We start from the raw sequence: 55,140 nt of genomic DNA, 5'->3' as shown, positions 1-55,140 counted from the left end.
GGCTGGCGATCCAACTCGCCGACGCCCGCGAGACCGCCCGGATCCAGCAGGAACTCTATGACATGGCGGCCAAGCGCGCCGCCATCGGCCTGGCCGCCGGCTCTGAGCCTGACCGCATCGCCGGCGAACTCGCCCAGGCCCGCGCTCAGGCCGAAGCGCTGGAAGCCGAACTCCAGATCCAGAAGCGCGCCCTCCTGATCCTGGCGGGCCGCATCGTGGAGCCCACCGCCAACCTCGCCGCGCCGCCCCAGGTGGGCGAGGCGCCGGCCGTGCCCCAGGCCCTGCCGAGCGACCTGCTCCAGCGCCGCCCCGACGTGCGGCAGGCCCAGGCGGCCGTGCGCTCGGCCGCCGACCAGAAGAAGCTGGCCGTGCTCGATTTCTTCCCCACCTTCGTGCTCTCGCCGGGCATCGGCTGGACCCGGGTGGAGCAGCCCGGCTTCACGTCCGAGACGCGCAACTGGTCCATCGGCGGCTCGATCACCCAGCCAATCCTGTCGATCCCGAGCCGGATGGCCGACCTGAAGGCGCAGAACGCCCGCACCGAGCAGGCGGTGATCGCCTACGAGAAGACCGTCCAGACCGCGTTCCAGGAGGCGGAGGCGGCGCTGGTCGGTCTCGACGCCGATCGCCGGCGCGTGGCGCTGCTGATCGAAGGCGAGGCGCGCGCCCGCCGCGCCTACGAGGCGTCCCGCACCGGCTATACGCGGGGCCTTACCGACCTTTCCACCACCCTCTCGGCCGAGCAGGCCTGGCGCGCCGTGCGCACCCAGCTTGCCGCGGCCCAGGTCCAGGCGCTCCGCCGCTCGGTCCAGGCCTACAAGGCCCTGGGCGGCGGCTGGTCGGCCCAGGCCTACGCCGCAAGATGAGACGACGCATGAAGCTCGCCAAAGCCCTTGTTCCCGTGGCCGTCATGCTCGCCCTCGCGGCCTGCCGGAAGCCGCCCGAGGTCCAGACCGAGGCTCAGCGCGCCCGGGCCGTCACCGTGGTCAAGGTCGAGCCGCGCGCCATCACCGGCTCCCTGGCCGCCTCGGGCGACCTGGTTCCGCGCGAGGAGGCCGCCGTCGCGCCCGAGGTCAGCGGCTATCGGGTCACCCGCGTGCTCGCCGAGGTCGGCGACTATGTGCGCGCCGGCCAGACGCTGGCCATCATCGATCCGGCCCTGCTTGACGCCCAGGTCGCCCAGGCCAGGGCCCAGGCGGCCCAGGCCGAGGATCAGGCCAGCCGGGTCAAGGATCTCGACGATCAGGGCGTGCTCAGCCAGGAACAGATCGTCCAGCGCCGGCTTCAGGCCGAGGTGGCGCGCGCCAGCCTGCGTGCGCTGACCACCCAGCGCCAGAAGCTCTCGGTCTCGGCGCCCGTCTCCGGGGTGATCCTCGAGAAGAACGTGCGCCCCGGCGACATGTCGGCCGTGGGCGCCACGCCCTGGTTCCGCATGGCCCGCGACGGCCAGGTGGAGCTGTCGGCGGACGTCGCCGAGGACGCGCTGCCCCGCATCCGGGTCGGCCAGTCCGCCACGGTGACGTTGCCCAATGGGGTCACGGCGGTTGGCCGGGTGCGACTGGTGAGCCCCCAGATCAATCCTCAGACCAAGCTGGGCGAGGTGCGCATCACCCTGCCGGTACGGGCCGACATCCGGTCGGGCGGCTTCGGCCGCGCCGTGTTCGAGGACGCCCAGGCCACCGTGCTTGCCGTTCCCGAGACGGCCATCCGCTACGACGCCGACGGGGCAAAGGTCGTGGTCGTGGGCGCAGACAACCGCGTGAAGCGCGTCCCGGTCCAGGCCGGCGCCCGCGGCGGCGGCTATGTGGAGATCGTGAAGGGACCGCCGGCCGGCTCGCGCATCGTGGCCAACGCCGGCGCTCTGTTCCTGGACGGCGACCTGGTTCGCCCCTCTGACGCGCCGGCCCAAACCGCAAAGCCCGCCGCCCAGCCCGCCGCGGCGGCGCCGGCGGCCAGCGCCCCGGTCGCCAAATGAGCGACCAGCGCAGCTTCGCGTTTTCCGCCTGGGCGATCCGCAATCCGATTCCGGTCGCGGTGCTGTTCATCGGCCTGCTGCTGGGAGGCCTGATCGCCTACCAGTCGCTGGCGGTCAAAATGTACCCCAATATCCAGTTCCCGATCATCGCGGTGACGGTCACCCAGGCCGGCGCCGCGCCGGGCGAGATGGAGACGCAGATCACCCGGCCGGTCGAGGACGCGGTGGCCAGCGTCACCGGGGTGCGCAACATCCAGTCGGTCGTGACCCAGGGCGTTTCGACCACCACGATCGAATTCGAGATCGGCGAGAACCTTCAGAAGAAGACCGACGAGATGCGGTCGAAGGTGGCGCAGATCCGCGCCCAGCTCCCACGCGACATCGACGAGCCCCAGGTCAACCAGATCGAGGTGGACGACGCGGCGCCGATCATGACGATCGCCGTCGAGGCGCCGGCCATGAGCGACGACGGCCTCTCCTGGTTCGTGGACGACACCGTCGCCCGCACCCTGCAGTCGGCCGAGGGTGTGGCGCAGGTCTCGCGCGTGGGCGGCGTGGCCCGCGAGATCAACGTGGTCATCGACCCCGACCGCATGGCCGCACGGGGCCTGACGGCCAGCCAGGTCAACACTGCGCTTCGCGCGTTCCAGTTCGACGCGCCCGGCGGGCGTTTCGCGGTCGGCGGGCGGGAGCAGACGATCCGGATCCTCGGCTCCGTGGAGACGGTCGCCCAGCTTCGCGACATGACCATTCCCACCGGCGGGGGACAGTTCGTCCGCCTGTCGGACGTGGCCGACGTGGGCGACGGCGCCTCGGACGTGCGCGGCTTCGCGCGCCTGAACGGGCGACCCGTGGTGGGCTTCCAGGTCTCGAAGACCAAGGAGGCCAGCGACGTCGACGCCGAGGATGCGGTGCATGCGAAGCTGGCGGAACTGGAGAAGGCCAACCCGGGGGTCAAGTTCTCGACCATCTTCTCGTCGGTCACCGAGACGAGGGCCAGTTTCCGGGCGACCCAGAACGTGCTGGCCGAAGGCATGTTCCTGGCCGCGCTGGTGGTGTTCTTCTTCCTGCGCGACTGGCGGGCCACCGCGATCACCGCGCTGGCCATGCCCATCTCGCTGATCCCGACCTTCCTGGTCATGGGGCTTGCGAACTTCTCGCTCAACATCGTGACGCTGCTGGCGCTGACGCTCGTCATCGGCATCCTGGTCGACGACGCCATCGTCGAGATCGAAAACATCGAGAAGCGGGTGGCGCGGGGCCAGCGGCCCTTCCAGGCCGCCCTGGAGGGGGCCGACGCCATCGGGCTGGCGGTGGTGGCGACCACCTTCTCGATCGTCGTGGTGTTCACGCCGGTCTCGTTCATGCCGGGCATCTCGGGTCAGTTCTTCAAGGAGTTCGGCATGACCGTTTCGGTCGCCGTGCTCTTCTCGCTGGTGGTGGCGCGCCTGGTGACCCCGCTGATGGCGGCCTATTTCCTGAAGGCCAACCCGACCCCTCACGAGCGCAAGCCGTTCAAGGGCTTCTATCGCAACGTCCTGGAGTGGGCGCTGGCGCACCGGATCGTGGCGGCGCTGATCGGCGGGATCCTGTTCATCGGTTCGCTGGCGCTCGTGCCGCTGCTGCCGGCGGGTTTCCAGCCCGCGGGCGATCCCGACTACCTCTATGTCGACATCCAGGGGCCGCCGGGCGCCACGGCTCCGGACATGGAGGCGACGGCCCAGCAGATCACCGAACTGTTCCGCAAACAGCCCGAGGTGACCAACGTCTTCGTGCAGATCGGGTCCACCGTCTCCAGCTTCGGCCCCGGCTCCGGCGGGGGCGGCGGCGGCGACCTGCGGCGCGGCACGGCCACCATCCTGCTGCGGGAAAACCGGCCCACGACCGGAAACGACATCAAGAACCGCCTGCGCGAGGAGCTGCGCAAGATCCCCGACGTGCGGCTGGGATTCCTCGACTTCGAAGGCGGCGCCGGCTTCCAGCAGATCCTGACCGGCACCAATCCCGACAACCTCGAGGCCGCGGCCCTGGAGCTGGAGCGCCAGATGCGCACCCTGCCCCAGGTGGCCGATCCCAAGCAGGCGACGCCGCCCGTGGGTCCCGAGATCGTCATCCGGCCGCGACCGGACGAAGCCGCGCGGCTGGGCGTCTCGTCGGACGCCATGGCCAACATCGTCCGCATCGCGACGGTGGGCGACATCGACGCCAATGTGGCCAAGTTCAACGAGGGTGAACGCCGGATCCCGATCCGTGTCCGCCTGCCCGAGGACGCCCGCACCGATCTGGAGCGGCTGAAGTCGCTGCGCGTGCCCACCGCCTCGGGCGGAAGCACCACCCTGGACAGTGTGGCCGATATCGAGTTCCAGGCCGGCCCGGCGCGGATCGACCGCCTGAACCGCGAGCGCCGGATCACCGTCCAGGCCGAACTGAACGGCGGCTATCAGCTCGGGCAGGCCCAGGCGGCGGTGGACCGCCTGCCGATCATGAAGAACCCGCCCGAGGGCGTGCGGCCGTCGGCCATCGGCACGGCCGAGGCCATGGCCGAACTGTTCGGCGGCTTCGGCGTCGCCATCTTCAGCGGCGTGGCGATGATCTACGGCGTGCTGGTCCTGCTGTTCCGCAGCTTCTTCAAGCCGATCGTCATCCTTTCGGCCCTGCCGACCGCCGTGGGCGGCGCCTTCCTCGGGCTGCTCATCTTCGACCTGTCGCTCTCGATCCCCTCGCTGATCGGCTTCCTCATGCTCCTCGGCCTGGCGGCGAAGAACTCGATCCTGCTGGTCGAGTACGCCATCGAGCGCGAACGCGAGGGGATGTCCCAGCACGACGCGCTGATCGACGCCTGTCGCGAGCGGGCGCGGCCGATCGTCATGACCACCTTCGCCATGGGCGCCGGAATGCTGCCGACGGCGCTGGCGCTGGAGAAGGGCGCCGAGTTCCGCCAGCCGATGGCCGTGGCGGTGATCGGAGGCCTGATCACCTCGACCATCCTGTCGCTCGTGCTCGTTCCGGTGGTCTATCGCTTCGTCGACGACTTCGAGAACTGGCTGAAGCCCAAGCTGGCCCGCATGGTCACGCCCCGTGAGGCGCCTCGCACACCGGTCCCCGAAGACCGGCTGTAGGGGCTCCAGGGTCGACGGAGCCCGCGGCGCGCCGTACCACATCGGCATGCCGCCGCCGTCCTCCGCCGCCGATGTCCGCCAACGCGCGGCGAAGCTGGAGCGGGCCGGCGACCTGGAAGGCGCGCTGGAGGCCTACCAGGCCGCCCTGGCGCTTGCGCCCGACGACGCCGGCCTGCTGGCGGCCGTCGCCGCCCTGGCCGGTCGACTCGGCATGCCTGAGATCGCGTCCAGGCTCTGGGGCCGCGTGGTCGTTCTCGATCCCTCGCGACTGGACGCCGCCGACGGCCAGGCCGTGGCCCTGCGCGAACTCGGCCGCTTCGACGAGGCGGTGGAGATCCTGCGCGGTGCGATCAACGCGCATCCGGCCGACGCCCGGCTCTGGAACACCCTGGGCGTAACCCTGGTCCAGCAGGCGCAGCCGGAGACCGCGCTCACCTTCTTCGACGAGGCCGTGCGCCTCGACCCCCGCTCGGCGACCGCCCTCTACAACCGCGGCGGGGCGAAGTTCGACCTGGGCGACCTGCCGGCCGCGGCCGCGGATTTCGCCCTGGCCCGCAAGGCCGCCCGCAAGCCGGCCGACGCGGCGATGATCGCCTTCGCCCAGGCCACCCTGCGGCTCGCCGCCGGCGAGCTGGGCGTGGGCTGGGACGACTACGAGGCCCGCTTCGCCCACGACCTTCCCGGCGCGCCGGTGTTCGAGGCGCCCGGCCGGCGCTGGCGTCCCGCCGACCGCCTGGACGGGCAGGCGTTCCTGGTCGTGGCCGAACAGGGCGTTGGCGACGAGGCGATGTTCGCGGGCGTGCTTCCCGACCTGGCCGCGGCGCTCGGACCCGACGGCGAACTGCACGTCGCGGTCGAGCCGCGGCTCGTTGCGCTGTTCGCCCGCAGCTTCCCGGCGGCGCACGTCACCGCCCACGCGACCCGCACCGTAGCGGGCCGTCGCCGGCGCTCGGCGCCCGAGGCGTCGCGCAGGGTTCAGCTCTGGGCGCCGATGGCGTCCCTGATGCGCGGCTTCCGCCGGAGTCTCGCCGACTTTCCCGCTTCGCCCGGCTACCTGAGGCCCGACCCGGCCCGGGTGGCCCACTGGCGCGGCTGGCTCGGTGCGGGGCCGCCGGCCGTCGGGATCACCTGGCGCAGCGGCAAGGTGCTGGGCGATCGCCGCCGCTACTACCCCCCGCCCGCCGACTGGACGCCGCTTCTGAAGACTCCCGGCGTGCGCTTCGTGAACCTGCAGTACGGCGACTGCGCCGAGGAGCTGGCCGCTTTCCGGGCGGCGTCGGGCGCGGCGATCCTGGAGCCGCCGGACCTGGACCTGCGCGACGACCTCGACGACCTCGCGGCGCTGACCGTGGCGCTGGACCAGGTGGTCGCCGTCGCCAACGCCACGGCGGCGCTCGCCGGCGCCTCGGGCGCGGCTCTGGCCCTGCTGGCGCCGGCGCATGTCTGGACCGATCTGGGCGCCGATGCGGCGAAGGGCGCCTGCCCTTGGTATCCGCAGGCCCGACGTCTCGCTCCGTCCGCGCCGGGCGACTGGTCCGACCCGATAGCCGAGGCGGCGGCCCTGGCGATGGCCCTCGCGGCGGGCCGTTAGATCTCGTCGCGGAGGATCCGGGCCAGCAGGTCCGGGTCTATGTTGCCGCCCGACAGCACCAGTCCCACGGTCCGGCCGCCGAACGTGTCGACCTTCCCGGCCAGAAGGGCGGCGAGGCCGGCCGCGCCGCCGGGCTCGGCGACCAGCTTCAGCGTCGTGGCGGCGAAGCGCACCGCTGCGGCGACCTCGGTGTCGGTCACGACCGCCATGCCGGCGACGTGCCGCAACAAGATGGGGAACGTGAGTTCGCCGGGGCAGGGGCTTTCCAGCGCGTCGCAAAGCGTCCGCGCCCTGGGCGTCAAGGGCTGCCGCTCGCCCGCCTGAAGCGATCGCAGCGTGTCGTCATAGCCCGCCGGCTCGGCGCCGATAAGGGCGGTCCGCGGCGACAGGGCCTTCACTGCCGTCGCGACCCCGGCCAGGAGGCCGCCGCCGCCGCACGGCGTGACGACGACATCCAGCGCGGCGCCCAGGGCCTCGGCCTGACGGACCATCTCCAGCCCCGCCGTGCCCTGGCCGGCGATGATGTGCGGGTCGTCGAAGGCCGGCACGATCACCGCCCCGCGTTCCTGTGCGATGGCCGCGGCGATCTGCTCGCGGCTTTCGGTCAGCCGGTCGTAGACGCGGACCTCGGCTCCGTAGCCCTTCGTGGCCTCGACCTTCACTCGCGGCGCGTCGGCCGGCATGACGATGAGGGCGGGCATCCCCAGCAGCCTGGCCGCCAGCGCCACGCCCTGGGCATGGTTGCCCGACGAGAACGCCACCACGCCCCGCGTCCGTTCCTCGGGGGTGAGCTGCGCCAGGCGATTGAACGCCCCGCGGAACTTGAACGCGCCCACCCGCTGGAGCGTCTCGGGCTTGATCAGCACGCGCAAGCCGAGGCGGTCGTTCAGCGCCGGGCTCTCGATCAGCGGCGTCTCCGCCGCCCACCCCTTCAGGCGGCCGGCCGCCGCCTCGATGTCGGCGAACGAGATCGCCAGGCCGCTCATGTCGCGAACACCATCGACTCGTCGGCGAACGCCTTGAACTCCAGGGCGTCGCCCGAGGGATCGAGCCCCCCGCTGAACGCGCGCGCCTCGGCCAGGCCGCGCACCGGAAACGCCAGATGGAAGCGGGGGATGCCCATGGTGGCTGGATACCGCGCCGCCGCGCCCTCCGGAACCGCCAGTTGGTGAGACGAAGACTTCTCCGACCCTTGCCCGCGCAGCCACCCTCCGCTAAACCCCCGCCCGCAATCGATCCCCGCGCCCCTGCCGAGCACCTGTCGAAGGGCTTGGGCGTGTTCTCCGGGCAGGTGGGGAGATCGTATCCGCAATGGCCAACGTCACCGTGATCGGCGCCCAGTGGGGCGACGAGGGCAAGGGCAAGCTCGTCGACTGGCTGTCGAACCGCGCCGATGTGGTGGTGCGTTTCCAGGGCGGCCACAACGCCGGCCACACGCTGGTGGTGGGCAATCAGACCTACAAGCTCAGCCTGCTGCCCTCGGGCGTGGTCCAGGGCAAGCTGTCGATCATCGGCAACGGCGTGGTGGTCGATCCGTGGCACCTGCTCAAGGAGATCGAAGGCATCCGGGCGCAGGGGATCGAGATCGGCCCCGACCTGCTGGTCCTGGCCGACAACGCCTGCCTGATCCTGCCGATCCACCGCGACCTGGACCAGGCGCGCGAGGCCGCGTCCACGAACAAGATCGGCACCACCGGCCGGGGCATCGGGCCGGCCTACGAGGACAAGGTGGGCCGCCGCGCCATCCGTGTCGCCGACCTGGCCGACCGCGCCGCGCTGGAGGCCAAGGTGGATCGCCTGCTGGCCCACCATGCGCCGCTGCGCGCGGGCCTGGGCCTGCCCGAGTTCGACGCCGCCGGTCTTCTGGCCGAGCTGGAGGCGATGGCGCCCCGGATCCTGGCCTACGCCCAGCCGGCGTGGCTGAAGCTCGACGGCATCGTGAAGTCGGGCAAGCGGGTGCTGTTCGAGGGCGCCCAGGGCGCCCTGCTGGACGTGGACCACGGCACCTATCCCTATGTGACCTCGTCCAACACCGTCGCGGGTCAGGCGGCGGCGGGTTCGGGTCTGGGGCCGAAGGGCGCGGGCTATGTCCTGGGCATCGTGAAGGCCTACACGACCCGCGTGGGCGAGGGGCCGTTCCCCACCGAACTGTTCGACGAGGTGGGTCAGCACCTGGGGACCGTGGGGCGCGAGTTCGGCACCGTAACCGGCCGCTCGCGCCGCTGCGGGTGGTTCGACGCCGCCCTGGTGCGCCAGTCGGTGGCGCTGAACGGCATCTCCGGCATCGCGCTCACCAAGCTCGACGTGCTGGACGGCCTGCCGACGTTGAAGATCTGCACCGGGTACCGGCTGGCGGGCGAGCCCATCGGCTACCTCCCGGCCGGCCTCAAGGCCCAGAGCCAGCTCGAACCCGTCTATGAGGAGATGGAGGGCTGGAGCGAGACCACCCAGGGCGCGCGCTCGTGGAAGGATCTGCCGGCCAACGCGGTGAAGTACGTCCGCCGGATCGAGGAGCTGATCGGCGCGCCCGTGGCGTTGCTCTCCACCAGTCCGCAGCGCGACGACACCATCCTGGTGCGCGACCCCTTCGTGGACTGAGCCGCCTCCGGACGCCTTCCAACCGCCCGCGTCGTCAAACGCTTCTTTACGGACGGCGGGATACACCGTTCGCCGAAGTGGGTGGAGCGACGCTGTGTTCGACGGCGACAGACGTACGATCGAGAAGATGGCCCCGAAGCTGAAGCGGGTGCTGGTGGCCGACCCCGAGGCGGGGGCCGCGCGCCTGTTCACCGAGCTGATGCGCGAGATCTGCCAGACACACGTCTGGTCGGCGGCCAACACCGAACGCGCCATGAAGGTGGCCGAGACCTGCGATCCGCAGCTCGTCATCGTCAGCCTGGGCGACGAGCGGCTGGACGGCCTGGGTTTCGTGCGCAAGCTGCGCCGCTCGACCTGGACCTGCCGCAAGGCGCCGGTGATCACCATCACGGGCGCGGCCACCGCGGGCATGATCCTGGCCGCCCGCGACGCCGGCGTGCACGAATTCCTGCGCAAGCCCTACAGCATGAAGGACCTGCTGCGCCGCCTGGAGGCTGTGACACTTCGGGAACGAGACTGGGTCGAGGGTGTGGCCTACATCGGCCCCGACCGGCGCCGGTTCAACTCGGGCGACTACGCCGGTCCTCTGAAGCGCAAGACGGACGGGTCCGAGACGCCGTACCAGCAGAAGATCAACCAGTGCCTGAAGATCATTCGCGCCGCGGTCGCCGCGGCCGAGACCGATCCCGATCAGGCCATGCGCGCCATGCTGGCCCAGGCCCAGCAGCTCCAGTCGATCGCCACCGACTTCCAGCTCACCCTGGCCGCTTCGGAATTCTACCGCCACCTCAGCCGGCACAAACAGAGCGGCCAGCCGCTCAGCCGTGCGGTCGCCGAAACCTGGGCGGCCCGAATCCTCACGTTCCTGCCCAAGGACGCCGACGCCAATCGCAAGGCGCCGGAAGCGGCCTGATATCCGCCCCCGGAGACCTGCGAACACGCCGGCTCTCAGGACGCCGGCGCGGTCTTGCGTTTCGGGATGAAATGCAGGACGGCCAGGATGATCGCGCCCACGACGAGGCCGACCAGGGCCGACCCCGTGGCGAAGGCCAGCCATCCCGTGACGGCGCCGACACCCGGCGCGGCGGCCGCCCAGTGCGAAGCGCCTTCCACCCAGCCCGGGATCGGGGTGAGGTGGTAGTGCTCCAGGCCGTGGACGACGATGCCGCCGCCCACCCACAGCATCGCCGCCGTGCCCACCTTGGTCAGGATGTTCAGGACCATGGGCATGGCGTTCACAAGCAGTCGCCCCACGCTGCGGGCCGCGGCGGTCGACCGCCGCGACAGGTTCAGCCCGATGTCGTCCATCTTCACGATCAGGGCGACCACGCCGTAGACCCCGATCGTGAGGGCCAGACCGACGACGGCCAGCACGGCGGCCTGCAATCCGATCGGTTGTGACGTCACGTCGTTGAGGGTGATGGCCATGATCTCGGCCGATAGGATCATGTCGGTGCGGATCGCGCCCTGGACCTTCTGGGTCTCAAGCTCTGCGGAGCTGAGCGCCAGCGCGGCGTCGTCGGGGCCGTGCGCTGTGTGGACGAGCGCCTCGTAGATCTTCTCCGCGGCTTCGAAGCAGAGGAACGTGGCGCCCAGCATCAGCAGCGGCGTGACCGCCCAGGGGGCGAACGCGCTCAATGCCAGCGCGCCGGGAAGCAGGAACAGGAACTTGTTGCGCAGAGAGCCGACGGCGATCTTCGCCACGATCGGCAGCTCGCGGTCGGGCGTGAAGCCCACGGCGTAGCCCGGGGTCACCGCGGCGTCGTCGATCACGACCCCCACGGCCTTCGAACCGGCGCGGCCGGCCGCCGCGGTCACATCGTCGAGGGAGGTCGCCGCGATCTTGGCGATCGCCGCCACGTCGTCCAGCAGCGCGAAGAGGCCGCTCGCCATCGGTGTCGGGTCCCCATGCCCGGAGCCGCCCCAACGGCCCGTCCGGCAAGCGGTACGGGCAACCGCGCCGGGCGTAAAGGGCGCGCGACCTCGCCCGTCAGGGCAGGACGGCTTCGGCCTCGATCTCGACCCGGGCGTGGGGGTCGACCAGCCCGGTCACGCCGACCAGGGTCATGGCCGGAAAATGCCGGCCCAGGGTGACGGCCCAGGCCTCGCCCACCTGGGCGCCGCCGGCGTTGAATTCGGCCATGTCGGTCACATAGGCGCGCAGCAGGACGATGTTTGGAATGTCGGCCCCGGCCGCGCGGACGACCGTCACGAGATTGGTCAGGGCGCGGCGCCATTGTTCGCCCAGGGACAGATCCGGCGGGATCGGCGCGTCGCCTTCGCGGGCGAGTTGGCCCGAGACGCGGATCGTCGTGGCCCCGGTCGCACTCACGGCGTGCGAGAACCCTCGCGGCCGCGTCCAGCCGTCCGGCAGGATCGCGCGGTATCCGATGTCTTCGGCCGCCATGTCAGACCTCCTTCAATGCGGAAACGCCGGCGCCTTCGGGCGCTGCGGCGTAGCTCTTCACCACGATCGTCTCGAAGGCTTTCGAGACGATCGTGGAGACGGCGACCATATCGGCTTTCGCGGCGTCGCGGGTCAGGGTGAGCAGGACGAAGCCTTTCGAGACCTGGTCGTTGAAGATCACCTCGGGGTTCGCCCGGACGATCAGGTCGCCGGCGTTGATCCCCGGTGCGATCTCGCCGGCGCCGGGGCTGGTGATCCCCGTGGTCCCGAATTCGCACGCCACCCGGCGGCCGGACGCGTCGCGCAGTTCGTTGGCCCAGAACGAGTGGCTGTCGCCGGCCAGCACGACCGGCCGGGCCTTCGCCGCCGAGAACAGGCCGTACAGCCGCTCGCGGTCGGCGGGATAGCCCTGCCACATGTCGAGCGCGGTCGGGACGCCCAGGGCCGCGCCCCGCTCGTACTGATCCAGGCGGCGGCGGTTCTCGTCGGGAATGGTCGCGTACTGCTCGGGCGTCAGCAGGGCTTTGGGGCTGGGGGCGATGACCTGGGCCATGACCACCTGATTGCCGATCACCTGCCAGGCGTGGCCCGCCTTCACCGACCGCGTCAGTTCGCCGGCGATCCAGGCTTCCTGCCGCGCGCCGAGCATCCGGCGCGAAGGGTCGGCCAGCTTGGCCCTGAACGCCTCGACGTCGGGCTTGCCGTCCACGATGGGAAGGTCGCGATCGAGGTTGAGTTGAAGGTCCCGCGCGCCCAGCCGGGTCTCGATCATGATCAGCGACGCCAGGTCGCCGAAGTGGAAGCTGCGCTCCGAGGCCTGGACGAGGCCGACACCGGGCGCCGGCTCGCGGATCGGCATCCATTCGTAGTAGGCCGTCAGGGCGCGGGCCTTGCGGGCGTTCCAGTCGCCCTCGGACTCGGGCTGGTGGTTCTGTGCGCCGGAGGCATAGCTGTCGTTGGCGGTCTCGTGATCGTCCCAGGCGACGATCCAGGGCGCGCGTGCGTGGGCGGCCTGCAGCGCCGGGTCCGACTTGTATTGCGCATGGCGGCGCCGGTAGTCGGCCAGGGTGACGATCTCGTGCGGCGGATCGTGCGGCCGCTCGCCCGCCACGGCCGAGTTCATCCCGTATGAGCCCGGCCCGCCATACTCGTAGATGTAGTCGCCCAGGTGCAGCACGGCGTCCACGCGGGGAAGGTCGGCGATGGCCTGGTAAGCGTTGAAGTATCCATTCGGGTACAGCGAGCATGAGGCGACCGCGAGCACCACGTCCTTCGTCGGTCCTGCCGGCAGGGTGCGGGTGCGGCCCAGGGGCGATCTCACGCCCCCAGCCTCGAATTCGAAGGTGTAGGCGCGACCGGGGTCCAGGCCCGCCACGTCGATCTTGGCCGTGTAGTCGCGCCCCGGCCCGGTGACGCCGCTCCCGCTCTTCGCCCCGCCGGCGCGACGGTCGATGGGATTGATCCGCCAGGTGAAGGCGACGTCGGCGCCGGGCGCCTCCGGCGTGATCCGGGTCCAGATCACCACCCGGTCCTGCAACGGGTCGCCCGAGGCGACGCCGTGGTTGAAGCTGACGGCGGAGCTTTGCGCCGCTGCCGGGGTCGCCGCCGGTGTCGCCGCTCCGAGGCCCAGCAGGGCCAACGCCCTGCGCCGATCGATCCGCATGTCCGCCGCCCCCCGTCCGGCCGGTTCAGGCCGAGCCCCTGTTTTGCCAGAACCATACCACAGGAGTACGACAGCTCGTGTCCAGCGGCGTGCTGCATGGAGTTCGCCGGGACCGGCGGCGGAGAGGGCGCGGAATCAAGACCGCCAAGAGGAAACATGGGCTCTGAGGGAGAGGTCGGCGCGCGTTCCACCACCCTGGTGGTGTCGCTGGCGGCGGGCGGCCGGATCGACAAGGCGCTCGCCGACGCCGTGCCCGACCTCAGCCGGGCGCGCATCCAGGCCCTGATCGCCGAGGGGCGCGTCAGCCTGGGCGGCCGGCCCGTGGGCGACGGCAAGTCGAAGGCCCAGGCCGGCGACTACCGACTCGACATCCCCCCGCCCGAACCGGCCGACCCGCAGGCCGAGGCCATCCCGCTGACGATCCTGTTCGAGGACGAGCACCTGATCGTCATCGACAAGCCGGCGGGCCTGGCCATGCATCCGGCGCCGGGCAGCGAGACTGGCACCGTGGTCAACGCCCTGCTGCATCATTGCGGCGACAGCCTGTCGGGCGTGGGCGGCGTGGCGCGCCCGGGCATCGTCCATCGACTAGACAAGGACACCTCGGGCGTGGTGGTCGCCGCGAAGTCCGACGCCGCCCACCAGGGGCTTTCGGCGCTCTTCGCCCGCCACGACATCGAGCGGGTCTACATGGCCTTCACCCGCGGCGCGCCGAGTCCGATCCGCGGGACCATCGAAGGCGCCATCGCGCGCTCGACCCACGACCGCAAGAAGATGGCGCTGGTGAAGTCCGGCGGCCGCCACGCCGTGACCCACTATACCGTCGCGCGGACGTTCGGGCCGGTGGAGAGGCCGCTGGCCGCGCGTGTCGCCTGCCGGCTGGAGACCGGCCGGACCCACCAGATACGCGTGCATCTGGCCAGTCGCGGAACGCCCTGCCTGGGGGATCCGGTCTACGGCTCGGGCGCGCCGGCGGGGCCGGTCCGCGCCGCGATCGCCGAGGCCGGCCTGACGCGACAGGCCCTCCACGCCGCGGTCCTGGGCTTCGTCCATCCCGTCACGGGCCAGGCGTTGCGCTTCGAGAGCGCGCTTCCGCCGGATCTCTCCCGGCTGGAAACCCTTCTGGAGGCGCTGTGAGGCTCGCCGCTGCCGCTGCCGCGGCCGGCCTGGTGGCGGCGTGCCAACCGGTGACCACAACCGAGCCGGTCGCGCGTCCGGCCCCAGGGCTCGTCGCGCTCCCCTGCGAGGCTCGCGGCGCGCTGCGCCCGGTGAGCACGAGCTATTGCGCCCGTCACCGGCACTATGTGACCGAACCGGCGCTTGCCGCGTTGTCGGACGCCGCCGCGGGCGTGGCCCGCCGCCACCCCGGCGCCGTGGTTCTCTTCATGGAGGCCTCCTGGCCTCGCGGCGAGAAGCCCATGCCGCCGCACGTCAGCCACGGAGACGGTCGGCAGATCGATCTCGCCCTGTTCTACGCGACGCGTGACGGGCGGCCTCTGGCCAGTCCGCCTACGGCCTCCGGCTATGGCGCCTTCGAACCGCCCAGCCGCGAGGCGGAGCGGGTCTGTGTTCCCGATTCCGGTCACCACGACCGACCAGACCCGCCAGCAGGCCGGGGCTGGCGGCTGGACGACGAACGCACCGCCGAACTCATCCGAATGCTGTCGGCCGACTCCCGCGTGCGGCGCATCTTCGTGGAGCCCCACCTGAAGCAGCGCCTGGGCTTCGGGGGCGACCCCAAGGTCCGCTTCGCGGGGTGCGCGGTCGCCCGACACGACGACCATATCCACATCGATTTCCACTGATGCCGCGCCGGCGGCGCCGTGCGCGCCTGTGGCCACCGTCCTGTCAGCATTGCAGCGCATCTATCGAACGCATGAGAAACGGCGCCTTGTTGTCGCCACGGGCGGGGCGTAGAAATCCTGACCGTAGAAGTCGGACTTTTCGGGCCGCCGTCCTCCCCGCGGCCTACCGCAACCGCAGCTGGATACCTATCTGAAGTCTGCGGGGGCTGGAGAGGCCGCTTGCACGCCATCCCCGAGGGGCTCTCCCAGGGGGCAGGGCGCGCCGGCGGGCCGAAACGTCCCGGAGAGTGCAACCAGGGTTTCGAGGGGATAGTCCATGGCCGCGAACGCGCTTGCCGTGATGTCGCCGGAAGGCGGACTGAGCCGGTATCTGTCTGAGATTCGTAAGTTTCCGATGCTGGCCAAGGACCAGGAGTTCATGCTGGCCAAGCGTTGGCAGGAGCATCAGGACCCCGAGGCCGCCCACCAGCTGGTCACCAGCCACCTGCGTCTCGTGGCGAAGATCGCCATGGGCTACCGCGGCTATGGCCTGCCGATCGGCGAAGTGATCTCCGAGGGCAACGTCGGCCTGATGCAGGCGGTGAAGAAGTTCGACCCGGACAAGGGCTTCCGGCTGGCCACCTACGCGATGTGGTGGATCCGGGCCTCGATCCAGGAATACATCCTGCGGTCCTGGTCGCTCGTGAAGATGGGCACCACGGCGGCGCAGAAGAAGCTGTTCTTCAACCTGCGCAAGGCCAAGAGCGAGATCGCCGCCCTCCAGGAAGGCGACCTGCGTCCCGACCAGGTGAGCCAGATCGCCACCAAGCTGGGCGTTCTGGACGAGGAGGTGGTCAGCATGAACCGCCGCCTCGCGGGTGGCGACGCCAGCCTGAATGCGCCTCTGCGCGTCGATGGCGAAGCCGAGTGGCAGGACTGGCTGGTGGACGACCAGACGCCCAGCCAGGAGAGCGTGGTCGCCGACAATCAGGAGATGAACCTGCGGATGAGCCTCCTGGAGGCGGCCATGACCGAACTCACCGACCGCGAGCGTCACATCCTGACCGAGCGGCGGTTGAAGGACGAGCCCACGACCCTCGAGGAACTGGCCGCGGAATACGGCGTCAGCCGCGAGCGCGTGCGTCAGATCGAGGTTCGGGCCTTCGAGAAGCTCCAGAAGTCCATGCGGGCCGCGGCCATGGAGCGGAACCTGGTCGAGGCGTAGCGTTCCTCTCCCGCGGAGCGGGAGAGGGGGACCGCCCGCCGAGGCCGGCGTGAGCCGGCTGAAGAGCGGGTGGTGGAGAGGGCAAGCCTCATCCACGACGTTGCGCCCTGAACTGCTGAGCCCTCGGGCGGATGATCTCTCCGCCCTGCCCGCGTCTTGCCCTTCCCACCCCTCGCTCTTCAGCCGACTGGCGCCGGCTTCGGCGAGCGGTTCCCCTTCCCACTGGCGCGGGAAGGGAAAGCCTATTCCGTCGCGAAACGTGCGATGTCGGCGGCGGTGTCGCGGCTGAGGTCGGGGCAGGCGATCGAGAAGATTTCCGTGCCGTGGATCGTGCCCATGGCCTGGCGGCAGCGGGCCGGGACGCCGGCGCGCAACAGAAGGCGGTAGAAGTTCACGCCTTCGTCGCGGAGTGGGTCGCACTCGTTCACGTGAATGACGGTGGGCGGGAAGCCCGCGACATCGGCCTCGACCGCGAAGGCCGGCCAGGCGAGCGGGTTCCTCGCCTCCAGTTCGCCGATCCCGTAGGCCATGGCGCCGCGGTTGTTGTGCAGATCGAGCAGGATGCCGTTGTTCTCGACCGACGAGGGACAGTCGGGCGCGGGCCAGCGGCCGGCGATGTAGGGGCACATGGCGTACAGGCCTTTCAGCAGGCCGGTGTCCCCGTCGCGCTTCAGTTTCAGGGTGGTCGCGATGGCGAGGTTGCCGCCGCCGCTCTCGCCGGTCACGACGATCCGCGCCGGATCGATGCGGAGGGCCTGGGCGTTCGCCGCCGTCCATTTCAGCCCCGAGACGCAGTCGTTCAGGCCGGCCGGGAAGGGGGCGATCTCGGGCGCCGACGATGGCCTCAGCGCATTGCGGAAATCCACCATCACCACGGCGACGCCCCGCGCCGCGATGATCCGGCCCCAGGACGTGTAGAGGCCGTTGAAGCACGACATGCTCTGCATGCCGCCGCCGTGGATGTAGTAGACGCACGGCAGCACGGCCTCGGTGTCCGGTCGGATAATCTGCAGCCGGATTGAATTGCCGTCGGGCTGAGACGTGATCGTTTCGGTCCAGGTTCTAAGCCCGGTCGACGGTGCGGTCTGCTCGTTGTCGCAGGCCGAGAACAGCGTCTCCAGCGCCTGCTCGGCCGCCAGCGCCTGGGGCGTGTTGACCGCGGCGACCAGGGCCTCGCGGCTCTCGATGTCGCCCTGGGGCGCCGCGTCGGGCAGGCCGAATATGGCCTTGATGCGCGGATCGATCCGCGGGTCGGCGACAAGCTTGGAGGTCATGGCGGATCGTCCCTGTTGCAGCGCTTCCTGGGCGTCGATCCACGGACGGCGCCGGCGCGGAAGTCAAGGCGTGACGCCCCTCCACGGCCGGCGATCGGGTCCCGACCCTACGTCATCCCTGCGTCGCGACGACGTGGCGTAAGGCCCCGCCGTCGGTTGCGACGCACAACATCGCGTGCTAGTAGGCGCGCGGCTTTGGATCGGGGGTTCTTTCGAGCCCCGAGCCTGTGTGCTTTTTTCAAGCGCTTTCAAGCCTTTAGTCGCAGCGGGGCGCCCCGCTTGCGGCGTTACGCAACGCGACCCGGGCGGATTATAGTGGCGGACGACTCTTCTCTGTCGAATGTGGGCTCAAGATACGCGCAGGCCCTGTTCGATCTCGCGACCGAGCAGAACCAGGTTTCGGCCGTCGAGGGCGACCTGAAATCCCTGAAGGCCGCCATCGCGGATTCTAAGGATCTGCGGACGCTTCTGGCGTCGCCGGCCTTCGGTTCCGAGGACAAGGCCAAGGGCCTGGTCGGCATCGGCGCCAAGGCCAAGTTCAGCATGACGACGCTGAAGTTCCTGGGCCTCCTGGCCTCGAACGGCCGCGGCTCGGCCCTGCCGGCCGTGATCGTCGCCTACGAGAAGCTGTCGGCCGAGGCCCGCGGCGCCGTGTCGGCCGAGGTCACCACCGCCGTCCCGCTCTCGGCCGCCCAGGCCAAGGGGGTCGCCGCCGCCCTGCGTCAGGCGCTGGGCAAGGACCCTGAAATCTCGACCCGAGTCGATCCGGCCCTGTTGGGCGGGATCAAGGTGAAGGTCGGCTCCCGCCTCTTCGACGCTTCGCTGAAGTCGAAGCTCGACTCCCTGAAATTCGCCCTCAAGAGAGCGTAAGACCCATGGACATCCGCGCCGCCGAAATCTCGGCCATCCTCAAGTCCCAGATCGCCAACTTCGGCGAGGAAGCCGACGTCTCGGACGTGGGTTCGGTGCTGAGCGTGGGCGACGGCATCGCCCGCGTGTACGGCCTCGACAACGTCCAGGCCGGTGAAATGGTCGAGTTCCCGGCCGCCGGCGTGAAGGGCATGGCCCTGAACCTCGAGCGCGACAACGTCGGGGTCGTGATCTTCGGCGAAGACCGCGCCATCAAGGAGGGCGACGAGGTCCGTCGCCTGAGCGAGATCGTGGACGTTCCCGTGGGCAAGGGCCTGCTGGGTCGCGTCGTGAACCCGCTGGGCGAGCCCATCGACGGCAAGGGCCCGATCAAGAACGTGGCCGAGCGCCGCCGGGTGGACGTGAAAGCCCCGGGCATCATCCCGCGCAAGTCGGTGCATGAGCCGGTGCAGACCGGCCTGAAGGCCATCGACACCCTGATCCCGATCGGCCGGGGCCAGCGCGAACTGGTCATCGGCGACCGCCAGACCGGCAAGACCGCCGTGGCGATCGACACCATCCTGAACCAGAAGGCGATCAACGCCGGCGACGACGAGAGCGCCAAGCTCTACTGCATCTACGTCGCCATCGGCCAGAAGCGCTCGACGGTGGCCCAGATCGTCAAGACGCTCGAGGAGCGCGGCGCCCTGGACTACACCATCGTCGTGTCGGCGACGGCGTCCGAGCCGGCCCCGCTGCAGTTCCTGGCGCCCTTCGCCGGCTGCGCCATGGGCGAGTGGTTCCGCGACAACGGCATGCACGCCGTCATCATCTACGACGACCTTTCCAAGCAGGCCGTCGCCTACCGCCAGATGTCGCTGCTGCTGCGCCGTCCGCCGGGCCGCGAAGCCTATCCGGGCGACGTGTTCTACCTGCATTCCCGCCTGCTGGAGCGCGCGGCGAAGCTGAACGAGGACAACGGCGCCGGTTCGCTGACCGCGCTGCCGGTCATCGAGACCCAGGCCAACGACGTGTCAGCCTATATCCCGACCAACGTGATCTCGATCACCGACGGCCAGATCTTCCTTGAGACCGACCTGTTCTTCCAGGGCATCCGCCCCGCCGTGAACGTGGGTATTTCGGTGAGCCGCGTGGGCTCCTCGGCCCAGATCAAGGCGATGAAGGCCGCGTCCGGCCCGATCAAGGGCGAACTGGCCCAGTACCGGGAAATGGCCGCCTTCGCGAAGTTCGGCTCGGACCTCGACGCCGCCACCCAGCGGATGCTGGCGCGCGGCGAGCGCCTGACCGAACTGCTGAAGCAGCCCCAGTACGCGCCGCTGGCCGTCGAAGAGCAGGTGGCGGTGGTCTACGCTGGCACCCGCGGCTACCTCGACAAGGTGCCGACCGCCCATGTCGGACGCTTCGAGCGCGAGCTGCTGGCGCACCTGCACGCCAAGCACCAGGACCTGCTGGACGAGATCCGCACCAAGAAGGACCTGGGCCCGGTGGAAGACCGCCTCAAGTCGGCGCTGGCGGCTTTCGCGGACACCTTCGCCTAAAGGACGATCGGTGGCGGACCCCAACCCCAAGGCGCTGGGAGCCTGGTCAGGCGACTTCGGCGATCGGTACACGGAGCGCAACGCCGCTTCGACCGACGCCGTTCGCGGCCGTGCGCGCGTGTGGGGCGAGGTGTTCCGGTCCGTCGTCGGCGACATGCCGGCCAGCGCCATCGAGGTCGGCCCCAACGTGGGCATGAACCTGCGGGGCATCCGCGCGCTCGCCGACATGGAGCTGTGGGGCATCGAGCCGAACCCGGCCGCTCGTGAGCGCCTGGTGGCCGACGGCGTTCTGCCGGCCGACCACGTGATCGAGGGCTTCGGCCACGAGATCCCGCTGGCCGACGGCGCGGTGGAGATGGCCTTCACGGCCGGCGTCCTGATCCACGTCGATCCCAGCCTGCTGGATCGGACGATGCGCGAAATTCATCGCGTCTCGTCCAAGTACGTGTTCTGCGCCGAGTATTTCTCGCCGAAGCCCGAGACCATCACCTATCGCGGCGAAACGGACCTTCTGTTCAAGAATGACTTCGGTTCGCTCTATCTCGACAATTTTCCCGACCTGAAGCTGGTCGATTACGGGTTCTTCTGGAGACGGACGACCGTAATGGACGACAGCACCTGGTGGTTATTTAGGAAGGCCTGAGAGGCGTATGGCCAGCGTCAAGGAGATGCGCAATCGGATCTCTGCGGTGAAGTCCACCCAGAAGATCACGAAGGCGATGCAGATGGTGGCGGCGGCCAAGTTGCGCCGCGCGCAGAACGCTGCGCAGGACTCGCGCCCGTACGCCCAGCGCATGGCGTCGGTGATCGCCAACCTGGCCGCCGGCGTGAGCGGCGACGGCGCGCCCAGGCTTCTCGTCGGGACAGGGTCCGATCAGCGTCAGCTGGTCATCATCGCCACGTCGGACCGGGGGCTCGCGGGCGGCTTCAACACCTCGATCGTCCGGGCTGCGCGTCAGCATATCGACGGCCTGCTGGCCGCCGGCAAGGACGTGAAGATCATCGCCGCCGGCCGCAAGGCCCGCGACCAGCTCCGCCGGCTGCACGCCCAGCGGCTGATCGAGACCTACGAGGTCGGCGGAAATCCCTCGCTGACCGTCGCCGAAGAGATTTCGCAGAAGGTCCAGGCCCTGTTCGAGGCCGGGGAGATCGACGTGGTCACGCTGTTCTTCAGCGAGTTCAAGTCGGTCGTCACCCAGACGCCCACCGCGCGCCAGCTCATCCCGGCCGAAGTGGCCGTGGGCGCGCCCCCCATCGATCTGAAGGGCGCGGCCTACGAGTACGAACCGGACGAGGCTGCGATCCTGTCGGACCTGCTGCCGCGGAACATCACCACCCAGATCTTCTCCGCCATGCTGGAGAACCAGGCCGGCTTCTTCGCCGCCCAGATGACGGCGATGGACAACGCCACCCGCAACGCCGGCGACATGATCGCCAGCCTCACCCTGCAGATGAACCGTGCACGCCAGGCGCAGATCACCAAGGAGCTGATCGAGATCATCTCCGGCGCCGAAGCGATCTAGCCTTACGAGAGAGTTGGACATGGCCACCACCACCGCGAAGAAGCCCGCCGCCAAGGCCCCCGCGAAGGCTCCCGCCAAGCGCGCGCCCGCCAAGGCCGCCGCCGCCCCGAAGGCGACCGCCACGACCGGCGCCGCCACCGGCAAGCTGGTTCAGATCATCGGCGCCGTCGTCGACGTCGAGTTCGAAGGCCACCTGCCCGCGATCCTGAGCGCGCTCGAGACCACCAACACCGACCAGCGGACGGGCGAGACCTTCCGCCTCGTGCTCGAGGTGGCCCAGCACCTGGGCGAGAACACCGTGCGCGCCATCGCCATGGACACCACCGAGGGCCTGACCCGCGGCCAGCCCGTGGTCGACACCGGCAAGCCGATCACCGTGCCGGTCGGTCCCGCCTGCCTGGGCCGGATCATGAACGTGGTGGGCGATCCGATCGACGAAGCCGGTCCGATCGCGCTGACGCACACCAGCGCCATCCACCGCGAAGCTCCCAGCTTCGCCGAGCAGTCGACGTCGGCCGAAGTCCTGGTCACCGGCATCAAGGTCATCGACCTGCTCTGCCCCTACACCAAGGGGGGCAAGATCGGCCTGTTCGGCGGCGCCGGCGTGGGCAAGACCGTGACCATGCAGGAGCTGATCAACAACATCGCCAAGGCCTACGGCGGCTACTCCGTGCTGGCTGGCGTGGGTGAGCGGACCCGCGAAGGGAACGACCTCTACCACGAGATGATCGAGTCCAAGGTGAACGTGGACCCGAAGGAAAACAACGGCTCGACCGAGGGCTCCAAGTGCGCCCTGGTCTACGGCCAGATGAACGAACCCCCGGGCGCCCGCGCCCGCGTGGCCCTGACCGGCCTGGCCCAGGCGGAGTACTTCCGGGACCAGGAAGGCAAGGACGTGCTGCTGTTCATCGACAACATCTTCCGCTTCACGCAGGCGGGTTCGGAAGTGTCGGCGCTGCTGGGCCGCATCCCCTCGGCCGTGGGCTATCAGCCCACCCTGGCCACCGAGATGGGCAACCTCCAGGAGCGCATCACCTCGACCTCGAAGGGCTCGATCACCTCGGTGCAGGCCATCTACGTTCCCGCCGACGACCTGACCGACCCGGCGCCGGCCACCTCGTTCGCCCACCTGGATGCGACCACCGTGCTCAGCCGCGACATCGCCGCCCAGGCCATCTTCCCGGCCGTGGACCCGCTGGACTCCACCAGCCGGATCATGGACCCGCTGGTGATCGGCGAAGAGCACTACAACGTCGCCCGCCGCGTGCAGGAGACCCTTCAGCAGTACAAGGCCCTGAAGGACATCATCGCGATCCTGGGCATGGACGAGCTGTCGGAAGAGGACAAGCTGATCGTGGCGCGCGCCCGGAAGATCCAGCGTTTCCTCTCGCAGCCCTTCCACGTGGCCGAACAGTTCACCAACACGCCCGGCGTGCTGGTGAGCCTCGAGGACACCATCCGCTCGTTCAAGGCGCTGGTGGACGGCGAGTACGACCACCTGCCCGAGCCGGCCTTCTACAACGTCGGCAACATCGAAGACGCGGTTCGCAAGGCCGAGCAGCTCGCGGCGGAAGCCTGAGGCGATGGCCGGCAAGCTCAACTTTTCTCTCGTCTCGCCGGAACGCGAACTCTTCAACGGGCTCGTGGATCAGGTGGACGCGCCGGGCTCCGAGGGCGACTTCGGGGTCCTGGCGGGGCACGCGCCGTTCATGACGGCGCTGAAGGAGGGCCCTGTCCGCGTCTACAACGGCGGTGCGGTGGTCACCTACGAGGTGCGCGGCGGCTTCGCCGATGTCACGCCGGAGGGTCTGACCATTCTCGCGGAACATGCTGTCGAAGCCATCTGACGGGCCAACTAACAGGCACGTGAATTCACCGCCGTAATTTGGCCGCCCGGGGGCCTTGCCTCCGGCGCCTCGGTCAAGTTTCATGCCGGCCGAAAGTCGCCAGGGGATCGAAGTTGATGCGTGTTGCTCTCTCCAGTCTGATCGTCGCCGCGGGTCTTGCGACTGCGGCGCAGGCACAGGACCCGGCCGAGCAGCCCGCGGCGCCTCCGGCGGTCGAACCGGCCCCCGCGGCGACCCCCGAGCCGGCGCCCGCTCCCGAACCCCCGCCTCTGCCGACCAGCGGCTACGGCTTCGAGGCCATCCAGGTGGTGGAGCAGATCTGCCGCCCGGCCGTCCGCGGCCAGTCTCTGGAAGACCTCGCCAAGTCGCACGGCTTCAAGCTCAACCGCCGGGAACAGACCTGGGCCAAGCCGTTCGGCGGCGAGGGCCGGAACTACCAGGTGATCCTGTACCCGTCCGGCTCGAACAAGTCGGTGTGCATGGCCGATTTCCGCTTCCCGATCGGCAAGGAAGAAGAGATCGCCAAGGCGTTCAACGTCTGGGCCTTCGTCCAGCAGCCGCCCCTCGACCCCACCGCCAACTACACCCAGCCCCAGGACCCCGACGGTCTGAAGCGCGTGCGCCGGTCCTGGGAGTACCTGACGACCAACCAGTCGATCGGTCTGAACTTCTCGACCGTCCGCAACCCGGACGACTCCCAGGTCAACAAGAACTACGATCTGGCCACGATGCAGTATCAGGAACGTTCGTTCTGACGCCCTGATCCGCGCTTCGGCCTCCGGCCGAGGCCAGGGCGACGTTTCATCCGCGAGGCCACGTCCTCGCCGTGTCCTTCCGACGCGCTTCAAGTCCGGGACGGCCCGGCCCTTTCGAAAGGAGGGCCGCATGGCCTGGATCATGCTGTTCATCGCCGGGCTTCTGGAAGTGGTCTGGGCCTACTTCATGAAGCAGTCCGAGGGGTTCACGCGCCCCGGGGCGACCGCGATCACGCTGGTGGCGATGATCGCCAGCTTCGGCCTGCTGGCGGCGGCGATGCGAAGCCTGCCGCTCGGCGTCGCCTACATGATGTGGACCGGCATCGGCGCCGTGGGCGCCTTCATCGTCGGCGTGATGGTGCTGGGCGAACAGGCCGGAGCGATGCGGATGGCGGCGGCGGCCCTGATCGTGGGCGGCCTGGTTCTCATGAAGCTGTCGACGCCGAACTGACCCGCACCTGATCCAGCCAGTCCAGGGCGATGGCGGCCACGTCCTCCCAGCCCTCTTCGCCGATCAGCCAGTGGCTCATGCCGGGCATGACGCGGAACGTCGCGCCGATGCGCGTGGCGGTCTGGCGGACGGTGAGGGCGGGATGGACCACGTCGCGGTCGCCGGCGATGGCCAGCGATGGCATGGGCAAGGGGCCCACGCCGACGCTGGTGGTCATGAAGGGGTCCAGCCACCAGTTCAGCACTTCGCGCACCGCCCGTCCGCTTTCTGGACGCAGCCGTGCGAGAATGGCGTCGCGCCGGGCCTTGGGGGTGCGATCCAGGCTGTGATGCCGCATCAGGTGGCGGTCCGGAGACACGCTCCCGGCCCAGAACGGATCGGCCAGATGGACTCCGAAGGCGGTGATCGCCTCTTCGAGGGTCGATCCGGCGATTCCCCAGGGCGGGGACGGGGCCAGCAGAACGAGGGCGCGGGCGGCCACGCGCCGCGCGGCGAGCTGGGTCACCAGCCCGCCCATGGAATGGCCCAGCAGCACCGGGGGTTCGGGCAGGTCCGCGACCAGACGGGCGAGGTTGCGGGCGTAGTCCGACATCGAGAGGCCCGCCACGGATCCGCCTTCGGCGTGCCCTGGCAGGTCGGGCGTCAGAACCGTCCAGCCGCGCGCTTCGAACGGCTCCCGGAAGGCGTCGAACGCCCATCCGCCGCAGAATGCGCCATGCGTCATGACGATGGTCGGCATTGAAAGCTCCCGCCCGCCTCGAGCGTCACCTTACCGCGAACGGCCATGTGGCGATGCAGGATTCACCCCGTGGGCGGTTTGGCCGCAAACGCTGCGAACGCCTCGGCCACCGCGGCATAGGCGTGACGTTTGAATGGGACGATGAGGCCTGGCGTGTCTGCGAGATAGGCCCAGCGCCAGGCCTCGAACTCGGGCTCGCCGTGCGCCTCCAGGTCGAAGTCGCCCTCGACGCCGTCGAAGCGGAAGGCGAACCACACCTGCTTCTGGCCCTTGAAGCCGCGCGCGGACTTCGAACTCGCGTAATCCTGGGGGAAGTCATACAGGATCCAGCCGTCGGTCCGTCCCATGTAGGTCGCTCGGACGACGCCCGTCTCCTCGGCGAGTTCGCGTCGGGCGGCCGTTTCCAGGTCTTCGCCCGGATCGACGCCGCCCTGCGGGAACTGCCAGTTGTGAGGCGGCGGCGTCCCCTTCCGCCGGCCCAGCCAGACGCGGCCGTCGGGATGGAACAGGACGATGCCGACATTCGGCCTGTAGCCCGGCGCGTCCGTCATTTGCGGGTTGTCAGCGCCGACGCGGGCGCGAGCTGGTAGCCGCGCTGTTCGACCTCCGCGGCCCAGGTCGCCACCTTCTCCAGGGTGACCGGATAGGCGAACCCCGATCCCAGGGCCTGACCGCGTTGCAGGGCGCCGGCTTCGAGCGCGAGGAACTGCTGGTCGATGGCGGCGGGCGAAAGCTTGTCGTCGATCACCCGGTCGGCGCTGGCCCGCGGCATGCCGCCGCCGCGCCGGGCGGCCGATCCGTCGTCGAGGAAGGCCAGGCCGCGCCCGCGCACGGCGCTGGAGAAGGCGTCGTAGGCGGGTTCGCTCGCAAGGAACCGGGAGCCCAGATAGTTGGTCAGGCCGAAGTACCCCGTGGCGCGCGACAGGATCCACTCCAGGCGCTGGACCGTCTCGGGGGGCTGGGCGTCGGCCATCAGGGTGTACGGACCGGGATCGTTCTCGGGGTAGTCTACGGGCTCCATCGGGGTTTCGATGAGCACCTCGTGGCCGCGGGCGCGGGCCATGTCGATCCAGCCCTGGAGGCCCTCGGCGTAGACCACGAACGAGAGCGTGATTTCAGGGCGCAAGGTCTCGATAGCCTGGCGGGTGGCGCGCGCGTTCAGGCCCAGGCCGCCGATCACCAGCGACACCTTGGGCCGGCCATTGGGGGTGAAGGGCCGCGCATAGGCCTGGGCGGGCGTGCGGCCGTCCTGGGCGATGATCGGCAGCGGCCCCGTCGGGCCGGGGGCGAAGAAGCCGGCGATCGGCGCGGCCGGCAGCGCCGATCCCTCTGATGGCGCGGCTGCGGCTGGAGGTTCGCGCCCGCCCGCTGCGGCGTCGGGCTCCAGCGGGCGCTCAGAGAGCCGCACCACATCCTTGACGATCATGGGCGTGGTTGAGGCGGCTTTCAGCGTTTCTCGCCAGCCCGCGGGCGCGGCGCTCAGGGCCGGGGCCAGTGGGATGCGCACCGAGGTTCCGGCCCCGTTCGGCGGCGCCAGCAGATGGACGACCGTCGCCAGGGCGCCGACGAACAGCACCGCCGCCGCGCCCAGGCCCGCGACGGGGCTCTTGGCCAGGGCGGCGAAGTCCGGGCGGGGCAGCTTGGGCGTCTTCAGTCGTGGAAGGGCGATGGCGGCCAAGGGAGAGTCTCCTCGTCGCCGAGCCTGGGCCAACACGGTTAACGGGGGCTTTCGGACATACGCGTCAAGCCCGACTTGAAGGGACGCAACCTCCACCGGTCGCCCAAGGGATGTGCCCCAGGCCGGGCGGCCGCGACCCCGGCTCGCAAATTGACGCTCCACGTTCGTCGAACGTGTTACGTGAAATCCGCGGCTTGAATATCGGGGCCGGTGGGGGAGCCTACTTCGGCGCGACGACCGGCGCGGGCGGCTTGGCTTCGGCGACGCGGGCCTTGCTGACGATCTCGGCCATCCGCGCCGTGGGCTTGGGCAGCTTCGGCGTGGCCGCGACCGAACCGTGCTTCAGCACATCCATGGCTCGGGCGACCTGGAAATCCTTCTTCTCGTCGAAGTCCTCGGGCGGCGCCTCGGCCGGCTCGTGCGCGCCGCGGCGGACCTTGCCCTCGTCGGCGTTCAGCGCGTTGCGGAACGAAGCCTCGGAGAACTGGTAGGCGCGGTTGGCGATGAGCTGGGCCTCCTCGCGGGTCAGGGCCACTTCCAGGTCGGGCTCGATGCCGGTCTTCTGAATCGAGCGGCCCGACGGCGTGTAGTAGCGCGCCGTGGTCAGCTTCAGCGCCCCGTCGATGCCGCCGCGCAGCGGGATCACCGTCTGGACCGATCCCTTGCCGAAGCTGGTGGTGCCGACGACCTCGGCGCGCTTGCGGTCCTGCAACGCGCCGGCGACGATCTCGGAGGCGGAGGCCGAGCCCGAGTTGATCAGCACCACGATCGGCAGGCCGCCGGTGATGTCGCCGGTGCGGGCGTTGTAGCGCTCGATGTCGCGCGGGTCGCGGCCGCGCTGGCTGACGATCTCGCCGTTCTCCAGGAACAGGTCCGAGACGCCCACCGCCTGGTCCAGAAGACCGCCGGGGTTGTTCCGGAGGTCGAGGATCAACCCCTTCATGTTGGGGTTCTGGGCCCTGAGTTCGGCGAAGGCCTTCTCGGTCTCGTCGGTGGTCTTCTCGTTGAAGCTGCCGACGCGCAGGACGCCGTAGTCGCCTTCCAGCCGGGCGGTGGCGGACTTGGGCTTGATGACCTCGCGGACCAGCTTCACATCGAACGGATCGGACTTCTCGCGCGCGATGGTCAGGGTCACGGGCTCGCCCGGACGGCCGCGCATCTGCTTCACCGCCTCTGTGACGGTGAGGCCCAGCACGCTCTGGCCGTTGACCGAGGTGATGTAGTCGCCGGCCTTGATCCCCGCTCGGAAGGCGGGCGTCCCGTCCATCGGCGAGATCACCTTGACCACGCCGTCCTCGCTGGTGACCTCGATGCCCAGGCCGCCGTATTCGCCCCGCGTCTGGTCGCGCATGTCGTCGAAGTCCTCGGGCTTGAGGTAGCCCGAGTGTGGGTCGAGAGACGTCAGCATGCCGTCGATGGCCGACTGGATCAGCTTGGTGTCGTCCACCTCGGTCACGTACTGGTTCTCGACCGTGTTCAGCACGTCGCCGAACAGGCCCAGCATCCGGTAGGTCTTGGCGCGGGGCTGTGAGGACGCGATCGCCTGCTGGCTGACGTAGGCCATGGATCCGGCGCCGAGCACGAACGCCGACGCACCGATCAGAAGGTACTTCTTCATAGCCTGGCTCAAACTCCCTGACGCGGCTCGAGACCGCCCTTGGAGCAGACTGAGTGGACGGTTTTGAGGCCGTTTTCAGCCCACACGCTTACGCATCCATTTCATCGGATCGACGGGCGATCCCTGCTCGCGGACCTCGAGGTAGATCTCGGCGGCCGATTGTCGGCCATCCGGGGCCCAGCCGACAGGTTGACCTTCCGCGACGGATTGTCCGACCTGAACCGACGTTCGCTCGAGACCAGCAAGCACCAAATGATATCCCCCGGCTAGTCTTAATATCAGGATGACGCCCCAGCCTTTTACCGGGCCTGCATATTGAACGACGCCGGTGGCGGGGCTGACCGCGCGGGCGCCCGGTTCGGCGGCGAAGGTGAGGCCGTTGGCCCGGCCGCCTCCGGCGATCGGCTCGCCGAACCGGCGTTGGATCGCCCCGTCCACCGGCTGCGCCAGCCGGGCCGGCGGGGTCAGCACGACGGTGTCGTCCGCCATCCGGCCGCGCAGGGCCAGTCCGGCGTCGTCGCGCGCCTCGGGCAGCGCCTCGGCGGCCAGGCTGTCGGCTTCGAACATCGCGGCGCTCTGGACGGCGGCCAGGCGGCGCTGCCGCATCACTTCCCCGGCGTCACGGGCGTAGCCGCGGGCGCGGGCCTCGAGCTCGGGCGTCAGGGCTTTCACGAGGATGGCGGCGCGCACCGCCGACTTGGCGTCGTCTGGCGAGACGACCAGGGCCGGCGGCGGGTCGCGCTTGAGCTGTTCCAGCACCGACAGCAGCCGCGACAGCCGGTGCATGTTGACGCCCTGGTCGACCGACAGGGCCGTCTCCGCGGCGTTCAGCCGCTCGAGTCGTGGGCTGGTGGTGGCATGGGCCCCCCCGCCGGCCAGGAATGCGCCCACGAGGAGCGCGCCCGCCGCGATCGCCCCTACCGCCGTTCCGCCGAAGATCAGAAATCGCCGCATCAGTCCCGATGATACGGTGATCCGCCCAGAATGGAGACAGCGCGGTAGATCTGTTCCGCGAGCATCGCGCGGGCGAGCGCGTGCGGCCAGGTCTGGGGCCCGAACGCCATGACGCCGCCCGCACGAGCGACAAGATCGGGGGCCAGCCCGTCGGCGCCTCCGATCAGGAACACCAGGCGCCGCACGCCGTCGTCGCGCAGGGTCGCGATCTCGGCGGCGAACGCACGACTGGCGCGCGGCTTGCCGCGTTCGTCGCAGGCGATGACGTGACTGTCGGCCAGATACGCCGCCAGCGCTTCGGCCTCGGCCGCCTTGCCGGACTTCTTCGCCTCGACCTCCAACACCTCCACCGGCCCCAGGGCCAGCGCCCGGCCCGCGGCCGTGGCTCGTTCGGCATAGAGCTTCACGAGTTCGGTCTCGGGCGAGCGGGCCAGGCGGCCGATGGCGACGATGGCGATCTTCACGCCACGGTCTTACGCGACCAGGAGCTGTTCGGCGATCTGCACCGCATTCAGCGCCGCGCCCTTCAGGAGCTGATCGCCGGCCAGCAGCAGCGCGACCGACCGCCCCGACGGGTCGCCCAGGTCTCGCCGGATGCGGCCGACCAGTACGTCGCCCTGGCCCTGGGCCTCGACGGGCATCGGAAAGTGGTTGGCCGCCCGGTCGTCGACGACGCGGACGCCCAGCGCCTCCTCCAGGCATTCGCGCACCGCGCCGGGCGGCACGGGGGCGTCAAGTTCAGCGGTGACCGCCAGGGTGTGGGCGCGCAGCACGGGCACCCGGACGCAGGTGACGCCGATCGGCAGATTGCCGGTGCTCAGGATACGGCGGGTCTCGGCGATCACCTTCAGCTCCTCGCCGTTGTAGCCGCTGTCGAGATCGACCGTGTCGTTGTGGCTGAAGACGTTGAAGGCGTAAGGGTGCGGCAGGACCTGGGGCTGGAACGGCCGGCCTTCCAGATAGGCCCGGGTCGAGGCCACCAGCTCGTCCATGGCCGGCTGTCCGGCGCCCGAAGCGGCCTGGTAGGTGGCCACCTGCAGCCGGCGGAGGCCGAAGCGGCGCTGAAGCGGGGCGACCGCCATGCAGAGGATGATCGCCGTGCAGTTCGGGTTGGCGATCACCCCGCGGTGCCCGGCCAGGGTCTCGAGGTTCACTTCTGGCACCACCAGCGGACAGTCCAGGTCCATGCGGAAGGCCGAGGAGTTGTCCACCACCACCGCGCCGGCGGCCTGGGCGACGGGCGCGTAGGTGCGCGACGTCTCCGAGTCGGCGGCGAACAAGGCGAGCTGGACGCCGGCGAAGCTCTCGGGGCCGACCGCCTGCACGGTCAGGGCCTGACCGCGATAGCTCAATGTCCGGCCGGCCGAACGGGCCGAGGCCAGGAGGCGCACGCCGGCGGCGGGGAAGTCGCGCTCTTCGAGACAGCGGATCAGCTCGGCGCCCACGGCGCCGGTGGCCCCGACGATGGCGACGGTGGGGTTTCGCAGGGATCGGTAGGAAGGTTGGGTCAGCATCTGGGTCCTCTTTTCGATGAGGCCCGAAGTGCGGTTTGCCGGCTTGAAGAGCGCGCCCCGCACATCGGGCGGAGCGCTTTCGCGGAAGGTGCGGTTCTACCCGCGCGCAGCCGCAAACGCCCCGCCGGAGCGGGTCATTTTGCGGGTAATTTTCTGCGTGGCCGCGAACATCGGGCCGGCGTGTAGCGGCGGCGGGCGCGAAAGTAAAGCGCCGCCGCCCGGCTTCAGTAACTGGGCGGGGGACGATAGCCGCCGAATGCGCGCTCCAGGTGGCCGGCGAAGGCGATGGCCGTACGATCTTCGAGGTAGGGTCCGACGACCTGCACGGCCACCGGCAGGCCCTCGGGTGAGAGCCCGACCGGGACCGCCGTCGCCGGCAGGTTTGGAAGCAGCGCGAGCGCCGGCCAGGCGAGCTGGTCGAAGTAGCCTGTGTCCTGGCCGTCGATGCGCAGGACTCGCTTGCCGTTGTCCGGCTCGTCGACGTGCGGGAAGGCGACCGTGCCGAAGGCGGGAGTCACGACGACGTCGAAATCCTTGAAGAGTTCGCCCCACTGGCGGCGATAGGCGAGCTGGGCGTCCTGGAGGTTCATCCAGTCGTGGGCGTTGAGCGACGTGCCAGTGGGCGAGCCGCGCGACAGCGCTGCGTTGAGCAGCCCGGTGTAGACGCGGTGCTGGGCGGCGAGGTCGGGCAACCGGTCGCTGGACCGCGAGACCCGGACACCCTGGGAGTCCAGGTGTGCGGCGACACGTTCGACCGCTGCGCGGATGACGCCGTCGGTGGCGGCGGCGGGATGCCGGTCGAGCACCAGGACCCGGTGATCGGCGAGCGTGGCGTGGCGGGGGGAGGGCAGGTGAAGGGACCACCCGCGCGCTTCCTCCGGCTCGGGTCCGGCCAGGACGCCCAGGGCGAGGTCGAGGTCTGCGGCGGTGCGCGCCATCGGCCCCACCACCGCCAGGCTGATCGGTCCGCCGTCCAGTCCGGGCGGGGAATGGCCGCGCAGGGACACGATCCCGTACGAGGGCTTGTGGCCGAACACGCCGCAGAAGGCGGCGGGCACGCGGATCGATCCGCCGATGTCCGAGCCCACTTCGAGCGGGCTCATGCGCGCCGCCAACGCCGCGGCGCTGCCGCCGGAACTGCCGCCCGGCGTGCGGCCGAGGTCCCAGGGATTGCAGGTGCGTCCGTACACCGGGTTGGTCGACTGCCAGTCGGCGAGGAACGGCGGCACGTTGGTCTTGCCCAGGATGATCGCCCCGGCCGCCTTGAGGCGGTGAACGGCCACGGCGTCCTTGGAGGCCGTCCATCCGCTGAAGGCGGGGCTTCCCCAGGTCGAGGGCAGGCCATCGACCTCGTGGCTCTCCTTGACCGTCATCGGCAGGCCCAGCAGGGGCCGGCGGTCGCCGCGCGCCAGCGCCTGGTCGGCGGCGCGTGCGGCCGCCCGCGCGCGGTCGAAATCCCGGACGACGACGGCGTTCAGCGGGCCGTCGCGCGCCTCGATGCGGGCGATGGCGGCGTCGGTCAGTTCGAGCGCGCCGGCGCGTCCGGCGGCCAGCGTGGCCACGATTTCGGCGGCGCTCAGGTCCAGCAGGTCGCCGGTCAGGGTCTCGGACATGGGATCTCCTCCAGGGCCGCCGGCGTGATCCCGGCCCGGCGCCTTGCGCGCCCTTGCCGCCCGGCGTGACGATGCGCCCCACGGGCGGCGGAAGTCCAGCGGCCTGCCGGCGGTCGGCGGGGCGGTTCGAAGGAACCTTGGCCCTGCCGCTGCGCTTGGACTACCGTCAGGCCACGCCTGGGCGAACGAGAGAGAGGTTCGGGATATGAAGATCGCTGTCGGAATGATCGCGCTGGCGACGGTGGCCGTCGCCGGGTCGGCCTATGCTCAGCGGCCGCCGCAGGGCAGCTACCTGAACCAATGCCGCAACATCAGCGTCCAGGGCCAGTTCCTGCACGCCCAGTGTCGCGACGCGCGCGGGCGCTGGGCCAATTCGTCTCTCAATCTGGCGAGTTGCCGCAGTGACATCGGCGTGGGGCCGGACGGCGGACTGGCGTGTTTCGGACCCGGCGCGGGTGTCGGACCGGGACGTCCGCCCGGCGGCGGCTATCCTCCGCCCGGGGTCAGGCCGCCGGGCCAGGATCGCTACGGCGTCACTATCTACGACCGCTTCGGATTCCGCGGGCAGGCGATGCAGATCCGCGGCGCGACGCCGAACCTCGACGGCACGCGCTTCAACGACCGCGTGGCTTCGATCCAGCTCCCGCGCCGGTCGGGGCCCTGGCTGGTGTGCGAGAACGCCAACTACCGCGGCCGATGCGTGACCGTGCGCGACGACGTACGGGACGTGAGCCGCATCGGGATGCTGAACCGCATCTCTTCGCTGCGCCCGCTGTAGGGATCCGGTCACGGATCCACGAAAACGAACGGGGCTGGAGGTCGTCGGCGTCGATTTGCAAGACTGCGACGCGGCGATCTCCGACTTTGATGGAAGATGGAGCCTCCGCTCACGCGGAGGCCCGGAAGCGGCCGACCCACTCGTGTTTATGGGTTCGTGGCTCGAAACAACCTTGTCGGGCTTCGCCCCAGGCCGTCAGACCGCCGCGCGGTGGCCGCCGGTCTCGACCGACCAGATCTTCTCGATGTTGTAGAAGCTGCGGACCTCGGGCCGGAACAGGTGGACGATCACATCCCCGGCGTCGATCAGCACCCAGTCGGCGTTGGGCATCCCCTCGACCCGGCATTTGCCGTAGCCTGCCTCCTTGAGCGTGCGCAGCAGATGGTCGGCCATGGCGCCGACGTGCCGCTGCGAGCGGCCCGACGCCACGATCAGCCCGTCGGCGACGGGGCTCTTGCCTTTGAGGTCGATGAAGACGACGTCCTGGGCCTTGTCGTCGTCCAGCCGACCGAGGATCAGGTCCTCGATGCCGGTCAGGCGATCTGGCGACGTGGTGCGACCGGGGTGGTCGAGCCCCGGACTTGGGGGGGAGGTCGCGGCGTCGGCCGGGGCCTCGTGCGCCGGCTTCGGCGCGGGGTTACGGTTCAGCGGGGTTGCTCCTCTGATGCCTCGCTGCGCTGATCCTAGCACATGCCGGGGCGCGGGTCAGGCGCCCTTCCGTCGGGTTTACGAGGCTGTCCGTCGCATCCGCTCCCGCAGCAGCGTCGACGATTGGAAGTTCAGGGGGCCGCGCAGGAAAACCCAGCCCGGCGGGGGGCGGTTCAGCAGGGTGGACGCCTGGGCCGACGAGACACGGGCGCCGGAGAAGCGGCGGGCTGCGGGCGAGAACCGGCTCCGGAGCGAAATCCACGGCCGCGAGACCACGGCGACGGGGACTTCGCGCATGATCTGGGTCCAGCCGCGCCAGCGGTGGAAGGACGCCAGGCTGTCGGCGCCCATGATCCAGACGAACCGCACGCCCGGATAGCGCGCCTTCAGCCAGCGGATCGTATCGACCGTGTAGGCCGAGCCCAGCTTCGTCTCCAGATCGGAGACCCGCATGGCCGGGCCGCGGGCCAGCCGCCGCGCGCCGGCCATGCGTTGGGCGAGGCTGGCGGTCTCGTGGCTCGACTTGAGGGGGTTCTGCGGCGAGACCAGCCAGATGACGCGGTCCAGGCCCAGGCGCCGGCGGGCCGTCTCGGCGACGTGGGCGTGTCCCTCGTGCGCGGGATTGAACGAGCCGCCGAACAGGCCGACCCGCATGCCGGGCTCCAGGCTGAAGCCGGGGCGGAGCGCCTGCGGACGGCCGGCGAGGGGCGCCCGGCGCGCCGGGCCTGCGAACCACATCCGCCCAGGCTACCCGGCGCGCGGCGGGGTCGGCGCGTCGCCACGGTCCAGATGGACGTCGGCCTGGGTCACGCGCGTGCGCACCGTGAAGACGCCGTCGCCGGCCAGCACGCCGCCACGGGCGAACAGGCGACCGTTCTCCCAGTTGGACAGGCCCAGTTCGGGCCGGTTCAGGGCGTATTGGCCGTCGACCCAGCGGGTGAATCCGTCGCCCACGAACGGCGCATCGATGGTGGCGAAGAACCGCGCCTGCGCGGCTTCGTCCTGCGAGATCAGCGCGGCGGCGAACCGGGGGCTGAGCGCGTTGAAGAGGCCGACCGCCTCGTCCACATCGGCCACGATCTTGAGGCTGACCTCGGGGGTCTCCTCCCATTCCCACTCGTGGCCCAGGTCGGCGTCGGCGATGGGATCGACGAGAGATTCCTCCACGGGGCCTTCGGCGCGGACGACGGTGGTCCGCGCGGCGCGCCAGCTTTCAGGGAGGCGGGCGAGATCCGCTTCGGCCACGTGCAGCTTGCAGCCCCTTCGGCGTTCCCCCGCGCGCTCCAGCGCCTCGAGGAACACCGGCAGCAGATCGCCGGCGCGGCTCTCCACGATGCAGCAGGAGTTGAGCGTGTTGCAGACCTTGCGATCCAGCGAGTGGTAGACCGCGGCGAAGAAGCGGTCGGCGTCCGCCGTCCCGTCCGCGACGATCCAGGCGCCGCCCGTGCCGTGCAGGCTGACCGGCGTACCGGCCTGGCGCGCGATGGCGCCGAGTTGCGCGACCGCGGGACCCGACCCGCGCGCCACCGCCAGAGACAGCTTCGGATCGGCGAACATCGCCCAGCCGGCGGCGTGGGCGGCCGAATCCACCAGCACGGCGGCGCCTTCCGGCAGCCCCGCCTCGGAGAGGGCGGGGTCCAGCGCTTCGGCGACGATGGCCCGCGCCGTGCCCAGCGCGTCCGAGCCGATGCGGAAGACCACGGTGTTGCCCGCGCGGATCACGCCGGTGGCGTCGGCGAAGACGTTGGGGCGCCCCTCGAACACGAAGCCCACCACGCCCAGCGGCGCCATGAGCTGATCGACCGTCCAGCCCTGGTGCGTCACGCGCTCCAGCCTGCGGCCCCGCGGCGGCTCGGCGTCGCGCCAGGCGCGAAGGCCCGCGGCCATGTCCCGGCGCATGGCGTCCGAGACGGCCAACCGGGTGGTGGAACGGCCCCGGGCGCGGGCGCGCTCGACGTCGGCGGCGTTGGCCTGGGCGATGCGACTCCAGGCGCCGTCGTCCTCCAGCCGGCGCGCGAAGGCCTCGAAGAAGGCGGTGATGGCCGCGTCGGTCACCTCGCCCATGCGGGCGAAGGCGTCGGCGGCGCGGGCGACCGCGCCCGAGGCGGCGGCGTGCTCGGCGGCGGGGATATGCAAGAGATCGCCGGTGTCCTGCACCACCACCAGCCGGTCGCCGGCCCGGAACGCGGCCGAGAGCTCGGGCGTCACATAGGCCACACGGTCGCCGCCGAACGGAATCGCCTGGCCCGGCGCCAGCGCCTCCAGCCGCCCCGCGTTCCTCGTTCCGCCGCCGTCGTCCACCCGTCCGGACCCCATATGCTCAGGTTGAGCCTTAGTACGCGCGTGCGGGCCGCGCCGCTACCCTGCCGCAGGGGCGTGGGCGGCGAGGGCCAGGTCGTCGGCGTGGATCAGGGGGCCGGACGTGTAGCCCAGCTCGGCCTCGATGGCGTCCGACTTCAGGCCGCAGATGCGCGACGCGTGGCCTGACTCGTAGCGCACCAGGCCGCGGGCGACCTCTGCGCCTTCGGGGTCCAGCACGCGCACGCAGTCGCCCTTGTCGAAGCGGCCGGCGACGGTGCGGACGCCCGCGGCCAGCAGGCTCTTGCCCTTGCGCACCGCCGCGGCGGCGCCCGCATCGACCGTGAGCGCGCCGGCGGGCGCGAGCGAGCCGCCGATCCAGGCCTTGTAGGCGGCGCGCGGCGTGGTCGCCGGCTCGATCACCGTGGCCAGGGCGTCGGCCTCGATCGCCGAGAGCGGCCCTGCGCGCGTCCCCAGTGTGATGAAAGTGGCGCATCCGGCCTGGCTGGCGATCCGGGCGGCCTCCAGCTTGGTGGCCATGCCGCCCGTGCCGACCCCGGCCTGGGCGTTGGCGCCCCCGGCCATGGCCTCGATCTCGGGCGTCAGGCGGGCGACGCGCGGGATGTGGACGGCGGCCGGATCGCGGCGCGGGTCGGCGGTGTAGAGGCCGTCCACGTCCGACAGCAGCACCAGGGCCTCGGCGCCCACCAGTTGCGCCACCCGGGCCGAGAGGCGGTCGTTGTCGCCGACGCGGATCTCCTCGGTCACGACGGTGTCGTTCTCGTTCACCACCGGGATCACGCCCAGGCCCAGCAGGGTCTCGACCGTGGCGCGCGCGTTCAGCCAGCGGCGGCGCACCTCGGTGTCGTCGCGGGTCAGCAGCACCTGGGCGCAGGTGAGGCCCAGGGGCCCCAGGGCCTCCTCCCAGGCGCGCATCAGGGCCGACTGGCCGGCGGCGGCGGCGGCCTGTTTCTCGGGCAGGCTCAGCGCGCGGCGGCCCAGGCCCAGGCGGCGGCGGCCCAGCGCCACGGCGCCCGAGGACACAACCAGCACCTGCTGGCCGCGGCCGCGCAGGCGCGCGACATCGGCGGCGAAGTCGGCCAGCCAGGCGGAATGGGCGGCGCCGTCGGGCCCGACCAGCAGGGCCGAGCCCACCTTCACGACGACGCGGCGCGCCGCGGAGAGCTCGCTCAAGGTCGCCATTCCTCGGGACCGCTCTCTTCGGCGGCGGCCGCCTGCTTGCGCTCGCGGACCAGGGCGTAGGCTTCGCGCAGCAGCTCGGTGACGCCCGCGCCCGCGAAGCCCGAGACCCGGCGGACCTTGCCGCCCGAAGCCGCTTCCAGGGCGGCGGCCTTCTCGGCGACGGTCTCGTCGTCGAGGGCGTCGATCTTGTTGAGCGCGAGGAGTTCCGGCTTGTCCTCGAGGCCTTCGCCATAGGCCGTCAGCTCGTGGCGGACGGTGCGCCAGGCCTGGACCACGTCGTCCTGCGCGCCGTCCACCAGGTGGATCAGCACGGCGGTGCGCTCGATGTGGCCGAGGAAGCGCGTGCCGATGCCGGCGCCTTCGTGCGCGCCTTCGATCAGGCCGGGGATGTCGGCGAGGATGAAGCGCTCGCCGACCGACAGATCGACCATGCCGAGGTTCGGCGCGAGGGTGGTGAAGGGGTAGTCCGCGATCTTGGGGCGGGCGGCGCTGGAGGCGGCGAGGAAGGTGCTCTTTCCGGCGTTGGGGAGGCCCACGAGGCCTACGTCGGCGATCAGTTTGAGCCGCAGCCAGATGGCCAGCTCGACCCCGTCGAGGCCGGGGTTGGCGTGGCGCGGCGCCTGGTTGATCGGCCCCTTGAAGTGGGTGTTGCCGAAGCCGCCGTTTCCGCCCTTGGCCAGCAGGACGCGCTGGCCAGAATAGGTCATGTCTACCAGAAGTTCCTTATCTTCGTCAAGGACTTCGGTCCCGACGGGCACTTTCAGCACCACGTCCTCGCCGGCCGCGCCGTGGCGGTTCCGGCCCATGCCGTGGACGCCGGTCCCGGCCTTGAAGTGCTGCTGGTAGCGGTAGTCGATCAGGGTGTTCAGCCCCTCGACGGCCTCGATCCACACGTCGCCGCCGCGGCCGCCGTCGCCGCCGTCGGGGCCGCCGTACTCGATATACTTCTCGCGCCGGAACGAGACGGCGCCGCCGCCGCCGTTGCCCGACCGGACATAGACCTTGACCTGATCCAGGAACTTCATCGCGACACCAGACGGACAGTGAGGGCGGCGGCCAGCGACTTCACGGCCGCGCCGGGCAGGAGGGGCAGCACCCCGCTCTGGAACGCGGGGCCGGGGTTCATGACGCCGGCCAGGCCCGCCCAGCCGGCGGCCAGCACGATGACGTGGCCGCCGAGGAACACCAGCGTCAGCGGCAGCCAGCCCGAGGCCCGCCGGGCGCCCTCGCCGCACACCCACGCGGCGACGGCCATGCCGGCCAGATAGCCGGCGGTGGGGCCGCTCACCGCCTTCCAGCCGCCCGCGCCGTTCGCCAGCACCGGCGCGCCGAGGGCGGCCGCGACCAGCCAGGCCAGCACGATGGCCAGCCCCAGCCGCCCGCCGAACAGCCCGGCCAGCACGCAGACGGCGAAGGTCTGGAGCGTGATCGGGACCGGTCCGATGGGGATCGAGACGAACGAGGCGCCCCACATGGCCACCACGCCGGCGACCACGATCGCCGCCTGGACGGGCGGGGCGTGAGCGGCGGCGGACTTGCGCGAGGCGGCGGCGGTCATGGGCGAGGCGATAGCACAGTTGGCGCGGGGCGCATGTGGATTGGGAGGCACGACGGGGCTGAAAATGGGCGTGAAAGGGCTGCTGAGCCGTTTCGCGGCGAGGGCCCCCTCCACCGCCTTCGGCGGTTCCCCTCCCCCGGTGGGGGAGGAGGGGCTCGGACGTCCCTACGCCAGCCAGACCATCATGCGGGTGGGGACCGGCTCGCTGCGGGCAAGCGCGTAGCGCCCAAGGAAATGACGAACCATGACGTCTTAGCGGTCTTCTCAAAGCGCCCCAAGGGCGCGGCAAACGAGACGCCGAAGGATAACGATACACGCGGCAATTTCGAAGCCCTCGCAAGGGGGCCTTGCGCGTTATGTCTATGCAATACGCCGCCGCAGAAGCACGCCAGTATCCTGTGAAGGGAGAGGCGCGTTCAGCGCTATTCAGGCTTTCTGACCGTCCATGTGTTGGGGTCTGCCCCTACAATGAAAAGCGATCCTGCACCTTTAGGATAGTTGCTAGAGGCGGATACGCCAACCGTGACAGCTACGTATTGCGTCATCGCCCGATTCGCCTCGGCCTCTCGCCCCTCTACGATCCCCGGCGGGCTACAGCCGTCCATCATGCGGCGGTTCTCATCGAGCACCATGTCGGCACCCTGGAACAGGCTCTCGCCTTCTACGAATATTTTCTCGACTTCTGGATGCTGGAGGATCTCAACGATCTTGTTCATAGGCACGACAGTGGCGATACCGACGTTCACTCGGTCTAACTCCCGCTTATCGTCAGTTGAGCTGGCGTCCTCATAGCCCATTGCCACGTCGGCATGACCGTGCACCAGGCCGAGAAGGAAGATGGCCCCGGTCGCTACCGGACTGCGCCCTGAGTTTTCAGTAGCCTGAACCTCTATCGACCGAGCCACGAACACTGGAGAGCCGCTTAGGCCCCCAATAGAGCGCGCCTCAACAAGAACAGCCTCAATTCCCTTCGATTGTGCGGTTTTCCAACTGGTAGGCACCCGATCGGTCGGCATCATGGCGATGTTGCCTGTCCGTACGATGGGAAAGTTTCGATCAGCGCCGCTCAGGAAGCGATACAGGCCAGTGATGTAAGTCGGATCGCCGGGGCCTATGCGCGTCGCGGCGATCTTCTCGTGAGTGAGAAACATGAAGTCGGGAAGGTAGGCGAAATCCACGTCGTCATCAGGCGGCACCCAGAAGAGCAGAGCAGCATCAACGGTCTCGTCTGTAGGATGGTAAATCCAATGTACATTGGCGCCAGCGTCTAGGGGATACTCGCGCGAACCACCACTCTTGAGATTTACCCGAATGTAGAACTCTCCGTGCTCCATCCGTTCCGCGACATGGCGTGCTGTAATGAGGCAGACAATGGTCGCGCCGGTGTTTGTGGAGAGACCCAAAAAGAACCCGGTGCCCCGCAGCACCTTGGACACGGCACCGGTATTTCGGTCCATGTCGTAATGGCCCAAAAACACAACGCACTTAAGGACTTGGTCCGGTAGACGCATGAGCGTTTCGCCTGGTGAGATCAACCAACGCGGCATGCTGCCGAGTCTGGAGTCCACGACTGTATTTGAGCTTCCCTAGTATGGCTTCATTTTGCGAGTCACTGAGTCAAGTAAGTTGCCACTCAAGACGTTTCGCGGCTGGCCCCCCTCCACCGCCTTCGGCGGTCCCCCTCCCCCCGTGGGGGAGGAGGGGGCTGTCCCTACGCCAGCCAGACCATCATGCGGGTGGGGACAGGCTCGCCGCGGGCGGCGCTGGGGCGCCATTCGACGTCGCCGGTGTAGAGGAAGCCGGCCTTCACCAGCACCTGGCCCGAGGCGCGGTTGTCGGCGAAGTGGCCGGCCCACACCACGTTGCGGCGCCAGTCGGCCCGCGCCCAGCGCAGGGCTGCGGTCAGAGCCTCGGTGGCGTAGCCGCGGCCCCAGAAGGGGCGGCCCAGCCAGTAGCCGACCTCGGCCTTGCCGGGCGCCATCTCGTCGAACGCCAGCACGCCGACGAGGCCGAACTGGCGATGCTCGACGGCGAAGTTGGCCTCGACGCGCGGATCGGCGCGACGGGCCCGGTCGATGAACCCCTCGGCGTCCGCCGGAGCGTACGGGTGGGGCATCTGCGAGGTCATGCCGACCACGCCCGGGTCGTTCGCCAGTTCGGCGAGCGCGGGGGCGTCGGCGCGGGTCAGGCCCCGCAGGATCAGGCGGTCGGTCCCTATCGCGGGCCTCACGTCCAGAGCGCACATCTTCTTCTACCTCCCGGCCTCTCGCGGTCGCGCGCGAGGCCCAAAACGACAGCGGGGAGCCCGGCTGACCGGACTCCCCGCGAAAGGTCGTCTTGTCCGGTTCGCCTTGTTCGACAGGGCGGAACCGGTTGAGAGAGGGTTCCGCCTATTCGGCTGCGATCGCCTTCTCGTTGGCCGGCACCACGGTGGCGTAGGTGCGGTTCTTGGCTTTGGTGACGAATTTCACCGCGCCGGTGACGAGGGCGAAGAGGGTATGGTCCTTGCCCATCCCTACGTTCTCGCCCGGCCAGAACTTGGTGCCGCGCTGGCGCACGATGATGCTGCCGGCGTTGATCGCCTCGCCGCCGAACTTCTTCACGCCGAGACGGCGGCCCGCGGAGTCGCGCCCGTTGCGCGAGGAGCCGCCGGATTTCTTGTGAGCCATGGTGTGCTCCTGTCCTTACCTGTTCGCCGCCCGATTACTCGGCGGCGTCGTCCTTCGGGGCGGCCGCCTTCTTGGCGGCGGGCTTCTTGGCGGCCTTGGCCTCGGCGTCCGCCGGGGGGGCGGCTTCCGGAGCGTCGGCCTTGGCGGCGGCCTTCTTCGGCGCGGCCTTGGCCTTGGGGGCCGGCGCCGCTTCCGCGGCGGCCTCGGCCTTCAGGGCCTTCTTGGACTTGTTGAGGGTGGCGAAGTCCAGGCCACGGGCGCGGGCGTCGAGCTCGGCCTTGGTGGTCAGGTCGACCTTGCCGTCCCACTTGGTCTCCTTGCCGTCGGCGGTGATGCCGATGACGCGCAGGACCGTCTCGTGCTGGCGGTGGCCGCGGGTGCGGCGATAGCCCTGGCGACGGATCTTCTTGAAGATCTTCACCTTGTCGCCCTTGCGGGTCTCGATCAGGGTCGCGGCCACCGAGGCGCCGGCCACGGTCGGGGCGCCCACGGTGACGGCCTCGCCGTCGCCCAGCATCAGAACTTCGCCGAACGCGACATCCGCGCCGGGTTCGCCATCGAGCTTTTCGACCACCAGCAGGTCGCCGGGCTGGACCCGGTACTGCTTGCCGCCGGTCTTGATCACCGCGTACATCGTTCGCGCCTTTGTATTTCTTCTTGATTGAAAGCGTGTTCGCGCCCCCGGGACGGGCCCGGGGACGAGGAGGCGCGGTTATACAGAGGGCGGGGGCGGAGTCAACGGCGGGGGCGTCGACATGCCCGATGGGCGGGGGCTCTGGCGACGCTTCCCGATACCGGAGAGAAATGCATGAGCAAGTCGATGATCCCGGCGGCGGCTGATGTCGTCTCGGACGTCAGCGCCCGCGCCTTCGGTCGACCGCTCGTCAGCAACCATCTGCGTTCGATGGTGGTGGAGACGATCATGGCGCTGTCGCTACCTGCTGGGTGGACCTGCTGCGGCGAGGACTGGGCCGGGTGGGACCTCTCGCACGACGACGGAACCCGCCTGGAGGTGAAGCAGTCCGCGGCCCGGCAGACCTGGCCGGCGCCGCGTCGTCCGGCGCAACCGACCTTCGACATCCGCGAGCGAACCGGGTGGTGGGAAGGTGCGACATGGTTTCGGGGCGTCGGACGGCACGCGCATATCTACGTCTTCGCCTACCACCCGGTGACAGACGACACCGCCGATCACCGCGATCCCGGGCAATGGCGGTTCTTCGTCGTGCGCACGGAGGACCTGCCGTCGGGCAAGAGCCTGTCGCTCGCGCGGCTCAAGGCGGACGCACAGCCTCTCGATCTCGCAGGCGCGGTGGCGGCTGTCGAAGCGCTCAGGGAGGAGCGGGCTAGGCGGCTTCGGCCGCCTTCTTCGCCGCTCGCTGAAGGCGCTGTTCGGCTTTCCTGATCCGCACTTTGGCGTCGTCGGCCTTGTCGCCGTCCACGACCTCGCGCTTGAGGACGGTATTCACCAGCAGGTCCGAAATGTCGCCGTTATCCACGCGGAGGTCGGGGAAGAGGCGGCGCAACTCCCTGCGCACCGAATTGAGCAGGGGTTCGGAGAGAAGAAGCTGGGCGATGGAGAACTGATTCACCACCTGCTGATGCTGGTGATAGGCGTTGATTGCGTCCACCGGCAGGCCTTCGCGCGCGAGTAGGAAGAGGCGTTCGAGGTCCGCCTGGGATCGGGGGCTCATGTCGGGAAGGTTGAAGCGGGTGATCTCGTCCCATGAGATGGGTTGTTCAAAGAGGACTTTGTAGAATCGCCATTCGAAGCCGTTGGTCAGGATGATCCACTCGATACCCTTGTGGGCGCCGTAGTTGACGGCTTGCCGCAAGTGATTGTCGTTGAGCGTACTGCCGGCGCTCTTCACTTCGATGAGAAAACGAACCTTGCCTTCGATCTGAATCGCCAGATCGCAGTAGGTGCCGCGAATCTGATGTTCGCTGGTGAGTTCGGTGTATTTATCGTAGCCGAACACGTCGGCGAGGACATCTTTGACCACGGTAACGGTGTCGGCCTCGGACACGTCGCGCGAACGGTGCGAGGTCACGATTCCCTGATAGCGCTTCAGCGTCGCCAGGACGCGGTCGCAGTATTTCTTCGGTAGTTTGGCCATCTTCTCCCCCCTTGCATGATAACTGGCAGCGTTCTCTCGGCAGAGCTTAACGTCAAGGTTGTTGGGCGGCCTCACTTTGCGGCGAGGAACGCCGAGATTGTGGCGCGGGCGGCCGAGGGCGATCTGCCTGATCTCCCCCGTACAGCCCAGTCCTCGGTCTCTTGCGCCCCCTCCGTCGCCCCGGACCTTGTCCGGGGCGCCACCTCCCCCGCTTGCGGGGGAGGACCGTGCGGGTTTCGCCTGTCGCGGTCGCCCGGGCGCGTCGCGTCTCAGCCGACGAGGCGGATCGCGGCGGGGGGCGGGGCGTCGGGGGCGAGGCAGATGCGGTCGCGGCCGGCGTGCTTGGCGTCGTAGGTGGCCTGGTCGGCGCGGCGCAGCAGGTCGGAGAGGCTTTCGCCGGGGCGGAGCTGGGCGACGCCGGCGCTGACGGTCATGGCGGGCAGGCCCTCGCCCAGATCCCCGCCGCCCAGACCCCCACCGCCCAAGCCGAGGGCGGTGCGGATGCGGACGCCCTCGGCGGCGAGCCAGGCGGTTCCGGCGGTGGCGCCCTCGATCAGCATGGCGAACTCCTCGCCGCCCTGGCGGGCGGTGATGGCGGCGCCGGGGGCGGTGTCGCGCAGGACGGCCGCGAAGCCGGCGATCACCGCGTCGCCCGTGGCGTGGCCGAAGGTGTCGTTGACGCGCTTGAAGTGGTCGAGGTCGAAGAGGGCCACCGCCATCGGCAGGCCCGTGCGCCGGGCGCGGGCCAGCGCGGCCTCGGCCCGGCGGTCGAACCCGCGGCGGTTGGCGAGGCCCGACAGGGGGTCGGTTTCGGAGGCGAGCTGGGACTCGGTGATCGCCTTCTGGGCCACGATCAGCAGCAGCAGGAGGCCGGCGGCCACCAGCAGGATGCCCGAGCTGGACTGGGAGATCATGGCGTAGGTGGTCTTGGTGTAGTCGGCGAACGTTCGGCCCGAGCCGAAGGTCATGGCCGCGAACGGCTTGAGCAGGAAGTGGGCCGAGACCACGACGAAGACGGCGGCCAGCGCCAGGTGCAGGGGGCCGCGCCGGTCGATGGCGAGCGTCGTCCGGGCCGCCAGGAGCGAGGCCAGGACGTAGGCCGACTGATACGCGAAGCCATAGGCGGCCGTGTCGCGCTCGTGCTCCCAGATCCAGGCGCGGACGCCCAGGCCGTAGACCAGGATCGCGAGGATGGCGGCCCAGGGCGGCCGGCGGCGATGGAAGATGGCGAGGCTGGCGGAAATGGAGAGCGAGGCCAGCAGGAAGGCCGAGTAGCTGAGCACCTCGCCCAGCTCGGAGGCGCCGAGGACGGGGCCCAGGATGTCGCTGACCGGCGCCAGCATGCCGATCAGGTAGCTGAGGGCGAACCAGAGGGCCGCGCGCTGGGAGGCGTTGGCGGCGGCGATGATCGCGTAGCCGGCGGCGAACAGGCTGCCCACCACCAGCACGACTTCGACGCCGGTCATGGATTTCCCCCTATGCGTGTATCTCTTGTTATTCACGCGCATGACGACCATTGCGGCGATGGCGTGAACGGGCCGTAAAGGGCCGGCGCCTACCGCCGGCGCTGGCCGGGGTGAGGGGTGTTCTGGCCGAGGCGCTTCAGGCGGACGCGGGCGGCCTTTCGGGCGCCGGGGTCGAGGGCGTGTTCGGCGAGGGTTTGGGCCTCGTCGAGGAGGCGCTCGTCGCGCAGGCGGGACGCGCGGGCGACGGCCGTGGCGAAGTCGGGATGGGCGCCGACCCAGGCGTAGAGCGTCGTGCGGCCGGGCATGTCCGGCCGCCGGCCCAGGCTGTGGAGCGAGGCGCCGTCCAGGATCGCCCGGACGACGTCGGCGACGACCCGGGGCGAGCAGGCGGCGCGGGCGCGGGCGGCGCCCCGGGCCCGACGGCCGTGGGCCAGGGCCAGCCGGACGGCGCCGTCGAAGCCCTCGACCTCGCGGCGCCAGCGGCGCAGGGCCTTCATCGTGGGCATGTCGGGGCGGCGGGTCAGCTCGGGCAGGGTGGCGCCGCGGATCAGGGCCAGGATCACCCGGTCGGACGCCGCCTCGCCGTGGGTCATGCGCGAGCGGCGGCGGCGGGCCGGCCGGTCGTCGGCGCGGCCCGGATCGTGGACGAGGCCGAGGCGACGGCGCTCGCCGTCGGCCAGGGCCTTGGCTTCGGAGAAGGCGGCGGCGAAGTCGGGCCGGGCGGCCTTCCAGGCGTCGAGCCGGCGGCGATGGGGCATGTCGGGCCGGCGCAGCAGCCAGGCGACCGGCCGGCCTTCGCGCACGTGGGCGAGGAAGGCCGCGGCCACATGGGCGTCGAACGGGAAGCGCGGCCGTTCGGCGGCGACCTCGCGGGAGTCGGCCAGCGCCTGGGCGAAGGCCGGGTCGTCGCGCGCCCATTTGCGGAGGGTGGGGCGCGAGGGCATGTCGGGCAGGGCGGCGACGTCGTCGAGGCTCTCCCCCGCGGCCAGGGCGCCGACGACGCGGGGCTTGAGGCGGGCGATGTCGGCCGGCGTATAGGGCGCTCTGGAGGCGGGCATCGGGCCAGACTGGCGCCGGCCTGCGTCAGAAGCGGACGTGGGGAGGCTCGAAGCGGGGTCGCCGATCTGTGGGGGTCGTGCGCCGGCGCCCCCCGATCGGGGGAAGGCGCCGGACCTCGCCGGTGGTCATAGAGCCGTCAGCAGCATGGGGGCTGAACATCATGAACACGAAACATATGTGGGGCGCCGTCGTCCCGGCGGCCGTTGCGGCGGCTCTTCTCGTCGTGGCGCCGGCGGCGGCGCAGGCGAGCTTCCCGGTGAAGCTGTCGGGCTTCTCGGGCCAGAATCTCCGGGGCGGGCCGGTGGCCGTGCCCAGCTACCAGATCGCCTTCTTCACCCAGCAGCAGGGGACCGCCTCGGGCGGCGTGCTGGCCAAGTCGCGCCTGACCACGACCCTGACGGGGATCAGCGCCGAGACCATGCGGGGCCTGGCCGACGAGGCCTATGCCGACCTGGTGGCGCAGCTCACCGCGGCGGGCGTGCCGATGGTCGCGGAGGCCGAGACCCAGGCGGCGCTGGCGGCCTCGGGCGCCGAACTCACGCCCGGCAACGCCGAGGTCACCCGGATCGGCGCGGGCGTCACCATCGGCGCGGGCGTGAAGAAGGCCTATGCGGCGTATGGCGCGCAGCGGGCGCCGATGATCAAGGGCCTGCACGCGCCGGGGAACGCCACCGGGTTCGCCGGCATGGGCGCGCTGGCGGTGCAGGGCCGGCTGGGGACCGTGGCGCGGTCGCAGCAATCCATCCTGGTGGCCCCCTCGCTGGTGATCGACTTCGCCAGGACCGATGCGGCCACGGGGCGCGACCTCATGGGCCGCGCGAGCGCGAGCGTGTCGAACAAGCTGCAGTTCGGCCTGATGGGCGTGAGCATGGCCGCCCTGTCGACCAGCATGAACAACGGCCGGGCCTCGACGCCGGGCATGATGCGGATGACGAAGGACCTGACCACGCCGGCGCCGTTCGGAACCCTGGCCACGGGCGAGGGCGCGGTGCGGGCGCTGTCGGTGACCAGCGTCGCCAGCCCCTACTACATCGACCAGGACACGGCCCGCGGCGACGCGGTGATCGTGGACCCGGCGGCCTGGACCGCGCTGGTCCGGGACGCCTATCGCGCCTTCAACGCCGCCGTGGTCCTGGAGATCCGGAAGGCGCAGGGTCTGTAGGCGGGGGGTCTGTAGGCGGGGGCGGCCGTCCCGGCGGGGCGGCGTCGGCGGCGATCCGCAGGATCAGGAACTCGGCCGGCGTCATCACGGCGAGGCCTACGAGCAGGACCAGCCGGCCGGCGGCGATGTCGGCGGCGGTCATGGTGTCGGAGCCGCAGCGGACGAAGAACGCCTCCTTCGGCGCCGCGCCGCGCAGGGCCCCGGCGCGCCAGAGTTCGAACAGGAAGTCCGTGGTCATGGCGGAGACGTTGGACCACAGTCGCGGCGCATTGGGCTCGACGGCGGCCCAGGCGAGGCTTCGGGCCAGCGACGTCTCCACATGGGCGACCAGGCGGTGGACGTTGACGTACTTGAACTCGGGGTCTGAACCGAGCGTGCGGGCGCCGAAGATGCGGATGCCGCGGCCCGACAGGCGCCGGATGCAGTTCACGCCCAGCGGATTCAGCACGTCCTGCTCGCCGGCGCGGACCTCGGCCTGGAGGCCCGTGACGCCCTTGGCGACGCGGTTGGCCGGCGCGACCCACAGCCCGCGCTCGACGTCGGTGGCGGCGTAGGCCCCGCAGACGAAGCCCGACGGCGGCAGGGCCAGCCGGCCGGGAGCGGCGTCGATCTCGACCCACGGGTAGTAGAGCGCGGCGCGACGGCTGTCGTAGGGCGCGCGGAACGCGCGGACCTGGGCGATCGAGAGGCCCGGCGGCGGGTCGAGGACGGCGAAGCGATGGCGGGCCGCGCCCTCGGCGTGGGCGATCAGGGCGGCGGCGATCCGATGCGGCGCATCGCCGGGCCCCGCCGCCGCGGCGGGCGCGGCGACCAGCTCGATGTCGGGCTGGGCGTCGAGGCGGGCCAGCGCCCGTTCGCAGGCCTCGACGGACGTGTCGCCGGCGTCGATGGGGGCCACGTGCAGCCGGCCGCCGCCGTTGTCGAAGAACGCGCGGGCGGCGTGGGCGAGATAGTTGACGATCGGCCCATCCGGCCCGGCGAGGTCGCCCAGCCCGCCATAGCAGCGCTCGAACGCCTGGAACGACCGCAGCGCGGGGAGGGCCGCAGGATCGTCGGGCGCCGCGAGGGTGGGCCCGACGAAGGCGGCCACGCCGCTGGGCGCGGGGGTGACCGCCTTTGCGCGGAAGGAGGTCTCTTCGGTGAAGACGCCCGGGGTGCGGTAGGTCGGCATGACCGGGCGATGTTGGGCGGCCGGCGGCGGCGGGGCAAGCCCGACGCGGCTTGACTCTCCCTGCGTCGGCGGCGCGGCGTTGGGGCAAGGCGACGGATGGCGCGGGAGGCGGCGATGGCGTTGGACGGCAAGCGGGTGCTGGTGATCGGCGGGGGATCGGGGATCGGCTACGCCGTGGCCGAGGCGGCCCTGAAGGACGGGGCGCAGGTGACCGTGGCGTCCAGCCATGCGGACAAGGTGCGCGACGCCGCCGGTCGGCTGGGCGGGGGCGCACAGGCGGCCGCGCTGGACGTCACCGACGAGGCGGCGGTGGCGGCCTTCTTCGCGGACCGGGCCGCGGGCTTCGACCATATCGCGTTCACGGCGGGGGACTGGGGCGGTCCGCGGCGCGGACCTCTGGCGGACCTGGACCTCGCTGCGGCGGCCACCCTGTTCCGCGTGCGTTTCTGGGGGGCGCTGGCGGTGGCCAAGTACGCCGCGCCGAGCCTGCCGCCGGGGGGCTCGCTTACCCTGACTGACGGGATGATCGCGCAGCGCCCGACCAAGGGCTCGGCGGTCTCGACGGCGATGGCGGGCGCGGTCGAGCACCTGACGCGCGGCCTGGCGGTGGAACTGGCGCCGGTGCGGGTGAACTGCGTCTGTCCGGGGCTGATCCGGACGGGCGTCTGGGACCGGATTCCCGAGGGCGATCGCCAGGCCGAATTCTCGCGCCTGACGTCGCACCAGCTCCTGCCGCGGATCGGCGAGCCCGGCGAGGCGGCCGAGGCGTACCTCTATCTGATGCGCGCCGGCTACACGACGGGGCAGGTGCTCTACGTCGAGGGCGGCAGCGCCCTCGGGCGGTGACGAGCCGCGGAGGGCCTGTCAGTCGCAGCAGGCCTCGTCCATGTCGCGCCGGTGGTCGTCGCCCGAGGCCGCAAAACCGGCGACCTCGAAGCCCGCCGCCTCGAAGACCTGCGGCGCCGGGATGTGCAGCGACGGCGGCTGGGCGGCGATGGTGATGATCTCGGCGCCGCGCTCCAGGCTGCGGTGGACGGGGCAGCGTTCGGCGATCTCGAGGAGCCGGGCGCGCTGGCCCGCGTCGAGGGGGCCCACCAGGGTGATCTCGCGGGCGAAGCGGTCCCGGCCGTCGAGCCCGCTGCGGGCGTGCAGCACGCGGGCGGTGGCGGTCTCCAGCGGCCAGCCCTTGCGCTCGGCGTAGAGGCGCATGGTCATGACCGTGCAGGCGCCGAGGGCGGAAGCCAGGAGATCGTAGGGGTTGGGGCCGGAACCCAGGCCGCCCACCTCGACCGGCTCGTCGGCGACGAAGGTGGCGCCCGCGGCCTGGATCGCCACCTGGAAGCGGCCCACGCCGGTCTCGGAGACGACGACGGCGTCGGGATCGTGGTCGGACTCGAGGGGCTCGGGCGGCATCGACGGCGTCTCGCTCGGGGTGGGATCGGACGCCGATCAGGGCCGATTTCGCCGCCGATGGCCAGAGGCGTGGCCGGGATGGCGTCCATGAGGTCGGGGTCGATGGCGAAAAAGCAACCTAAGGACGATAAAAGATCAGATTAACCCCATGTGTTGAGTATCGGTTAGGGGCGCGGCGCGGAGCCTGGGGCATGACCCGCGTTCCGCAGATCGAACGCCCCCTGGACGGACCCGGCGCCGCGGCGCGGTTGTCGCGTCTGAACCACCGGCTTCGCCTGGCGGGGACGTGGGAGCGCCGCAACCGCCTGGCGCGGGCGGGCAAGGCGCTGCTGGCGGCCTACTGGATCGGGTGCCTGGCCGTCATCGGTCTGGGCCTCGACCGGCTCTATCCCGGGTGGCGTGGGGGATCGCCGGCCGTGGGGCCGGCGCGTGCGGCCTCGCTCGCCGTCGCCGAGAGCCCCGATCCGGCGTGGTCGCCGCCCCTGCGGGCCCGCACAGCGCCGGCTGGGCCTTTTCCGAACTGCGCGGCGGCCCATGCCGCGGGAGTCTACGATATTCCCCTCGGATCGCCCGCCTACAGGCCGCAGCAGGATGGCGATGGGGACGGCTTCGCCTGCGAACCGCCGCCCGGCGGACGCCGGGGTTTCTGAGGCTGTCTGTGGGCCGCCAGCATGGCTGGCGGCGCCCCCCCTAGAACAAAAAATGGGCCGCCAGCTATGCTGGCGGCCCAGGCGTGACAGAAGCTCGACAGAGCTGCTGGGAGACTTGTGAGGCCTATTGAGCGGCCAGGGTCGCGCCGCCGTTCGCCTTGGCGATGGCCTTGGCGTTGCAGGCGGCCAGCTTGTCCTCGGCGAGAGCCTTGCGGCCTTCGAACGAGGCGACCACGCCGACCTTGTCGGCGACGGTCTTGCAGGTGGCGGTGGCGAAGGTCTGCGAGGTCGGCGCCGCGGCGATGCAGGTGTCGCCTTCGCAGTTGAACATGGCGCCGCCGGCGATGAACTTGGTCTTCTCGGCGACCGGGGCGGACAGCTTGGCGGTGATCGCGTCGGCGGCGAAGGCCTGGCCGGCGGTGAGCGTGGCGAGGGCGGCGCAGGCCGCAAGGATTTGGAGCTTCATCGAGCCCTCCAGCGTTCGGGGAGATGTCGGCGTCAAGAATTTGAGTACCGGCCCCGCCCGCTGCGTCGGGTCGCCTCGGGTTATCCCCTCCCTTGGCGCGCTGCGAACTGAGCAATGCTAAGATAACGGTGTTAAGATCGAGGGCGCAACCGCAAAATAGCGCATGCTGCTATGCAGAAATGCAGAGCTGTGCGGCGAAGACCGCGGCGCGGGCGTCGGATGCCCCGGCCGTTCATGTCCCGTCAACCCTGTTTGGGGTTCGTTAGGGTTTTGTTATAGGCCGCGCGGGCGGCGGCAGAACGACAGGACCACGGTTCTTCATGGCCAACACGAAGTCGCCCGATGGCGACCGACCCCGACGCTCGTTCCTGCAGCGCCTCGCCTACTGGACCCTGGTTCTGGGCGTCTGGGGAATCATCTTCCTCGTCGCGTTCTTCGCGGTGTTCGCGGTCGACCTGCCCGACACCTCGAAGCTGTTCGAGGTGAAGCGCCAGCCCTCGGTCTCCTACCTGGATCGCTCGGGCGCGCTGATCGCGGTGCGCGGGAGCCAGTACGCGCCGCCGGTCGACCTGGACAAGCTGCCCGAACACGTGCCCGAGGCGTTCATCGCCATCGAGGACCGCTGGTACTACTGGCACTTCGGCTTCAATCCCTGGGGGATCGTCCGCAGCCAGATCTACAACATGCGCAACCAGGACGACGGCGGGCCCCTGCGCGGCGGGTCGACCATCACCCAGCAGCTTGCGCGGAACCTGTTCCTGACCCCCAACCAGAACTATCGCCGCAAGGCGCAGGAGCTGATCCTGGCCGTCTGGCTGGAGGCGCGCTTCTCGAAGAAGCAGATCCTCGAACTGTATCTGAACCGGGTCTACTTCGGCGCCGGCGCCTACGGCATCGAGGCCGCCTCCCAGCGCTATTTCGGCAAGCCCGCGGCCGAACTGACCCTGGGCGAGAGCGCCCTGCTGGCCGGACTGATGAAGGGCCCGTCGCGCTATTCGCCCATGGCCTCGGCCGACCGCGCCGCCCGGCGCGCGACGCTGGTGCTGGACGCCATGGAAGAGGCGGGCTTCATCACCGCGCAGGAGCGCGCCGAGGCCATCAAGAACAAGGTCAGGGTCAATCCGGTGCTGGCGAACCAGCGGGCGCAGTACTTCGTCGACTGGGTGGACGACGAGGTCCGGTCCCTGGTGGGCGAACCGACCGAAGACCTGGTGGTGGAGACGACGCTGGACCTGCCGCTGCAGGCCGGGGCCGAGCGGGCGCTGCAGGCCGGTGTCGCCGCCGCCAAGGATCAGGGCGTGCAGCAGGGGGCGCTGGTCTCGATCGACGGCGAGGGCCGGGTGCGGGCCTATGTGGGCGGGGTGAACTACCTCCAGAGCCAGTACGACCGGGCGACGATGGCCAAGCGGCAGGCGGGCTCGGCCTTCAAGCCCTTCGTCTATCTGACGGCGATGGAGCTGGGGCGGACCCCCTACACCCCCGTGGTGGACGAGCCGGTGAAGATCGGGACCTGGGAGCCGCGCAACTATACGGGCCAGTACCTGGGGCCGATCACCATCTCGACAGCCCTGGCGCAGTCGGTGAACACCGTGGCCGCGCGGCTGGCCAACGAGGTGGGCACCGCGAACGTGGCCGCGACGGCGCGCCGGCTGGGGATCACCTCGCCGATCCAGCTCGATCCCTCCATGGCGCTGGGCGCGGTGGAGGTGAGCCCGCTGGAGATGGCTCAGGCCTATGCGCCCTTCTCGAACGGCGGGTTCCTGGCCCGCGGCTACGGGATCGAGCGTATCCGCACCGCCAGCGGCCGGATGCTGTACGACCACGGCATGGCGCCGCCGCCCCGCGCCCAGGTCGTCCCGCAGCCGGCGCTGGCCTACACCGTGGACATGATGCGCGGGGTGGTGACCCACGGCACGGGAACCCGGGCGCGGGTTCCCGGCTACGACCTCGCCGGCAAGACCGGCACCACCAGCGACTATCGCGACGCCTGGTTCGTCGGGTTCACGGGCGGCTTCGTGACGGCCGTATGGGTCGGCAAGGACGACAACACGCCCATGCGCCGGGTGACGGGCGGCAACGTGCCGGCGGGCGTCTGGCGCGACTACATGACCGCCGCCCTGCCACGGTTGAAAGTGGCGCCGATCCCGGGCGGCCTGCCGCCTCCGCCGCCCGAGGAGGCGCAAGGGCCGATCGACCAGATCCTGGACGGCGTGACCGACTTCCTGCGCGGCGGCTCGCCGCCGCCCGAACGCGCGCGGACGCAGGAACCCGTCTACTGATGCCGACCGGCCCCGAGGCCCTGATCGAGGCGCCGACCCCGTTCGGACCCGTCTGGTTCCGGACGCACGACACGGGACGGCCCGTCCTGCTGTTCATCAGCGGCGCCTTCGCGCCCGACGACAACGCCGCCAACCTGCAGGACCTGATCACCGGCGCGGACGTCTGGCGCGCGCACCTGCCCGGGAATCACGCGCCGCGTCTGATCGGCGAGAGCCTCGGGCTGTTCGTCGCCGCCTTCGACACGGCGGTTCGAGCCGCGCTGGGCGACCGCCCCGTCGTGGCCACCGGAAACTCCACCGGCGCGTTGGTGGCCCTGGGGCTCAAGGCGCCCAACATCCGGCGGCTGGTCCTGATCGAGCCGCCGCTGCGCATCACGCCGGGCGGACCCTTCGAGGCGATGCGCCGCGATCCGCGCTTCAACCAGGACGCCTTCATCGACAACATCTTCGGCGTCGGCCCGCAGGAGAGCACGCCGCGGGACTATTCCCATCTGCTGGCGAGGCTGGGCCCCCCGGCGCACGTCCTGATCGGGGGCGAGCCGGAGGCCGGCGCGGAGGCCGGTCCGAGCGTCGTGGACGACCTGACCCGAGCGGAACTCCAGGCTCATCCTCGCGTGCGGTTGTACATGGTGCGGGGGGCGGGACATCAGGTGCTGCCGCATGCGCCGCAGACCGTGGCGGACGTCATGAACCGGGCGTGCCGCGAGGCCTTTGGATGAGCCGGGTCTTCTGACCGTCGCCCTGGTCTTCCGACAGGCGCCGCGGGCGCCGGCTCCCTTCGCTTCGATCGCCGTGTCGCCCCGGCGTCCGGCTCGCCGGCAAGCGCTTCAGCACCCGAAGGCGTGAAGGCGGGCCCCTTCGGCGCGAAGCCAGTCGCGGTGGCGGCGCTCGTCGCCAACCAGGGCGCGGACGTGAGCCCAGAAGCGTGGGCCGTGGTTCAGCTCGAGCAGATGGGCGCACTCGTGGGCGGCCACGTAGTCCGCCACCTCGAACGGGGCGAGCGCCAGGCGCCAGGAGTAGCGGACGACGCCCGGGGCGCCGCGAACGCCGGGGCGGCAGGAGCCCCAGCGGCTCTTCGCGTCGGCGACGCTGACCTTCGGCATCGGGGCGCCCAGGCGGGCGGCGTAATAGGCGGTGCGGGCGCTCAGCACCTCCAGCGCCTTGCGCTTCAGCACGAGGATCACGGCGCGGGCGTAGCCTTCGCCCTCGCCCATCGCGGCGATGCGGGGCGTGGAGCCGTCGGCGGGCTCGATCCAGCGCGCGCGCCCGGCGCCCGCCTCCAGACGTACGGGGCGCCCGAACACCTCGATCAGCAGGCCGGGCGCGAGGGGCGCGGCGTCGGGCAGCTCGGCCAGCCGCTCGGCGATCCATCCGGCCCGCTGGCGGGCGAAGGCCGCGGCCTCGGGCAGCCGGCGGATCGAGGGGGCGGTGGCCACGATCTCGCGGCGGGTCCGGTCCAGGCGCAGCGAG

General features: G+C 70.6%; 54 protein-coding genes and 1 pseudogene (1 of these 55 only partly in view). 24 read left to right on the top strand and 31 right to left on the bottom strand.

Annotated elements, in window-relative coordinates; translation table 11 throughout:
• The 4 genes in view from ABS78_RS16540 to ABS78_RS16525 are tightly spaced (at most 46 nt apart) and all read left to right on the top strand, a layout consistent with a single transcriptional unit that may run on beyond the window.
• Positions 1-866, top strand: the 3' portion of a protein-coding gene (locus ABS78_RS16540) for a TolC family protein (protein WP_293381799.1). 568 nt of this gene lie to the left of the window's left edge; only the last 866 of its 1,434 coding nucleotides appear in the window; its start codon lies off the left edge, out of view; the stop codon is at positions 864-866.
• Between the two features lie 8 nt (positions 867-874).
• On the top strand, positions 875-1,975 hold the full coding sequence (locus ABS78_RS16535) for an efflux RND transporter periplasmic adaptor subunit (RefSeq protein WP_293381721.1): 1,101 nt from the start codon (positions 875-877) through the stop codon (positions 1,973-1,975).
• Positions 1,972-5,094 carry an efflux RND transporter permease subunit gene (locus tag ABS78_RS16530; RefSeq protein WP_293381718.1) on the top strand — a complete coding sequence of 1,041 codons (3,123 nt, stop codon included), beginning with the start codon at positions 1,972-1,974 and terminating at the stop codon, positions 5,092-5,094. The genes ABS78_RS16535 and ABS78_RS16530 overlap by 4 nt, the downstream gene beginning before the upstream one ends.
• A gap of 46 nt (positions 5,095-5,140) precedes the next feature.
• Positions 5,141-6,685: a tetratricopeptide repeat protein gene (locus tag ABS78_RS16525; protein WP_293381715.1), complete on the top strand. Its 1,545-nt coding sequence runs from the start codon at positions 5,141-5,143 to the stop codon at positions 6,683-6,685.
• On the opposite strand, the gene ABS78_RS16520 is transcribed toward ABS78_RS16525, so the two are convergent.
• Positions 6,682-7,662: a threonine/serine dehydratase gene (locus tag ABS78_RS16520; RefSeq protein WP_293381796.1), complete on the bottom strand. Its 981-nt coding sequence runs from the start codon at positions 7,660-7,662 to the stop codon at positions 6,682-6,684. The genes ABS78_RS16525 and ABS78_RS16520 overlap by 4 nt on opposite strands.
• A gap of 5 nt (positions 7,663-7,667) precedes the next feature.
• Positions 7,668-7,808 (bottom strand): hypothetical protein, encoded by a 141-nt coding sequence (locus ABS78_RS16515; RefSeq protein ID WP_293381712.1) that lies wholly within the window; start codon positions 7,806-7,808, stop codon positions 7,668-7,670.
• Positions 7,809-7,996: 188 nt separating this feature from the next.
• Between ABS78_RS16515 and ABS78_RS16510 the strand changes: the two genes are divergently transcribed.
• Both ABS78_RS16510 and ABS78_RS16505 read left to right on the top strand, forming a co-directional pair.
• Positions 7,997-9,283 carry an adenylosuccinate synthase gene (locus ABS78_RS16510; protein ID WP_293381709.1) on the top strand — a complete coding sequence of 429 codons (1,287 nt, stop codon included), beginning with the start codon at positions 7,997-7,999 and terminating at the stop codon, positions 9,281-9,283.
• A gap of 127 nt (positions 9,284-9,410) precedes the next feature.
• Positions 9,411-10,196 (top strand): response regulator, encoded by a 786-nt coding sequence (locus ABS78_RS16505; protein ID WP_293381707.1) that lies wholly within the window; start codon positions 9,411-9,413, stop codon positions 10,194-10,196.
• Between the two features lie 35 nt (positions 10,197-10,231).
• On the opposite strand, the gene ABS78_RS16500 is transcribed toward ABS78_RS16505, so the two are convergent.
• The 3 genes from ABS78_RS16500 to ABS78_RS16490 form a co-directional block, all read right to left on the bottom strand.
• Entirely contained in the window at positions 10,232-11,176 is a 945-nt protein-coding gene (locus ABS78_RS16500; protein ID WP_293381704.1) for a DUF808 domain-containing protein, read from the bottom strand.
• A gap of 97 nt (positions 11,177-11,273) precedes the next feature.
• Entirely contained in the window at positions 11,274-11,690 is a 417-nt protein-coding gene (locus ABS78_RS16495; RefSeq protein ID WP_293381701.1) for a RidA family protein, read from the bottom strand.
• A 1-nt stretch (position 11,691) separates the two neighbouring features.
• A complete protein-coding gene (locus ABS78_RS16490) occupies positions 11,692-13,353 on the bottom strand; it encodes an alkaline phosphatase D family protein (protein WP_293381698.1) in 1,662 nt (553 codons plus the stop codon).
• Between the two features lie 156 nt (positions 13,354-13,509).
• On the opposite strand from ABS78_RS16490, the gene ABS78_RS16485 reads away from it, so the two are divergent.
• The 3 genes from ABS78_RS16485 to rpoH all read left to right on the top strand — a co-directional run bounded on the left by ABS78_RS16485 (position 13,510) and on the right by rpoH (position 16,362).
• Positions 13,510-14,490, top strand: a complete 981-nt coding sequence (locus tag ABS78_RS16485; RefSeq protein WP_293381695.1) for an RluA family pseudouridine synthase — start codon at positions 13,510-13,512, stop codon at positions 14,488-14,490.
• Positions 14,487-15,158, top strand: a complete 672-nt coding sequence (locus ABS78_RS16480) for a hypothetical protein (RefSeq protein ID WP_293381692.1) — start codon at positions 14,487-14,489, stop codon at positions 15,156-15,158. Before ABS78_RS16485 ends, ABS78_RS16480 begins: the two co-directional genes overlap by 4 nt.
• A 316-nt stretch (positions 15,159-15,474) precedes the next feature.
• Positions 15,475-16,362, top strand: a complete 888-nt coding sequence (gene rpoH, locus ABS78_RS16475; RefSeq protein WP_293381689.1) for an RNA polymerase sigma factor RpoH — start codon at positions 15,475-15,477, stop codon at positions 16,360-16,362.
• Positions 16,363-16,604: 242 nt separating this feature from the next.
• On the opposite strand, the gene ABS78_RS16470 is transcribed toward rpoH, so the two are convergent.
• Complete coding sequence (locus ABS78_RS16470; protein WP_293381686.1) at positions 16,605-17,636, bottom strand: alpha/beta hydrolase; 1,032 nt, start codon at positions 17,634-17,636, stop codon at positions 16,605-16,607.
• Positions 17,637-17,951: 315 nt separating this feature from the next.
• Between ABS78_RS16470 and ABS78_RS16465 the strand changes: the two genes are divergently transcribed.
• From ABS78_RS16465 to ABS78_RS16430, 8 genes are all read left to right on the top strand, one after another.
• Positions 17,952-18,506 carry a F0F1 ATP synthase subunit delta gene (locus ABS78_RS16465; protein WP_293381683.1) on the top strand — a complete coding sequence of 185 codons (555 nt, stop codon included), beginning with the start codon at positions 17,952-17,954 and terminating at the stop codon, positions 18,504-18,506.
• A gap of 5 nt (positions 18,507-18,511) precedes the next feature.
• Positions 18,512-20,044 carry a F0F1 ATP synthase subunit alpha gene (gene atpA, locus ABS78_RS16460; RefSeq protein WP_293381680.1) on the top strand — a complete coding sequence of 511 codons (1,533 nt, stop codon included), beginning with the start codon at positions 18,512-18,514 and terminating at the stop codon, positions 20,042-20,044.
• Positions 20,045-20,054: 10 nt separating this feature from the next.
• The gene (locus tag ABS78_RS16455; protein WP_293381677.1) at positions 20,055-20,687 is read left to right on the top strand and encodes a pseudaminic acid biosynthesis-associated methylase; all 633 of its coding nucleotides are present in this window, start codon (positions 20,055-20,057) and stop codon (positions 20,685-20,687) included.
• Positions 20,688-20,694: 7 nt separating this feature from the next.
• Positions 20,695-21,567, top strand: a complete 873-nt coding sequence (locus ABS78_RS16450) for a F0F1 ATP synthase subunit gamma (protein WP_293381674.1) — start codon at positions 20,695-20,697, stop codon at positions 21,565-21,567.
• 19 nt (positions 21,568-21,586) lie between these two features.
• On the top strand, positions 21,587-23,146 hold the full coding sequence (atpD, locus tag ABS78_RS16445) for a F0F1 ATP synthase subunit beta (RefSeq protein WP_293381671.1): 1,560 nt from the start codon (positions 21,587-21,589) through the stop codon (positions 23,144-23,146).
• Between the two features lie 4 nt (positions 23,147-23,150).
• Positions 23,151-23,414: an ATP synthase F1 subunit epsilon gene (locus ABS78_RS16440; RefSeq protein WP_293381668.1), complete on the top strand. Its 264-nt coding sequence runs from the start codon at positions 23,151-23,153 to the stop codon at positions 23,412-23,414.
• Positions 23,415-23,530: 116 nt separating this feature from the next.
• Positions 23,531-24,169, top strand: coding sequence for a hypothetical protein (locus tag ABS78_RS16435; RefSeq protein WP_293381665.1), 639 nt, complete (start codon positions 23,531-23,533; stop codon positions 24,167-24,169).
• 130 nt (positions 24,170-24,299) lie between these two features.
• Positions 24,300-24,620: a multidrug efflux SMR transporter gene (locus tag ABS78_RS16430; protein ID WP_293381662.1), complete on the top strand. Its 321-nt coding sequence runs from the start codon at positions 24,300-24,302 to the stop codon at positions 24,618-24,620.
• Here ABS78_RS16430 and ABS78_RS16425 read toward each other — a convergent pair.
• The 8 genes from ABS78_RS16425 to ABS78_RS16390 form a co-directional block, all read right to left on the bottom strand.
• Positions 24,595-25,359 carry an alpha/beta hydrolase gene (locus tag ABS78_RS16425; protein WP_293381659.1) on the bottom strand — a complete coding sequence of 255 codons (765 nt, stop codon included), beginning with the start codon at positions 25,357-25,359 and terminating at the stop codon, positions 24,595-24,597. The genes ABS78_RS16430 and ABS78_RS16425 overlap by 26 nt on opposite strands.
• Before the next feature lie 62 nt (positions 25,360-25,421).
• Positions 25,422-25,910, bottom strand: a complete 489-nt coding sequence (locus ABS78_RS16420; RefSeq protein ID WP_293381656.1) for an RNA pyrophosphohydrolase — start codon at positions 25,908-25,910, stop codon at positions 25,422-25,424.
• On the bottom strand, positions 25,907-27,037 hold the full coding sequence (locus ABS78_RS16415) for a divergent polysaccharide deacetylase family protein (protein ID WP_293381653.1): 1,131 nt from the start codon (positions 27,035-27,037) through the stop codon (positions 25,907-25,909). Before ABS78_RS16415 ends, ABS78_RS16420 begins: the two co-directional genes overlap by 4 nt.
• Positions 27,038-27,257: 220 nt before the next feature.
• The gene (locus ABS78_RS16410) at positions 27,258-28,655 is read right to left on the bottom strand and encodes a S41 family peptidase (RefSeq protein WP_293381650.1); all 1,398 of its coding nucleotides are present in this window, start codon (positions 28,653-28,655) and stop codon (positions 27,258-27,260) included.
• Between the two features lie 75 nt (positions 28,656-28,730).
• The gene (locus tag ABS78_RS16405; RefSeq protein ID WP_293381647.1) at positions 28,731-29,609 is read right to left on the bottom strand and encodes a peptidoglycan DD-metalloendopeptidase family protein; all 879 of its coding nucleotides are present in this window, start codon (positions 29,607-29,609) and stop codon (positions 28,731-28,733) included.
• The gene (rlmH, locus tag ABS78_RS16400) at positions 29,609-30,073 is read right to left on the bottom strand and encodes a 23S rRNA (pseudouridine(1915)-N(3))-methyltransferase RlmH (RefSeq protein ID WP_293381644.1); all 465 of its coding nucleotides are present in this window, start codon (positions 30,071-30,073) and stop codon (positions 29,609-29,611) included. The genes ABS78_RS16405 and rlmH overlap by 1 nt, the downstream gene beginning before the upstream one ends.
• Before the next feature lie 9 nt (positions 30,074-30,082).
• Positions 30,083-31,123 carry an aspartate-semialdehyde dehydrogenase gene (locus ABS78_RS16395; RefSeq protein ID WP_293381641.1) on the bottom strand — a complete coding sequence of 347 codons (1,041 nt, stop codon included), beginning with the start codon at positions 31,121-31,123 and terminating at the stop codon, positions 30,083-30,085.
• A 224-nt stretch (positions 31,124-31,347) separates the two neighbouring features.
• Positions 31,348-32,736: an amidase family protein gene (locus ABS78_RS16390; protein WP_293381638.1), complete on the bottom strand. Its 1,389-nt coding sequence runs from the start codon at positions 32,734-32,736 to the stop codon at positions 31,348-31,350.
• Between the two features lie 205 nt (positions 32,737-32,941).
• On the opposite strand from ABS78_RS16390, the gene ABS78_RS16385 reads away from it, so the two are divergent.
• Positions 32,942-33,514, top strand: a complete 573-nt coding sequence (locus ABS78_RS16385) for a beta/gamma crystallin-related protein (RefSeq protein WP_293381635.1) — start codon at positions 32,942-32,944, stop codon at positions 33,512-33,514.
• Between the two features lie 195 nt (positions 33,515-33,709).
• Here ABS78_RS16385 and rsfS read toward each other — a convergent pair whose 3' ends face one another.
• The 10 genes and pseudogenes from rsfS to rplU form a co-directional block, all read right to left on the bottom strand.
• Positions 33,710-34,204: a ribosome silencing factor gene (rsfS, locus tag ABS78_RS16380; RefSeq protein WP_293381632.1), complete on the bottom strand. Its 495-nt coding sequence runs from the start codon at positions 34,202-34,204 to the stop codon at positions 33,710-33,712.
• A gap of 36 nt (positions 34,205-34,240) precedes the next feature.
• Positions 34,241-34,900 (bottom strand): nicotinate-nucleotide adenylyltransferase, encoded by a 660-nt coding sequence (locus tag ABS78_RS16375; protein ID WP_293381629.1) that lies wholly within the window; start codon positions 34,898-34,900, stop codon positions 34,241-34,243.
• A gap of 9 nt (positions 34,901-34,909) precedes the next feature.
• The gene (locus ABS78_RS16370; protein WP_293381626.1) at positions 34,910-36,478 is read right to left on the bottom strand and encodes an aldehyde dehydrogenase family protein; all 1,569 of its coding nucleotides are present in this window, start codon (positions 36,476-36,478) and stop codon (positions 34,910-34,912) included.
• A 42-nt stretch (positions 36,479-36,520) separates the two neighbouring features.
• Positions 36,521-37,663 carry a glutamate 5-kinase gene (proB, locus tag ABS78_RS16365; RefSeq protein WP_293381623.1) on the bottom strand — a complete coding sequence of 381 codons (1,143 nt, stop codon included), beginning with the start codon at positions 37,661-37,663 and terminating at the stop codon, positions 36,521-36,523.
• Entirely contained in the window at positions 37,651-38,688 is a 1,038-nt protein-coding gene (gene obgE / locus ABS78_RS16360; protein WP_293381620.1) for a GTPase ObgE, read from the bottom strand. Before obgE ends, proB begins: the two co-directional genes overlap by 13 nt.
• Positions 38,685-39,221 (bottom strand): biotin transporter BioY, encoded by a 537-nt coding sequence (locus ABS78_RS16355; RefSeq protein WP_293381617.1) that lies wholly within the window; start codon positions 39,219-39,221, stop codon positions 38,685-38,687. The genes obgE and ABS78_RS16355 overlap by 4 nt, the downstream gene beginning before the upstream one ends.
• Before the next feature lie 422 nt (positions 39,222-39,643).
• The gene (locus ABS78_RS16350) at positions 39,644-40,657 is read right to left on the bottom strand and encodes a hypothetical protein (protein ID WP_293381614.1); all 1,014 of its coding nucleotides are present in this window, start codon (positions 40,655-40,657) and stop codon (positions 39,644-39,646) included.
• Positions 40,658-40,932: 275 nt separating this feature from the next.
• Complete coding sequence (locus ABS78_RS16345; RefSeq protein ID WP_293381611.1) at positions 40,933-41,466, bottom strand: GNAT family N-acetyltransferase; 534 nt, start codon at positions 41,464-41,466, stop codon at positions 40,933-40,935.
• A gap of 145 nt (positions 41,467-41,611) precedes the next feature.
• Positions 41,612-41,890: a 50S ribosomal protein L27 gene (gene rpmA / locus ABS78_RS16340; protein ID WP_293381608.1), complete on the bottom strand. Its 279-nt coding sequence runs from the start codon at positions 41,888-41,890 to the stop codon at positions 41,612-41,614.
• Between the two features lie 121 nt (positions 41,891-42,011).
• A pseudogene (gene rplU / locus ABS78_RS16335) lies at positions 42,012-42,524 on the bottom strand (50S ribosomal protein L21); the annotation flags it as partial.
• A 174-nt stretch (positions 42,525-42,698) separates the two neighbouring features.
• Between rplU and ABS78_RS16330 the strand changes: the two are divergent.
• Positions 42,699-43,292, top strand: coding sequence for a hypothetical protein (locus tag ABS78_RS16330; protein ID WP_293381605.1), 594 nt, complete (start codon positions 42,699-42,701; stop codon positions 43,290-43,292).
• Here ABS78_RS16330 and ABS78_RS16325 read toward each other — a convergent pair.
• From ABS78_RS16325 to ABS78_RS16315, 3 genes are all read right to left on the bottom strand, one after another.
• Positions 43,234-44,004 (bottom strand): type I restriction enzyme HsdR N-terminal domain-containing protein, encoded by a 771-nt coding sequence (locus tag ABS78_RS16325; RefSeq protein WP_293381602.1) that lies wholly within the window; start codon positions 44,002-44,004, stop codon positions 43,234-43,236. The two genes, ABS78_RS16330 and ABS78_RS16325, sit on opposite strands and share 59 nt — an antisense overlap.
• A 269-nt stretch (positions 44,005-44,273) precedes the next feature.
• Positions 44,274-45,470 carry a GGDEF domain-containing protein gene (locus tag ABS78_RS16320; RefSeq protein ID WP_293381599.1) on the bottom strand — a complete coding sequence of 399 codons (1,197 nt, stop codon included), beginning with the start codon at positions 45,468-45,470 and terminating at the stop codon, positions 44,274-44,276.
• An 89-nt stretch (positions 45,471-45,559) separates the two neighbouring features.
• Positions 45,560-46,528 (bottom strand): hypothetical protein, encoded by a 969-nt coding sequence (locus tag ABS78_RS16315; protein ID WP_293381596.1) that lies wholly within the window; start codon positions 46,526-46,528, stop codon positions 45,560-45,562.
• 161 nt (positions 46,529-46,689) lie between these two features.
• Here ABS78_RS16315 and ABS78_RS16310 point away from each other — a divergent pair, with 161 nt between their 5' ends.
• Entirely contained in the window at positions 46,690-47,691 is a 1,002-nt protein-coding gene (locus tag ABS78_RS16310) for a hypothetical protein (protein ID WP_293381593.1), read from the top strand.
• Here the strand turns inward: ABS78_RS16310 and ABS78_RS16305 are convergent.
• The gene (locus ABS78_RS16305) at positions 47,645-48,862 is read right to left on the bottom strand and encodes a phage tail sheath subtilisin-like domain-containing protein (RefSeq protein ID WP_293381590.1); all 1,218 of its coding nucleotides are present in this window, start codon (positions 48,860-48,862) and stop codon (positions 47,645-47,647) included. The two genes, ABS78_RS16310 and ABS78_RS16305, sit on opposite strands and share 47 nt — an antisense overlap.
• Positions 48,863-48,976: 114 nt before the next feature.
• On the opposite strand from ABS78_RS16305, the gene ABS78_RS16300 reads away from it, so the two are divergent.
• The gene (locus ABS78_RS16300; RefSeq protein ID WP_293381587.1) at positions 48,977-49,708 is read left to right on the top strand and encodes an SDR family oxidoreductase; all 732 of its coding nucleotides are present in this window, start codon (positions 48,977-48,979) and stop codon (positions 49,706-49,708) included.
• 18 nt (positions 49,709-49,726) lie between these two features.
• Here ABS78_RS16300 and ABS78_RS16295 read toward each other — a convergent pair whose 3' ends face one another.
• The gene (locus ABS78_RS16295; protein WP_293381584.1) at positions 49,727-50,275 is read right to left on the bottom strand and encodes an OsmC family protein; all 549 of its coding nucleotides are present in this window, start codon (positions 50,273-50,275) and stop codon (positions 49,727-49,729) included.
• 191 nt (positions 50,276-50,466) lie between these two features.
• Between ABS78_RS16295 and ABS78_RS16290 the strand changes: the two genes are divergently transcribed.
• Positions 50,467-50,925, top strand: a complete 459-nt coding sequence (locus tag ABS78_RS16290; protein ID WP_293381581.1) for an excalibur calcium-binding domain-containing protein — start codon at positions 50,467-50,469, stop codon at positions 50,923-50,925.
• A gap of 124 nt (positions 50,926-51,049) precedes the next feature.
• On the opposite strand, the gene ABS78_RS16285 is transcribed toward ABS78_RS16290, so the two are convergent.
• Entirely contained in the window at positions 51,050-51,391 is a 342-nt protein-coding gene (locus ABS78_RS16285; protein WP_293381578.1) for a hypothetical protein, read from the bottom strand.
• Between the two features lie 320 nt (positions 51,392-51,711).
• Here ABS78_RS16285 and ABS78_RS16280 point away from each other — a divergent pair, with 320 nt between their 5' ends.
• Entirely contained in the window at positions 51,712-53,670 is a 1,959-nt protein-coding gene (locus tag ABS78_RS16280; protein ID WP_293381575.1) for a penicillin-binding protein 1A, read from the top strand.
• Positions 53,670-54,389, top strand: a complete 720-nt coding sequence (locus ABS78_RS16275) for an alpha/beta hydrolase (protein ID WP_293381572.1) — start codon at positions 53,670-53,672, stop codon at positions 54,387-54,389. Before ABS78_RS16280 ends, ABS78_RS16275 begins: the two co-directional genes overlap by 1 nt.
• Positions 54,390-54,497: 108 nt before the next feature.
• Here ABS78_RS16275 and ABS78_RS16270 read toward each other — a convergent pair.
• Positions 54,498-55,140 (bottom strand): SprT family zinc-dependent metalloprotease (locus ABS78_RS16270; protein ID WP_293381569.1); only part of this gene is annotated, 643 nt, incomplete at its 5' end.

It is taken from the genome of Phenylobacterium sp. SCN 70-31 (assembly GCF_001724605.1).
In the GTDB taxonomy this organism is placed as follows: domain Bacteria; phylum Pseudomonadota; class Alphaproteobacteria; order Caulobacterales; family Caulobacteraceae; genus Phenylobacterium.
The sequence above is the reverse complement of the archived record's forward strand: the minus strand, read 5'-3'. Positions and strand labels throughout refer to the sequence as shown.

Coding starts and splice junctions, on each gene's coding strand:
- ABS78_RS16535 (WP_293381721.1), top strand. CDS start 875: ATGAAGCTCGCCAAAGCCCTTGTTCCCGTGGCCGTCATGCTCGCCCTC.
- ABS78_RS16530 (WP_293381718.1), top strand. CDS start 1,972: ATGAGCGACCAGCGCAGCTTCGCGTTTTCCGCCTGGGCGATCCGCAAT.
- ABS78_RS16525 (WP_293381715.1), top strand. CDS start 5,141: ATGCCGCCGCCGTCCTCCGCCGCCGATGTCCGCCAACGCGCGGCGAAG.
- ABS78_RS16515 (WP_293381712.1), bottom strand. CDS start 7,808: ATGGGCATCCCCCGCTTCCATCTGGCGTTTCCGGTGCGCGGCCTGGCC.
- ABS78_RS16510 (WP_293381709.1), top strand. CDS start 7,997: ATGGCCAACGTCACCGTGATCGGCGCCCAGTGGGGCGACGAGGGCAAG.
- ABS78_RS16505 (WP_293381707.1), top strand. CDS start 9,411: ATGGCCCCGAAGCTGAAGCGGGTGCTGGTGGCCGACCCCGAGGCGGGG.
- ABS78_RS16500 (WP_293381704.1), bottom strand. CDS start 11,176: ATGGCGAGCGGCCTCTTCGCGCTGCTGGACGACGTGGCGGCGATCGCC.
- ABS78_RS16495 (WP_293381701.1), bottom strand. CDS start 11,690: ATGGCGGCCGAAGACATCGGATACCGCGCGATCCTGCCGGACGGCTGG.
- ABS78_RS16490 (WP_293381698.1), bottom strand. CDS start 13,353: ATGCGGATCGATCGGCGCAGGGCGTTGGCCCTGCTGGGCCTCGGAGCG.
- ABS78_RS16485 (WP_293381695.1), top strand. CDS start 13,510: ATGGGCTCTGAGGGAGAGGTCGGCGCGCGTTCCACCACCCTGGTGGTG.
- rpoH (WP_293381689.1), top strand. CDS start 15,475: ATGGCCGCGAACGCGCTTGCCGTGATGTCGCCGGAAGGCGGACTGAGC.
- ABS78_RS16470 (WP_293381686.1), bottom strand. CDS start 17,636: ATGACCTCCAAGCTTGTCGCCGACCCGCGGATCGATCCGCGCATCAAG.
- atpA (WP_293381680.1), top strand. CDS start 18,512: ATGGACATCCGCGCCGCCGAAATCTCGGCCATCCTCAAGTCCCAGATC.
- ABS78_RS16450 (WP_293381674.1), top strand. CDS start 20,695: ATGGCCAGCGTCAAGGAGATGCGCAATCGGATCTCTGCGGTGAAGTCC.
- atpD (WP_293381671.1), top strand. CDS start 21,587: ATGGCCACCACCACCGCGAAGAAGCCCGCCGCCAAGGCCCCCGCGAAG.
- ABS78_RS16440 (WP_293381668.1), top strand. CDS start 23,151: ATGGCCGGCAAGCTCAACTTTTCTCTCGTCTCGCCGGAACGCGAACTC.
- ABS78_RS16435 (WP_293381665.1), top strand. CDS start 23,531: ATGCGTGTTGCTCTCTCCAGTCTGATCGTCGCCGCGGGTCTTGCGACT.
- ABS78_RS16430 (WP_293381662.1), top strand. CDS start 24,300: ATGGCCTGGATCATGCTGTTCATCGCCGGGCTTCTGGAAGTGGTCTGG.
- ABS78_RS16425 (WP_293381659.1), bottom strand. CDS start 25,359: ATGCCGACCATCGTCATGACGCATGGCGCATTCTGCGGCGGATGGGCG.
- ABS78_RS16420 (WP_293381656.1), bottom strand. CDS start 25,910: ATGACGGACGCGCCGGGCTACAGGCCGAATGTCGGCATCGTCCTGTTC.
- ABS78_RS16410 (WP_293381650.1), bottom strand. CDS start 28,655: ATGAAGAAGTACCTTCTGATCGGTGCGTCGGCGTTCGTGCTCGGCGCC.
- ABS78_RS16405 (WP_293381647.1), bottom strand. CDS start 29,609: ATGCGGCGATTTCTGATCTTCGGCGGAACGGCGGTAGGGGCGATCGCG.
- ABS78_RS16395 (WP_293381641.1), bottom strand. CDS start 31,123: ATGCTGACCCAACCTTCCTACCGATCCCTGCGAAACCCCACCGTCGCC.
- ABS78_RS16390 (WP_293381638.1), bottom strand. CDS start 32,736: ATGTCCGAGACCCTGACCGGCGACCTGCTGGACCTGAGCGCCGCCGAA.
- ABS78_RS16385 (WP_293381635.1), top strand. CDS start 32,942: ATGAAGATCGCTGTCGGAATGATCGCGCTGGCGACGGTGGCCGTCGCC.
- ABS78_RS16375 (WP_293381629.1), bottom strand. CDS start 34,900: ATGTGGTTCGCAGGCCCGGCGCGCCGGGCGCCCCTCGCCGGCCGTCCG.
- ABS78_RS16370 (WP_293381626.1), bottom strand. CDS start 36,478: ATGGGGTCCGGACGGGTGGACGACGGCGGCGGAACGAGGAACGCGGGG.
- proB (WP_293381623.1), bottom strand. CDS start 37,663: ATGGCGACCTTGAGCGAGCTCTCCGCGGCGCGCCGCGTCGTCGTGAAG.
- obgE (WP_293381620.1), bottom strand. CDS start 38,688: ATGAAGTTCCTGGATCAGGTCAAGGTCTATGTCCGGTCGGGCAACGGC.
- ABS78_RS16355 (WP_293381617.1), bottom strand. CDS start 39,221: ATGACCGCCGCCGCCTCGCGCAAGTCCGCCGCCGCTCACGCCCCGCCC.
- ABS78_RS16345 (WP_293381611.1), bottom strand. CDS start 41,466: ATGTGCGCTCTGGACGTGAGGCCCGCGATAGGGACCGACCGCCTGATC.
- rpmA (WP_293381608.1), bottom strand. CDS start 41,890: ATGGCTCACAAGAAATCCGGCGGCTCCTCGCGCAACGGGCGCGACTCC.
- ABS78_RS16330 (WP_293381605.1), top strand. CDS start 42,699: ATGAGCAAGTCGATGATCCCGGCGGCGGCTGATGTCGTCTCGGACGTC.
- ABS78_RS16325 (WP_293381602.1), bottom strand. CDS start 44,004: ATGGCCAAACTACCGAAGAAATACTGCGACCGCGTCCTGGCGACGCTG.
- ABS78_RS16320 (WP_293381599.1), bottom strand. CDS start 45,470: ATGACCGGCGTCGAAGTCGTGCTGGTGGTGGGCAGCCTGTTCGCCGCC.
- ABS78_RS16315 (WP_293381596.1), bottom strand. CDS start 46,528: ATGCCCGCCTCCAGAGCGCCCTATACGCCGGCCGACATCGCCCGCCTC.
- ABS78_RS16310 (WP_293381593.1), top strand. CDS start 46,690: ATGAACACGAAACATATGTGGGGCGCCGTCGTCCCGGCGGCCGTTGCG.
- ABS78_RS16305 (WP_293381590.1), bottom strand. CDS start 48,862: ATGCCGACCTACCGCACCCCGGGCGTCTTCACCGAAGAGACCTCCTTC.
- ABS78_RS16300 (WP_293381587.1), top strand. CDS start 48,977: ATGGCGTTGGACGGCAAGCGGGTGCTGGTGATCGGCGGGGGATCGGGG.
- ABS78_RS16295 (WP_293381584.1), bottom strand. CDS start 50,275: ATGCCGCCCGAGCCCCTCGAGTCCGACCACGATCCCGACGCCGTCGTC.
- ABS78_RS16290 (WP_293381581.1), top strand. CDS start 50,467: ATGACCCGCGTTCCGCAGATCGAACGCCCCCTGGACGGACCCGGCGCC.
- ABS78_RS16285 (WP_293381578.1), bottom strand. CDS start 51,391: ATGAAGCTCCAAATCCTTGCGGCCTGCGCCGCCCTCGCCACGCTCACC.
- ABS78_RS16280 (WP_293381575.1), top strand. CDS start 51,712: ATGGCCAACACGAAGTCGCCCGATGGCGACCGACCCCGACGCTCGTTC.
- ABS78_RS16275 (WP_293381572.1), top strand. CDS start 53,670: ATGCCGACCGGCCCCGAGGCCCTGATCGAGGCGCCGACCCCGTTCGGA.